The 57,671-nt window shown below is 45.9% G+C and carries 52 protein-coding genes, 1 other RNA gene and 1 pseudogene (2 of these 54 running past the window's edge); 7 read left to right on the top strand and 47 right to left on the bottom strand.

Going from position 1 to position 57,671, the window contains the following annotated elements:
- Positions 1–517, top strand: the 3' portion of a protein-coding gene (locus tag MCG98_RS11090; RefSeq protein ID WP_240302039.1) for an AraC family transcriptional regulator. Its footprint begins 356 nt before the window's first position; the window shows 517 of its 873 coding nt (coding positions 357–873); its start codon lies beyond the left edge, outside the window; it ends in the stop codon at positions 515–517.
- Positions 518–608: 91 nt separating this feature from the next.
- Here MCG98_RS11090 and MCG98_RS11085 read toward each other — a convergent pair whose 3' ends face one another.
- The 21 genes and pseudogenes from MCG98_RS11085 to MCG98_RS10985 form a co-directional block, all read right to left on the bottom strand.
- Positions 609–1,775: a zinc-binding dehydrogenase gene (locus MCG98_RS11085; RefSeq protein ID WP_240302038.1), complete on the bottom strand. Its 1,167-nt coding sequence runs from the start codon at positions 1,773–1,775 to the stop codon at positions 609–611.
- A 39-nt stretch (positions 1,776–1,814) separates the two neighbouring features.
- Positions 1,815–2,876, bottom strand: coding sequence for a sugar ABC transporter substrate-binding protein (locus tag MCG98_RS11080; RefSeq protein ID WP_240302037.1), 1,062 nt, complete (start codon positions 2,874–2,876; stop codon positions 1,815–1,817).
- 48 nt (positions 2,877–2,924) lie between these two features.
- Positions 2,925–3,908 carry an ABC transporter permease gene (locus tag MCG98_RS11075; protein ID WP_240302036.1) on the bottom strand — a complete coding sequence of 328 codons (984 nt, stop codon included), beginning with the start codon at positions 3,906–3,908 and terminating at the stop codon, positions 2,925–2,927.
- Between the two features lie 4 nt (positions 3,909–3,912).
- Positions 3,913–5,418: a sugar ABC transporter ATP-binding protein gene (locus tag MCG98_RS11070; RefSeq protein ID WP_240302035.1), complete on the bottom strand. Its 1,506-nt coding sequence runs from the start codon at positions 5,416–5,418 to the stop codon at positions 3,913–3,915.
- A 20-nt stretch (positions 5,419–5,438) separates the two neighbouring features.
- Complete coding sequence (locus MCG98_RS11065; RefSeq protein WP_240302034.1) at positions 5,439–6,611, bottom strand: zinc-binding dehydrogenase; 1,173 nt, start codon at positions 6,609–6,611, stop codon at positions 5,439–5,441.
- 379 nt (positions 6,612–6,990) lie between these two features.
- The gene (locus MCG98_RS11060) at positions 6,991–7,242 is read right to left on the bottom strand and encodes a hypothetical protein (protein ID WP_240302033.1); all 252 of its coding nucleotides are present in this window, start codon (positions 7,240–7,242) and stop codon (positions 6,991–6,993) included.
- A gap of 249 nt (positions 7,243–7,491) precedes the next feature.
- Positions 7,492–7,833: a transfer-messenger RNA gene (ssrA, locus tag MCG98_RS11055) on the bottom strand.
- 71 nt (positions 7,834–7,904) lie between these two features.
- Complete coding sequence (gene smpB, locus MCG98_RS11050) at positions 7,905–8,375, bottom strand: SsrA-binding protein SmpB (protein WP_240302032.1); 471 nt, start codon at positions 8,373–8,375, stop codon at positions 7,905–7,907.
- Positions 8,338–10,545 carry a ribonuclease R gene (gene rnr, locus MCG98_RS11045; RefSeq protein ID WP_240302031.1) on the bottom strand — a complete coding sequence of 736 codons (2,208 nt, stop codon included), beginning with the start codon at positions 10,543–10,545 and terminating at the stop codon, positions 8,338–8,340. Before rnr ends, smpB begins: the two co-directional genes overlap by 38 nt.
- A gap of 48 nt (positions 10,546–10,593) precedes the next feature.
- A complete protein-coding gene (gene secG / locus MCG98_RS11040) occupies positions 10,594–10,830 on the bottom strand; it encodes a preprotein translocase subunit SecG (protein WP_028528873.1) in 237 nt (78 codons plus the stop codon).
- Between the two features lie 103 nt (positions 10,831–10,933).
- Positions 10,934–12,250, bottom strand: a complete 1,317-nt coding sequence (gene eno, locus MCG98_RS11035; RefSeq protein ID WP_240302030.1) for a phosphopyruvate hydratase — start codon at positions 12,248–12,250, stop codon at positions 10,934–10,936.
- 52 nt (positions 12,251–12,302) lie between these two features.
- Complete coding sequence (locus MCG98_RS11030) at positions 12,303–13,460, bottom strand: cyclopropane-fatty-acyl-phospholipid synthase family protein (RefSeq protein WP_240302029.1); 1,158 nt, start codon at positions 13,458–13,460, stop codon at positions 12,303–12,305.
- A gap of 99 nt (positions 13,461–13,559) precedes the next feature.
- Positions 13,560–15,104 (bottom strand): 2,3-bisphosphoglycerate-independent phosphoglycerate mutase, encoded by a 1,545-nt coding sequence (gene gpmI, locus MCG98_RS11025; protein ID WP_240302028.1) that lies wholly within the window; start codon positions 15,102–15,104, stop codon positions 13,560–13,562.
- Positions 15,105–15,133: 29 nt separating this feature from the next.
- Positions 15,134–15,874, bottom strand: a complete 741-nt coding sequence (locus MCG98_RS11020) for an amino acid ABC transporter ATP-binding protein (RefSeq protein ID WP_028528869.1) — start codon at positions 15,872–15,874, stop codon at positions 15,134–15,136.
- Entirely contained in the window at positions 15,864–16,556 is a 693-nt protein-coding gene (locus MCG98_RS11015) for an amino acid ABC transporter permease (protein ID WP_028528868.1), read from the bottom strand. Before MCG98_RS11015 ends, MCG98_RS11020 begins: the two co-directional genes overlap by 11 nt.
- An 85-nt stretch (positions 16,557–16,641) precedes the next feature.
- On the bottom strand, positions 16,642–17,436 hold the full coding sequence (locus MCG98_RS11010; RefSeq protein ID WP_240302027.1) for a transporter substrate-binding domain-containing protein: 795 nt from the start codon (positions 17,434–17,436) through the stop codon (positions 16,642–16,644).
- 113 nt (positions 17,437–17,549) lie between these two features.
- Positions 17,550–18,203, bottom strand: coding sequence for a phosphate signaling complex protein PhoU (gene phoU / locus MCG98_RS11005; protein WP_240302026.1), 654 nt, complete (start codon positions 18,201–18,203; stop codon positions 17,550–17,552).
- 1 nt (position 18,204) lies between these two features.
- Entirely contained in the window at positions 18,205–18,954 is a 750-nt protein-coding gene (pstB, locus tag MCG98_RS11000; protein WP_240302025.1) for a phosphate ABC transporter ATP-binding protein PstB, read from the bottom strand.
- A gap of 7 nt (positions 18,955–18,961) precedes the next feature.
- Positions 18,962–19,828 (bottom strand): phosphate ABC transporter permease PstA, encoded by an 867-nt coding sequence (gene pstA, locus MCG98_RS10995; protein WP_240303423.1) that lies wholly within the window; start codon positions 19,826–19,828, stop codon positions 18,962–18,964.
- Complete coding sequence (gene pstC / locus MCG98_RS10990) at positions 19,818–20,681, bottom strand: phosphate ABC transporter permease subunit PstC (protein ID WP_240302024.1); 864 nt, start codon at positions 20,679–20,681, stop codon at positions 19,818–19,820. Before pstC ends, pstA begins: the two co-directional genes overlap by 11 nt.
- Before the next feature lie 29 nt (positions 20,682–20,710).
- Positions 20,711–21,730: pseudogene (locus MCG98_RS10985) on the bottom strand (substrate-binding domain-containing protein); the annotation flags it as partial.
- 129 nt (positions 21,731–21,859) lie between these two features.
- Here MCG98_RS10985 and MCG98_RS10980 point away from each other — a divergent pair.
- Positions 21,860–22,633, top strand: coding sequence for an HAD-IIA family hydrolase (locus tag MCG98_RS10980; protein WP_240302022.1), 774 nt, complete (start codon positions 21,860–21,862; stop codon positions 22,631–22,633).
- A 69-nt stretch (positions 22,634–22,702) separates the two neighbouring features.
- On the opposite strand, the gene MCG98_RS10975 is transcribed toward MCG98_RS10980, so the two are convergent.
- Genes MCG98_RS10975 through MCG98_RS10955 form a run of 5 tightly spaced genes read right to left on the bottom strand, consistent with a single transcriptional unit; the run spans position 22,703 to position 27,168 of the window.
- Positions 22,703–24,187 carry an AMP-binding protein gene (locus tag MCG98_RS10975; protein WP_240302021.1) on the bottom strand — a complete coding sequence of 495 codons (1,485 nt, stop codon included), beginning with the start codon at positions 24,185–24,187 and terminating at the stop codon, positions 22,703–22,705.
- Positions 24,188–24,211: 24 nt separating this feature from the next.
- The gene (locus MCG98_RS10970) at positions 24,212–24,439 is read right to left on the bottom strand and encodes an acyl carrier protein (RefSeq protein ID WP_240302020.1); all 228 of its coding nucleotides are present in this window, start codon (positions 24,437–24,439) and stop codon (positions 24,212–24,214) included.
- A 22-nt stretch (positions 24,440–24,461) separates the two neighbouring features.
- The gene (locus MCG98_RS10965) at positions 24,462–25,865 is read right to left on the bottom strand and encodes a condensation domain-containing protein (protein ID WP_345891649.1); all 1,404 of its coding nucleotides are present in this window, start codon (positions 25,863–25,865) and stop codon (positions 24,462–24,464) included.
- A complete protein-coding gene (locus MCG98_RS10960) occupies positions 25,862–26,824 on the bottom strand; it encodes an alpha/beta hydrolase (protein WP_345891648.1) in 963 nt (320 codons plus the stop codon). Before MCG98_RS10960 ends, MCG98_RS10965 begins: the two co-directional genes overlap by 4 nt.
- 26 nt (positions 26,825–26,850) lie before the next feature.
- Positions 26,851–27,168, bottom strand: coding sequence for an SCP2 sterol-binding domain-containing protein (locus MCG98_RS10955; RefSeq protein ID WP_240302019.1), 318 nt, complete (start codon positions 27,166–27,168; stop codon positions 26,851–26,853).
- A 185-nt stretch (positions 27,169–27,353) separates the two neighbouring features.
- Between MCG98_RS10955 and MCG98_RS10950 the strand changes: the two genes are divergently transcribed.
- Positions 27,354–27,965, top strand: coding sequence for a TetR/AcrR family transcriptional regulator (locus MCG98_RS10950; RefSeq protein ID WP_240302018.1), 612 nt, complete (start codon positions 27,354–27,356; stop codon positions 27,963–27,965).
- A 58-nt stretch (positions 27,966–28,023) separates the two neighbouring features.
- Here the strand turns inward: MCG98_RS10950 and MCG98_RS10945 are convergent, their stop codons facing one another.
- The 11 genes from MCG98_RS10945 to MCG98_RS10895 all read right to left on the bottom strand — a co-directional run bounded on the left by MCG98_RS10945 (position 28,024) and on the right by MCG98_RS10895 (position 42,868).
- On the bottom strand, positions 28,024–28,383 hold the full coding sequence (locus MCG98_RS10945; protein ID WP_240302017.1) for a YccF domain-containing protein: 360 nt from the start codon (positions 28,381–28,383) through the stop codon (positions 28,024–28,026).
- Entirely contained in the window at positions 28,383–28,838 is a 456-nt protein-coding gene (locus MCG98_RS10940; protein ID WP_240302016.1) for a hypothetical protein, read from the bottom strand. The genes MCG98_RS10945 and MCG98_RS10940 overlap by 1 nt, the downstream gene beginning before the upstream one ends.
- A gap of 330 nt (positions 28,839–29,168) precedes the next feature.
- Positions 29,169–35,381, bottom strand: coding sequence for a leucine-rich repeat protein (locus MCG98_RS10935; protein WP_240302015.1), 6,213 nt, complete (start codon positions 35,379–35,381; stop codon positions 29,169–29,171).
- Positions 35,382–35,508: 127 nt separating this feature from the next.
- On the bottom strand, positions 35,509–36,258 hold the full coding sequence (gene tpiA / locus MCG98_RS10930; RefSeq protein ID WP_240302014.1) for a triose-phosphate isomerase: 750 nt from the start codon (positions 36,256–36,258) through the stop codon (positions 35,509–35,511).
- 138 nt (positions 36,259–36,396) lie between these two features.
- A complete protein-coding gene (locus tag MCG98_RS10925) occupies positions 36,397–37,605 on the bottom strand; it encodes a phosphoglycerate kinase (protein ID WP_240302013.1) in 1,209 nt (402 codons plus the stop codon).
- Positions 37,606–37,692: 87 nt separating this feature from the next.
- Positions 37,693–38,706, bottom strand: coding sequence for a type I glyceraldehyde-3-phosphate dehydrogenase (gene gap, locus MCG98_RS10920; RefSeq protein WP_240302012.1), 1,014 nt, complete (start codon positions 38,704–38,706; stop codon positions 37,693–37,695).
- 142 nt (positions 38,707–38,848) lie between these two features.
- The gene (locus MCG98_RS10915) at positions 38,849–39,643 is read right to left on the bottom strand and encodes a histidinol-phosphatase HisJ family protein (RefSeq protein WP_240302011.1); all 795 of its coding nucleotides are present in this window, start codon (positions 39,641–39,643) and stop codon (positions 38,849–38,851) included.
- The gene (gene mnmA / locus MCG98_RS10910; protein ID WP_240302010.1) at positions 39,640–40,722 is read right to left on the bottom strand and encodes a tRNA 2-thiouridine(34) synthase MnmA; all 1,083 of its coding nucleotides are present in this window, start codon (positions 40,720–40,722) and stop codon (positions 39,640–39,642) included. Before mnmA ends, MCG98_RS10915 begins: the two co-directional genes overlap by 4 nt.
- A complete protein-coding gene (nifU, locus tag MCG98_RS10905; RefSeq protein WP_240302009.1) occupies positions 40,722–41,165 on the bottom strand; it encodes a Fe-S cluster assembly scaffold protein NifU in 444 nt (147 codons plus the stop codon). Before nifU ends, mnmA begins: the two co-directional genes overlap by 1 nt.
- Positions 41,166–41,207: 42 nt before the next feature.
- Entirely contained in the window at positions 41,208–42,398 is a 1,191-nt protein-coding gene (gene nifS, locus MCG98_RS10900) for a cysteine desulfurase NifS (RefSeq protein ID WP_240302008.1), read from the bottom strand.
- Between the two features lie 11 nt (positions 42,399–42,409).
- Positions 42,410–42,868, bottom strand: coding sequence for an Rrf2 family transcriptional regulator (locus MCG98_RS10895; RefSeq protein WP_240302007.1), 459 nt, complete (start codon positions 42,866–42,868; stop codon positions 42,410–42,412).
- Between the two features lie 129 nt (positions 42,869–42,997).
- Here MCG98_RS10895 and MCG98_RS10890 point away from each other — a divergent pair, with 129 nt between their 5' ends.
- The gene (locus tag MCG98_RS10890; RefSeq protein WP_240302006.1) at positions 42,998–44,533 is read left to right on the top strand and encodes a polysaccharide biosynthesis protein; all 1,536 of its coding nucleotides are present in this window, start codon (positions 42,998–43,000) and stop codon (positions 44,531–44,533) included.
- Between the two features lie 111 nt (positions 44,534–44,644).
- Positions 44,645–45,676, top strand: coding sequence for a 3-deoxy-7-phosphoheptulonate synthase (locus MCG98_RS10885; RefSeq protein ID WP_240302005.1), 1,032 nt, complete (start codon positions 44,645–44,647; stop codon positions 45,674–45,676).
- A gap of 199 nt (positions 45,677–45,875) precedes the next feature.
- On the opposite strand, the gene MCG98_RS10880 is transcribed toward MCG98_RS10885, so the two are convergent.
- The 3 genes from MCG98_RS10880 to MCG98_RS10870 form a co-directional block, all read right to left on the bottom strand.
- Positions 45,876–47,183 carry an IS4 family transposase gene (locus MCG98_RS10880; RefSeq protein ID WP_240301509.1) on the bottom strand — a complete coding sequence of 436 codons (1,308 nt, stop codon included), beginning with the start codon at positions 47,181–47,183 and terminating at the stop codon, positions 45,876–45,878.
- A gap of 208 nt (positions 47,184–47,391) precedes the next feature.
- Positions 47,392–48,276 carry a site-specific tyrosine recombinase XerD gene (xerD, locus tag MCG98_RS10875; RefSeq protein WP_240302004.1) on the bottom strand — a complete coding sequence of 295 codons (885 nt, stop codon included), beginning with the start codon at positions 48,274–48,276 and terminating at the stop codon, positions 47,392–47,394.
- A 203-nt stretch (positions 48,277–48,479) separates the two neighbouring features.
- The gene (locus tag MCG98_RS10870) at positions 48,480–49,064 is read right to left on the bottom strand and encodes a stage II sporulation protein M (protein WP_240302003.1); all 585 of its coding nucleotides are present in this window, start codon (positions 49,062–49,064) and stop codon (positions 48,480–48,482) included.
- Positions 49,065–49,223: 159 nt separating this feature from the next.
- On the opposite strand from MCG98_RS10870, the gene MCG98_RS10865 reads away from it, so the two are divergent.
- Positions 49,224–49,826: a hypothetical protein gene (locus tag MCG98_RS10865; RefSeq protein WP_240302002.1), complete on the top strand. Its 603-nt coding sequence runs from the start codon at positions 49,224–49,226 to the stop codon at positions 49,824–49,826.
- Here the strand turns inward: MCG98_RS10865 and MCG98_RS10860 are convergent.
- Positions 49,746–51,089 (bottom strand): CHAD domain-containing protein, encoded by a 1,344-nt coding sequence (locus tag MCG98_RS10860; protein ID WP_240302001.1) that lies wholly within the window; start codon positions 51,087–51,089, stop codon positions 49,746–49,748. The two genes, MCG98_RS10865 and MCG98_RS10860, sit on opposite strands and share 81 nt — an antisense overlap.
- 160 nt (positions 51,090–51,249) lie before the next feature.
- Between MCG98_RS10860 and MCG98_RS10855 the strand changes: the two genes are divergently transcribed.
- On the top strand, positions 51,250–52,557 hold the full coding sequence (locus MCG98_RS10855; protein WP_240302000.1) for a M18 family aminopeptidase: 1,308 nt from the start codon (positions 51,250–51,252) through the stop codon (positions 52,555–52,557).
- A 50-nt stretch (positions 52,558–52,607) separates the two neighbouring features.
- Here the strand turns inward: MCG98_RS10855 and MCG98_RS10850 are convergent, their stop codons facing one another.
- The 6 genes from MCG98_RS10850 to MCG98_RS10825 form a co-directional block, all read right to left on the bottom strand.
- Positions 52,608–52,835, bottom strand: a complete 228-nt coding sequence (locus MCG98_RS10850; RefSeq protein WP_240301999.1) for a hypothetical protein — start codon at positions 52,833–52,835, stop codon at positions 52,608–52,610.
- 133 nt (positions 52,836–52,968) lie between these two features.
- On the bottom strand, positions 52,969–54,096 hold the full coding sequence (locus tag MCG98_RS10845; protein ID WP_240301998.1) for a site-specific integrase: 1,128 nt from the start codon (positions 54,094–54,096) through the stop codon (positions 52,969–52,971).
- A 183-nt stretch (positions 54,097–54,279) separates the two neighbouring features.
- Complete coding sequence (locus MCG98_RS10840; protein WP_240301997.1) at positions 54,280–55,176, bottom strand: RluA family pseudouridine synthase; 897 nt, start codon at positions 55,174–55,176, stop codon at positions 54,280–54,282.
- Positions 55,177–55,263: 87 nt separating this feature from the next.
- Complete coding sequence (locus MCG98_RS10835) at positions 55,264–56,580, bottom strand: hypothetical protein (protein ID WP_240301996.1); 1,317 nt, start codon at positions 56,578–56,580, stop codon at positions 55,264–55,266.
- Positions 56,577–57,026, bottom strand: coding sequence for a hypothetical protein (locus tag MCG98_RS10830; protein WP_240301995.1), 450 nt, complete (start codon positions 57,024–57,026; stop codon positions 56,577–56,579). Before MCG98_RS10830 ends, MCG98_RS10835 begins: the two co-directional genes overlap by 4 nt.
- A 15-nt stretch (positions 57,027–57,041) precedes the next feature.
- Positions 57,042–57,671 carry the 3' portion of a hypothetical protein gene (locus tag MCG98_RS10825; RefSeq protein WP_240301994.1) on the bottom strand. It continues 30 nt past the right edge of the window, so only the last 630 of its 660 coding nucleotides appear in the window; its start codon lies off the right edge, out of view; the stop codon is at positions 57,042–57,044.

Genomic DNA, 57,671 nt, shown 5'->3' with positions numbered 1-57,671 from the left:
GAAGTCCGGCGAGGCCTTTGACATCTTCCTTTCTTTGATGAATACAATTCATGTGAACTTTGAAAAGCGCCAAACTACGTTCAGTGCTGCCGGCCAGCATCTTCTGGTCTGTCTGTTAAAGCTGCTGCAATATTTCCCCAATTCGTACTCTGAATTGACAGAGAAGGATTTAAACGACGAAGATATCAAAGATTTGCCGGTCAATATCAAACAGTATATCGATGAAAATTACATGCGAAATATTCGTCTGGAGGATATCTCCCGTGACTTGCATTTTAGCCAGTATTATATCTCTCATATTTTTAAAGAGTACTTTAATCTGACGATCAGCCAGTACATAACAAACAGACGTATCGGGGAAGCACAGAGGCTGCTGACAGATACGACGCTGCCGATCAAAGAAATCGCTCATACCGTAGGGTATGAAAATCTTACACATTTTTATGCCATGTTTAAAAAAATCAAGGACTGCTCTCCCGGTGTGTTCCGGGTATCCGATTATGACCCTGACTTATAATTCTTCAGATACATGGTAAGCTTTGCTTCTTACTTATAACCTTGCAAAGAGTGCCGGAAACTGAATCGTCTCACGGCACTCTTCTGCCATGCTACTCTTTATTGGACACGACAACGACCTTCATACTCTCCGGCGTCATGCTTGTACGAATAGCAGTCTCATAATCATCCAGATCGAACTTGTGACTGATAAATTTGGACCAGGGGAAAACCTTCTCGTGGCGAAGCATCATTTCCATCGTAGGACGATACCCTGTGACGGCATGATTGTTCATCCCCACAATTCTGATATTTTTCGCACAGATTTTATGCATATTGATTTCAATACCACCCACATCCACAAAATGACCGGCTTCCAGATAAACACCGCATTTTGCAAGCATTTCAAGGCCTTCCGGCACCACAGACGGAACCCCGGAGCACTCGCATACTACATTGGCTCCTATTCCATGAGAAGCCTGCTTAACGATATCAATTCGCTCCTCAGCCGATGTCTTCAGGACATTTAAGCACAAATCCGCACCAAATGCTTTTGCCAGTTCCAGTTTATAATCTGAAATATCGGTTACAATGATTTTGCCTGCGCCCATCATCCGGGCTTTTATCACATGTGCAAGTCCCAGCGGACCGCAGCCCTGTATCACTACCACTCCGCCGAAGGCAAATCCTTCACCGTCAAATGCAAACAGCTCTTTTGCCTTATCGAGCGTATATGTAACGCACATGAGCTCTGTCAAGGTTGCCATATCCGTGGAAAGCTGATCGGGCACCTTGTAAACGAATGATTTTGGAAAAACATACATATATTCAGAAAACGCTCCGAATAAATGAGGCGCTGAATCTGCGCACAGGCTATTTCCATAGCACTGACGGTTTGAGCTGTCACACCATGGGTACCATGGTGCATGCCTGCACCAGTAACATTCGCCGCAAACGATATCCGGGCAGAATGTTACCCTGTCTCCCACCCGCAGGGGCTCGCCGTTGTAATCAACTTCAAAACTGTTTTTCGCTGTTTCCTCGATAATTCCAACACCTTCATGTCCCTGAATAAGCGGAAACGGTGTTTCAAAAGCCGATTCTGTGCCGGTATTCTGTTTTATCTCGCCCTTAAACGTATGTTTGTCTGTACCGCAGATTCCGCATTGAAGGTTCTTAATGACCATACCTCCTCCAGGCTCCAGATTCGGATACGGGTATTTCCTGATCTCAATAGTTCCCGGTCCCGTAAGCACTGCCGCTTTTACTGTTTTCTGCATATAACTTCCTCCCTGCACGATAACATATCCAGGTGTTTTTTAATGCCACGTCAGATATTCCTTTGCATTATCAATGGTAACCGTGTCACATCCAGTGTCGATATATGTCTCTTCTATCTCCTGCCCGTTTAAGTATGCATCTGCCATCTCAACGCAAAGCTTTGTCATGGTCGCAGGTTTTTGTGCGATCGTTGCATCAATCGTACCTTCGATAATCTTCTGGGCCGCATCAGGCTGGCCGTCAAATCCGCAGATTTTGATTTGTTCTCGTTTTCCGGCTGCCTCAACCGCCTGTCCGGCGCCGATTGCCATCATATCGTTGCAGCTGAAGATACCTGCAAGATCCGGATGTGCCATCAGCATATTTTCAGTAACTTCCATCCCCTTTGAAATCTCGCAGTTTGCATATTCGACTGCGACGACTTCGATATCGGGATAGTTTTTAATCTCATCGACGAATCCCTGCATACGCTGCGTCGTAGACACGTTGCCTGCATATCCATCCAAAACCACCACTTTTCCGGATTTCACATGTTCGCCAACCCAGACAGCCCCCGTACGCCCGCCTTCATAGTTGTCTGTCCCTGCAAATGCAATATTTTTACAGGAATCTGCAGCTTCTCCCGCATCGGTATCGACCAGAAATGTAGGGATTCCCTGTTCAAATGCTTTGTTGACCACATCCACACATGCAGCGCCGTCACATGGGCACAGGATCAGTGCATCGATCCCCTGTTCAATAAAAGCTTCCACAATACTGATTTGTTTGTCTACCTCTGTCTCGGCATCGCCCGCGTTGATCAATACTTCATAGCCAAGTGCTTCGCCGGCTGCCTTCCCCGCATCACACATGGCGACAAAATAGGGATTGTTTAAGCATTTCGGTACAATTGCGAGTTTTTTCTTTTCCGATGAATCCGAAGCTTTTTCCGGAGCAGCGTCCGCATCTGCAGTGGTATCCGCAGTCTCCCCCTGATCCGCGGCTGCAGCATCGTCCTGTGACGTTGCATTGTCGGTGCCTTCGTCGCTTTTCCCTGCGCATCCCGCGAGAAGCGAACAGAGCATACATGCCCCCATCAGTATAGCCAATGTCTTTTTCATTTCATTACCTCCTTTGCAATTTTATAAAATACTTCCATTAAAAGATACTCATTTATTTGCGCTGAGTCTTTTGCGTGTGATGTCCAAAGAAACAGCAGCGACAATAATTGCACCCACAACCATTTGCGTAAAAAAACTCTGAACGCCCAGCAGAACCAATCCGTTTCTTATAATAGCAACAATGATTGCACCGATGATCGTGCCAAAGATCCCCCCTTCCCCGCCTGTGATTGATGTTCCGCCAATGACCGTTGCTGCAACCGCTTCCATCTCATAGCTCTGACCTGCCGTGGGCTGAGCTGCGCTTAATCTGGACAGATATACAACAGCTGCAATTCCCATACAGATTCCCGACGCCGCATAGACCGCAATCGTTGTCCGCTCAATGTGGACGCCGGAAAGACGGGCGGTTTCCGCATTGCTTCCGATTGCAAAGATATGTCTTCCCATCGCTGTCTGCGTCAATATAATATGGGCGATCATTCCAATTACCACAAATACATATACCGGAAACGGAATGGAAAACAGGAATCCCTGACCGATATATTTAAAACTGCCGTGTGAGATTGCCACCTGTGTTGAATTTGTCATCCACAGTGCCAATGCACGAACGATGTACAGGGAGCCCAGCGTGACGATAAACGGCGGAATCTTAACGTACGCCACCAAAACCCCGTTATAGATTCCAATCACCGCCCCGGCTGCCAGCGCCGCGCCGATCCCCAGCCACATATTGCCGGTCGCATTGATGGTGAGGCCTGCGCATACGCAGCTGAGTGCCAGGCTGGAACCCTGTGACAAGTCAATGCCTCCTGTGATAATGACAAAGGTCATGCCGATACCCATAAGCGCATACACAGCCGCCTGGCGCAATACCTGCATAATGTTGTCAAACTGCATAAAGCTGTCAGTGGTAATCCAGAGCAGGAGGATGATCACGAATAACGGCAGCAGTGAACCGGCGCCGGAAATGTTGTTCATCGATTTATTGACTTTTCCAAATACATTTTTCTTTGTTTTCGATTTATCCATTCACTCATTTACCCCCTAACGCATGGTACATGACAGCTTCCTGTGTGGCCGCTTTCCTGTCTAACACGCCTGTGACCCTGCCTTCATGAAACACCACAATCCGGTCACACACCCCTAATATTTCCGGTAACTCAGACGAGATGACAACAACTGCATTTCCAGCCGCAGCCAGCATATTAATTATGCCATAGATCTCACTTTTCGCACCCACATCGATGCCCCGAGTCGGCTCATCAAAGAAATACACGCCGGAATCCGCACAGAGCCATTTTGCGAATACGACCTTTTGCTGATTCCCGCCGCTTAAGTATTTGACTTGCCGGGAGAGCTCCGGTGTCTTAATATTCAGCCGTTCTTTGTAGCCTTCTACTGTTTTCCTTTCTTTTTTTCTGTTGATAAACGGTCCTTTTTTGAATTTATTCAGAGACGAAAAAACTGTGTTCCAGGAAACCGACTGATTTAATATCAGACCCTCTTCTTTACGGTTCTCAGGAAGTAATCCTAGTTTGTTTTTGATTGCATCCTTAGGATTTTTGATTTTAACCTCCCTGCCGTCTATTTTAACGGTTCCCGCCGATTTATGTATGGCGCCAAAAATGGCCTTTGCCGTTGTCGTACGTCCGGATCCCACCAAACCGGAGAATCCGAGAACCTCGCCGCGTCTGACCTGAAAGCTGATATTGTAGATCAGTTTGGGAACCGACAGCCCTTCAACCTCAAGCAGCACATCCCCTGTTTCCACATTTCTTGCGGGAAATTTCTGGTCCAGCGTACGGCCGACAATCATCGCTATGATTTCGTCCATATCTAATTTCGTTACATCCTCAATGGAAGAAACAAATTCGCCGTCCCGGAGCACGGAGCCGCTGTTGCCGATTCGTTTTATCTCCTCCATGCGGTGAGAGATATACAGGAAGGTGATTCCTTTGGATTGCATTTTTTTTATGATCTCAAACAGGTTATCAATTTCGTTATCTGACAATGCAGACGTTGGTTCATCGAGTATCACGATCTGTGGATTTTGAGAAAACATTTTTACGATCTCAACGATCTGCTGCTGAGCAACAGACAGCTTGTTTACTTTGGCCTTTGGGTCAATCTCGATCCCCAATTCCCTGCACCAGCGGGTACATTCACTATACATTCTGCTCCAGTCAATGAAACCGATTTTATTCTTTATTTCCCTGGTCAGAAATACATTTTCAGCCACCGATAGATGTGGAACGAGACTATTCTCCTGAAAAACAGTGCCGATGTTTAACCTCTGTGCCTCAACGATATCTCCGATCGTCACCCTTTCCCCATTGATTAATATTTCACCGCTGTCCGCGTGATAAACACCCGTGAGAATCTTAATCAATGTTGATTTTCCGGCGCCGTTTTCACCCAGCAGACAATGCACTTCTCCACGTTTGATGCTGAAAGATATGTCGTTTAAAGCGACGACACCGGGAAATGTTTTTGTAATATTCTTAAAGCTTACGATTGCATCTGTTCTGACTTCGTTCAAAACAATCACCTCAATTCGGCTTATTTCCAGGGCTCGATCAGAACCTTGTTACAATCATCCGTCATACTGAATTTCACAGCCTCATTAATCTGGTCCTGCGGGAACCTGTGCGTAAAATACTTCAGCCAGGGAAAATCATTGAGATGTTTCACCATCATATCCATCGTTGCCCGGTATCCGGGCAGCGCATTTTCCGTCATCCCCATGATCCTCAGATTCTTTGAGCATACCTTATGCATATTAATGGAAGAATTGCCAACCTCCGCAAACATCCCCGGTTCCAGATAAGTACCGCATTTTCGGAGATACTCCAGACCTTCCGCCACCACAGTCGGTACACCCGTACATTCAACGACAACATCAGCGCCAAGACCGCGCGTCCTGGATTTCACGAAATCAATGCGGTCTTTTTCTTCTGTATCCGTAACATTCAACGTATAGTCAGCACCGAATTCTTTTGCCAATTTAAGCTTGTATTCGGATTTATCCGTCACAATTATTGTTTTGACACCCAGCATACGTGCCTTAATCACATGAGCCAGACCGATGGGACCTGCGCCCTGAATGACCACAGTCGCACCGAAAGGCAGCCCGTCCATATGAAAAGAATTTGTGTTCATTGCCGTATCGAATACATAGGTGACTGTCATGATCTCAACCAGGCAGGCAAGTTCGTCCGGCAACTCGTCCGGTAATTTAAAGAGATAGGAGCCCGGGCGAATCGTCATAAAACGTGAGAAGGCGCCGTAAATCTCATCGGGAGCATGATCACCGTCTATGATGCCGCCGTTGTTTCCATAAACGCCTCTGCCCTCCCCCTCGCACCAGGTATACCATGAGGCATGCCGGCACCAGAAACAGCTGCCGCATACGATGACCGGTGAAAAAGTAACACGATCACCCACGTGAAGTTCTTCGTGATCATAGGAAAGAGTTTTTGAACCTTCTTCATCGATTTCTTCGATAATGCTGAAGGCTTCATGCCCCTGGTGCAAAGGAAATTGAATCGTATACTCTAAATTTGTGCCTGCAAACTGAGTGGTTTCGCCGCGGTATGTATGTTTATCAGTACCGCATACTCCGCACAGTTTGTTTCTCAGTATGGCTCCGCCCTGCTGCAACTTCGGATAGGGCATATCCTGAATCACAATGTTTCCGGGACCTAAGGTTACTGCAACTTTATTTTTCTCCATGGCTTCCTCCAATACGTGTGTATGTGTGTTGTGCAACATTACCAGCAGCTGGTTTTTGGTTACTTTTATTATATGAAATCTGTACATTTATTTAAATGATATACATTGTTAACAATCTTATGGTATTTTGCTGTGCAGACTTCTTTGTACTATATTTTTTATGTAGTTTGGTACTGGAGGTTAAACAGTTATTTATATATTTTGTTATTTTTTTTGTGTTTTTTTGCGTTTCTTTCCGCGAGCTGCGCATTGATGCACAAAGTGCATTTTATTACACAGGAGATTCCGGAGGAGTTTCCTGTGTAATAAAATAAAATCGGCGGTCAGTCCGACCACCGATTAAAAACTCAATAAACTTCTACATAATCCTTTGTATTCTTTAAACCATTTGTTCAACCCGTTCTTTTAATTTTCTCACTTCGTTTTCCAGGCTGTTCACCCGAATTATTAATAATTCCTTTTCATTCTCCACTTTCAAGGCATCGTCTAATTTCCTGCTAAGATCAAGATGTCCTTCTGCTATCAGCTTTATGTTGCGGTTTGTCTCATTTTCAAGTGTGAGCTGTACAGATTTTATTTCCTGCTTCAGTCCTCCTATTGCATCCATTATCACTCTCGTTTCTTCTGTCATTCAATACCCTCCCGATATGATTGTAATCACGCTCCAAAGCTTTTAGCATCTTCCCCATGTGTCATATCTTCTTTAATTGTAATTGTTCAGGACGGGGCATCTTCTGCTTGATGTAGCTTTCTGCACCAATTCCCACGCCGTCCTGAACTGTTACCTTTAATTAACAGGTTACACTAATAGAAAAAAGATTTCAACCTGATTTTGTAAATACATGTAAAAGGGCTGCTGCACGAAAGTGCAGCAGCCCTTTTATGGAGTAGACGAGAGTCGAACTCGTGTCCGAAAGCCTATCCCATGTACTTCTACTATCATAGTCTGTTCTTTGACATTCCCTCTGCCACCCGGAAACAGACACCCTGATGGTTTTGGTAGCTTCATATTACGCCTACAGGCTCAAAGCTTTGCCCGCATCGTTTCTCACAAGATCGGCGCCAGATTCCTCATGTGTGAGTGCACAAGGGCTGACGAGCAGCAACTAGGCTGCTAACGCTACGTTTTCGTCTGCGTTTAAATTTAAGTTTTGCGATTTGACGCATCGCGTACGGATAGCTTCTCCATCTTCAAGACCCCCGTCGAAACCGGTACTACCCCGAATGTTTTACCGGCTGCAGACGTGATTTATCATATATAATATACCACTGAGTTTACATAAAGTCAATGCCCTAAGAAAGATTTTTCACTTTAAAATCACGCTCTGCTTCCCGCCTCTGATCCTTTTTCGCAATATCCTGGCGTTTGTCATACATTTTTTTACCTTTTGCAAGACCGATCTGCACTTTCACCAGACTGCCTTTGAAATAGACCTGCAGCGGTACCAGTGTATATCCTTTTTCCGCAATCTGTCCCTGCAGTTTATGAATTTCTGAACGATGCATCAGAAGTTTTTTCACACGCAGCGGGTCTTTATTGAAAATATTGCCTTTTTCATATGGACTGACATGCATTCCATAGATAAAAAGTTCGCCGTTCTCAATCTTTAAAAATGATTCTTTGATACTGCACTTCCCCATGCGCAGAGATTTGACCTCCGTTCCGTGCAGGGAAATGCCCGCCTCATATTTCTCCTCGATGAAATAATCGTGGTATGCTTTTTTATTATTTGCAATCAGACGATTGCCTGTTTCCTTCCCCATGTTTTCTTTCCATTCCTTCTGCCAATCTAAAATCTACTGTCTTTGTTACAACATCCGCATCCTCTACGACGACGTGTACAGCCTGTCCCAGGCGGTATATTTTTTTGGAAGCTTCACCGATCAGCTGATGCGCCGCCTCATCATAAATATAATAATCATCCCACATGGAATTCATAGAGACAAGTCCCTCGATCGTATTGTCGAGTTCCACGTAAATTCCCCATCCGGTGACACCGGATATGACACCCTCAAAAGTCTCTCCGATTTGACTGCTCATATATTCCGCCTTTTTGAGTTTGATCGTCTCACGCTCCACCTCTTCCGCACGCCGTTCCAGCATACTTGATTTTGAAGCCACGTCATCCAGCAAAAGCTCATAATGATGCGTCCGCTCCTGTCCCATTCTGCCCCGGATCACATCCTTGATGATCCGATGGATCTGCAGATCCGGATAACGCCTGATCGGTGACGTAAAGTGACAATAATGCTCTGCTGCCAGTCCAAAATGTCCGGCATCATCCACAGAATAGCATGCCTGCTTCATCGAACGAAGCAGCAGCCTGCTGACCATGGGTTCCAGCGGCATTCCATCAATACTTTTCAGGATTTTCTGAACTTCTTTGGGGCTGACGGTATGCTTTGCTTTCTGGACTGGTATCTGATTTGCCCGAAGGAAGGCAAGCACCCCTTCCATCCGGTCTGCATCCGGTTCCTCATGGATCCGGTACACAAACGGCAGTTCCCTGTCATGATATTCTGAAGCCACTGTCTCATTTGCAAGGAGCATAAAATCTTCGATGATTTTAGTCGCCGTATTGTGCTCATACGCCTTCACAGCGACAGGATGGCCTTTCTCATCAAGCAGCACCTTGCTCTCCGGGAAATCAAAGTCGATGGATCCCCTTTTTTCTCTTCTGGCGCGAAGCAGTTTCGAGAGCTCTTCCATACAGAAAAACATCGGCACAAAATCCTGATACTCTTCCTGCTGCTCTTTATCTCCTTCCAGTATCTGCTGAACTGCTGTATAAGTCATTCTGCGGTCCACTTTGATCACAGTTTCAGCAATCTCATGACTCTTCAGCTTTCCTTTCTCGTTCAGGGACATGAGACAGCTGAGTGCCAGCCTGTCCTCTCCCTGGTTCAAAGAACAGATGCCATTGGACAGCTCTCTGGGCAGCATCGGTATCACACGGTCCACAAGATATACGCTGGTTCCCCGTTTCAATGCTTCCCTGTCTAACGCACTGTTTTCCTGCACATAATTCGTCACATCCGCTATGTGTACGCCCAGCTCGTAACCTTCTTCTGTCTTTGTCAGGGTAATGGCATCATCCAGATCCTTTGCGTCTTCGCCATCGATTGTCACACACATCAGATGACGCAGATCTTTTCTTCCGGAAAAGTCACCGTCCTGTAATATCGGCAAAATCCTGCCAGCCTGCTGCAGCACTCTGGCCGGAAACTCCATGGGCAGCCCATAGCTTCTGGCAACCGAGAGTACATCGATCCCCGGATCGGTGCTTTTCCCTAATACTTCTTTTATGCGACCTTCCGGACTTTTATTCCTGCTTCCGTAACTGGTGATCACCGCAACAACTTTATCACCATCCTGAGCGTTCATCCCGTGCTCCTGAGGTATAAAGATATCCTGCTGTACTTTCGCATTGTCAGCAACGACAAAACCGTAATGCCTGCTTTTCTCAAACGTGCCGACAACTTCTGTGATACCGTGCTCCAAAACGCGCAGAACCTGCCCTTCACGTCTCTTTCCATTTATATTTTCAGAAATCTGAATTTCCACTTTATCCTGATGGAACGCTCCGTTTACATTATTTTCCGGAATATAGATGTCTTCCTGGTCCTTATCCTCCGGCTCGACAAACCCATAACCTCTTGAATGTCCAATAAAAACACCTGTTGCCAGATTGCTTTTCTTATCCTGCTTCGGCCCATACTTCCGTTCCTTTGCCTTGCGATATTTTCCCTGCTTGCTGACGGCGATCTTGCCGTCCTCCACCAGTGCATCCAGTACTGCGGATAATTCCTTCCTGAGCGGTTTGGGAATCTGCAGTAAAGATGCAATTTCTTTCGCGCGCATGGGCTGATATTCTTTGGAACTTATCAACTCACAAATCAATTTTTTTCTCTTCTTTAATTCTTTTTTATTCACGTTTCCTCCGACTAAAAAACACTCTTGTATAAAACAAGAGTGTCCTTTTTAAAATTTCATGTTTAATACAATTGACAGTACGATAAACAGAACCGCCATGATCTTTGTCGCCCTCACGAGCGCACCTTCCATGGAACGTCCCTTATTCTGGCCCCAGTAAGTGTCTGCCATACCGGAAATCGCGCCAAGACCCTGGCTCTTTCCCTCCTGCATCAGAACTACCACCGATAAGCCTATACAATCAATTACAAATAATATTGTAAGAATGATTCTTAAAATATCCACTTCTACACCTCCTGCAGTCAACTGGAATTATTTTACCACAGGAATGAGGGGAATTCAACACATATTTACAATTCTTTATAATTAGGATACGATGTTTCCTATATTATAAGAAGGGGTTCTGGTATTCCGCTATTTTTCCAAGGTACTCTTCGATCCTCAGCAGCTGGTTATACTTTGCATTGCGGTCAGTCCTGCACGGTGCCCCTGTTTTGATCTGCCCTGCTCTCGTCGCCACTGCGAGATCAGCGATAAAGCTGTCTTCTGTCTCGCCGGAGCGGTGTGAGATTACCGCGCGGTACCCCGCCTGCTGCGCGGTGACGACAGCATCCATCGCCTCAGAGAGCGTTCCGATTTGATTGACCTTCACAAGAATCGCATTTGCAACTTCCAGCTTGATACCGCATCCAAGGCGTTTGCTGCAAGTCACAAAAAGGTCATCCCCGACAAGCTGTATCCTGCCTCCAAGCCGGTCCGTCATTTTCTTCCAGCCATCCCAGTCATCTTCATACAGTCCATCTTCGATTGATAGGATCGGATACAGATCCATCAACTCCTCATAATACTGGATCATCTCATCGGAGTCCCTGGTAATTTCTTCATTGTGCGTACAGCTCTCACCCGGAAAACTGTAAACACCCCGCTCTTCATCATACAGTTCGCTTGCAGCCGCATCAATAGCGATCCCGACTTCTTCACCCGGCTCATATCCCGCTTCTTTTATGGCATCCACGATCAGTTCCAGCGCATCTGCAGAGCTTTTCAGATCCGGTGCAAATCCGCCTTCATCTCCGACAGCAGTGGAAAGTCCGCGATCTTTCAGCAGCCGTTTTAAAGCATGATAGATCTCGCTTCCCATGGAGAGTGCTTCATGAAAGCTGCACGCCTTTACAGGCACGATCATGAACTCCTGAAGGTCTACTGTGTTATCCGCATGTTTTCCTCCGTTTAGAATATTCATCATCGGAACCGGCATCCTTCTCGTATATACGCCGCCCAGATACTGATACAGTGGAAGCCTGAGGGCTGCTGCTGCGGCTCTGGCCACAGCCATGGAGACACCGAGTACAGCATTTGCGCCCAGGCTGCTCTTATTCTCTGTTCCGTCAGTCTCGATCAGAAGATGATCAATATACGCCTGATTCAGGGCATTCTCTCCCAGAATCGCCTCTGCGATCCGCCCGTTGACGTTATCCACCGCTTTTTGTACACCCAATCCGCAGTAACGCTCTTCTCCGTCACGCAATTCCAGTGCCTCAAATTTGCCGGTAGATGCGCCTGACGGAACCAGCGCTCTTCCTGTATATCCATCGATTCCCACGATGCCTTCTCCTACCGTAACATCCACCTCAACGGTTGGATTGCCTCTGGAATCCAGAACTTCTCTTGCGTAAATCCGTCGAATCGGTAAATAGCGATACATGAAATAACCTCCTACATATTGATGCAGCTAGTATTGCCTGTGCCGCGTATTTTTATACGATGCGCGTCATCGGAAGATCGTTGCTGACCCCTTTTGACATCAGAATCTGGTGCAGATCGATAATACCATTATGAAAGGTCGCCGCACAGGAGGACAGATACAGTTCCCACATTCTGGTAAACTCTTCGCCCTTCATCTTTATGACCTCATCTCTGCATTTCAGAAAATTTTCCCGCCAGCACAGCAGCGTTTTGTTATAATGCCGGCGCAGGCTCTCCACGTCAAGTGTATAAAAATTAAAATCCGGCAGAATATTGATAATTTCACGCAAACTTGGGATTGTTCCTCCCGGAAAGATATATTTTCGGATCCATGCATCTCCCGGATACTCTTTCTGTGCACTGATATAGTGCAGCAAAAACAGGCCGCCCGGTTTCAATACCGCATCCACATTTTCCATAAAAGCTTCGTAATGACCGCGTCCTACATGTTCCAGCATACCGACACTCACCGCCCGGTCAAACTGCTTTCCGGATTTTTTCAGATCGCGGTAATCCATCAGTTCGACCTGCAGAAAATCCGTAAGCCCATCACGTTCAATATCTTCCTGAAATTTATCGTGCTGCTCCTGGCTTAACGTGATTCCGAAGCCTTTAACTTTATACTTTTTTGCCGCTTCTCTCAAAAGAAATCCCCATCCGCAGCCAATATCGAGAAGTGTCATGCCTTCTTCAAGATGCAGCTTTTCCAGTATATGATGTACTTTATTGAGCTGTGCTTCATACAGAGTGTCAGATTCGTGTTTAAAATACGCACACGAGTAGCTCATGGACTCATCCAGCCAGAGCCTGTAAAAATCATTTCCAATATCATAATGTGAAGATACTTCTTCCTTCTGGTTCTTCCTGCCCAGAGAGGTAAACAACAGTTTTTTCAGCATCTGATGATTGGTCGTAAATTTTCCCATCTGCCCCATGAAACTGTCCAGTACATGATACAGGTCTTTATCCACCTCCAGTGTTCCTTTTGTATACGCGTCACCCAGTGCAAGTGACGTACTTGTCAGCAGTTCTTTCCTGCTGATGTCTTCCTTCAGAGTCACCGTAAACTCCGGTTCTCCGTCTCCGAATACCTGACTTTCATCCGGCGTCTGGAGTTTAAAAGTTACAGGTACAATGTTTTCAAGATACTGCCCAAAAAACTGATTCATATTACTTCCTCCTGCTACAATGTCATATCCTGTCATCTTTTGCCGTAGAGAAAAGGAGACTACCGCTCTGGCAATCCCCTTCGATTCTTATCTTTCGTATCAGTTGTTTTTTGTCAACAGGCTTTTTCCTGTCATTTCTTCCGGCTGTACCATCCCCATCAGCTCAATCAGTGTCGGTGCAATGTCAGCCAGGCAGCCGCCCTCACGCAATCCGTAAGCCGGGTCTGCATTCACGAGTATAAACGGAACCGGATTTACCGTATGCGCGGTAAATGGCTCACCCGTCTCATAGTCCACCAGCTGCTCGGCATTGCCGTGGTCTGCACAGATAAACATCTGTCCGTTTACCTCTTTCACCGCATCCACCGCACGTCCTACGCATGCATCCACCGCTTCCACCGCCTTGATCGCAGCATCCTCCACTCCGGTATGTCCAACCATATCCGGATTCGCAAAGTTAATGATGATCACATCATACTTCCCGGATCTGATCGCTTCCACCAGACGGTCGCACACCTCATATGCGCTCATCTCCGGCTGCATATCATACGTCGGAACCTTCGGCGATTTTACCAGAATACGCTCTTCTCCCTCATTCGGCTCTTCGATGCCTCCGTTAAAGAAAAAGGTCACATGCGCGTATTTTTCGGTCTCCGCAATCCTCGCCTGTGTCATATGGTTTGCTGCCAGATACTGACCAAATGTATTCTCTATTCTTACCTTATGGAATGCGACCAGTTTATTCTGAATCGTGTCATCATAATCCGTGAAGCAGACATACATAAGATCCAGTCTGCCGCCCCTGTCGAATCCTGCAAACTCATCATCACAGAAGGCTCTTGTAATCTCCCTTGCACGGTCCGGACGGAAATTGAAGAACACTACCGAATCACCGTCTCTGATTACCGTCACCGGCTGCCCGTCTCTCTCCATCACCGTCGGAAGCACGAATTCATCTGTTTTTCCGTCATCATAGGACGCCTGTACAGCCTCGGCCGCATCGGTTCCCTTCACACCCTCGCCTCTCGTCAGCGCGCGGTATGCGAGCTCTACCCGATCCCAGCGATTGTCACGGTCCATCGCATAATAACGTCCCGATACGACTCCGATCTCCCCGACCCCGATTTCTTTCATCTTCTGCTGCAGTTCCTCAATATATCCTTTCCCGGATGACGGGGGAGTATCCCTCCCATCGAGAAAACAATGTACAAAAACTTTGTTCAGGCCTTCTTTTTTTGCCATTTCGAGCAGACCGTACAGATGTGTATTATGGCTGTGTACACCGCCGTCCGACAACAGTCCCATGAAGTGAATCGCTGAGCCGCGTTCCTTCGCATTTTTGACTGCCGCAAGAAGTGCTTCATTCTTAAAGAAATCACCGTCCTCTATCTCCTTGGTGATCCTCGTCAGTTCCTGGTAGACAATGCGTCCGGCACCCATATTCAAATGCCCGACTTCCGAATTTCCCATCTGCCCGTCCGGCAGGCCGACCGCAAGACCGCTTGCGTTTCCCCGGACAAACGGGCACTGACTCATCAGCTGATCCATCACCGGTGTCCTGGCCTCGCAGACAGCATTCGCCTCACACCTGTCATTCAGCCCGTAGCCATCCAGTATCATTAACACAGTAGGTTGTTTTTTCATAAATAATTCGCTCCTTTTTAACTGCTGTCCTATAGTACCTTTGAAAGGAAATCCTTCAGGCGCGGATTCTGCGGATGATCGAAAAATTCATGCGGAGAATTTTCCTCTTTTATCTTTCCTTCATCGATAAACATCACGCGGTTCGCAACCTCGCGGGCAAATCCCATCTCGTGTGTCACGACAACCATCGTCATCCCCTCTTTGGCAAGCTCCTGCATGATCGCCAGTACTTCTCCGACCATCTCCGGGTCCAGCGCCGATGTCGGCTCATCAAACAGCATCACATCCGGATTCATCGCCAGTGCACGCGCAATGGCAATCCTTTGTTTCTGTCCGCCGGACAGCATCGCCGGATATGCATCTGCCTTTTCCGGAAGACCGACGCGCTGCAGAAGTGTATCCGCTTTCCCGGAAGCCTCCTGCACACTCATCACTCCCAGTTTTACCGGCGCCAGCATGATATTTTCCTTGATGGTCTTGTGCGGAAACAGATTGAACTGCTGAAACACCATGCCTATTTTCTGTCTGATTTTATTAATATCTACCGATGCATCTGTAATATCCGTGCCTTCGAAATAAATGCTCCCGCCGGTCGGTATCTCCAGCAGGTTCAGTGACCGCAGGAACGTGGATTTCCCGCATCCCGAAGGACCGATGATCGCGACCACCTCACCCTGGTCGATATCGGTCGAGATCTTATCGAGTACCAGATGATCACCGAATGCCTTGCTCAACTCTTTTACTTCAATCAGTACATTTTTATCGCTCATTCGTTCTCAGCCTCGCTTCCAGTTTATTCACTCCGGCCGTCAGCACCATGACAAGCACGAGATAGATTGCCGCCACCGCCAGGAGCGGCAAAAGCGGCGCATATGTCACACTTCTGATAATATCCCCCGCCCTGGTCAGATCCATCATACCGATATATCCGCTGATGGAAGTCTCCTTGATCAGTACGATAAATTCATTTGCCAGAGCCGGCAGCACGTTTTTAAATGCCTGCGGCATGATAATGAGCATCATGGTACTCCTGTAATCCAGTCCCAGACTTCGCCCCGCTTCAAACTGTCCGGCATCCACCGACATAATGCCGGAACGGACGATCTCTGCCACATACGCGGCGGAGTTCAAACCAAATCCGATCGCACCGACGATGATTTTATTGATATCAACCGACGCAAAGATCACATAATACAGAATCATCAGCTGTACGACAACCGGCGTTCCGCGGATCACCGTCAGATAAACCCTGCAGATGGCGTTTAAAAATTTCATGGAGCCCGTCTTATCGTGCGTCGAACGCACGACTGCGATCAGAAAACCAAGCACAATCCCGATCAGCACCGCGAACACTGTAATCAACAGCGTGTATCCAAGCCCCTTTACAAGGAACATCCACCGGTCTTCCTCGATAAAATTCTGATAAAACTGTTCAACAAAAGTATCCCACATAACACTTCTCCTATCTCATCTGTCGCGACAACGTACAAGAACAGGACTGTCGCTAAAAAGTAACAGCCCTGTTAATACAGTCTAACTATTTTCTTACGATAATAACCTGTGTTGCCGTTGTGTAAGAATCCGTGAAATCAACATTTTTCAGACGGTCTTCTGTCACTGTCATCCCGGCCACACCGATATCGGCTTTTCCGGACTGTACGGCAGTGATGATGGAATCGAATTCCATGTCCTCAACTTTCAGTTCCATGCCAAGTTTGTCTGCGATTGCCTGCGCCATATCGACATCCAGTCCGACAATGGTGTTATTCTCGTAGTATTCATACGGTTCGAAAGCTGCATTGGTCGCCATTACCAGTTTTCCGTTGGAGCGGTCTGTGTCTGCCGGAGATTCATACGGAGATTTTCCCTTTGTGTCATCGCCGATGTAATTGCTGGCGATAGAATCCAGAGTCCCGTCCTCTTTCAGTTCCGCCAGTGCAGCATTGATCTTGTCTTTCAGCTCTGTGTTGTCTTTTTTCAGCGCAATCGCATATTCTTCCAACTCAAACGGATCGTCCAGAATCTTCAGATCATCATTTTTCTCCACGAACGCCTTTGCCGGCTGAGCATCGATGATCACACAGTCGAGTTTCCCCTGTTTCACAGACTGGACGGCATCCATTCCCTTGCTGAACCTTTCGACCTGCGTTCCCTCGTTTTCCTCCGCAAAGTCACTGGCGTAGATGTCACCCGTTGTGCCAAGCTGAACCCCGATCTTCTTGCCTGCAAGATCATCCACTGAATTTACCGTGTTCTCTTTTTTAGAACCGCCGCACGCTGCAAGTGACAAGGCCATCACGGCAGTTAATGCCAATACCAATATCTTTTTCATTACTTATCCTCCTGATTTCGCTGTAATCTGTTAACTATTATAGCAGTTCTTTCACAAATATCAACAAAAACAGAAGTTTTGTTACGTTTTTGGTGAATTTTACTAAGCCTTATCTATGCCTCTTTGCCGTTTCTGTGCTTGCCAAGAATGGAAAATTCGACCCACTCCGCAATATTGGTGGCGTGATCTCCGATCCGTTCATAGTATTTTGCTATCATTAAAAAATCCAGAATTCTGTCGTTGTCATCGCCAGTGCTCCCCAGATGGTTTACCAGACTCTCTCTGACTTTCACAAACAGCTCATCCACAACATCATCCGACTGGATAACTTCCTGTGCTTTTTCCAGATTCTGCTCCACATATGCCTCAATACTCCTGGATACCATTCCCATCGTCGCCTCTGCCATCTTTCCCAGAAGTTCGCCGTCGTCGGCCTCAAGGATAGTTCCTGTCTCCACAATCTCCGCGATGTCGAGTGCCTGGTCTCCGATACGCTCCATATCGGTGATCATTTTCAGCGCGGCGGATACCTTTCTCAGGTCCGTAGCCACAGGCTGCTGTTTGAGCAGCAGTTTCATACAGAGCGTCTCAATATCACGCTCTTTCTGGTTCATCTGATCCTCCTGCACCACAATCGACTTGATGACCTCACGGTCACCCTTGCTTAAAAGCTGGTATGTCTCCGATATCACGATCTGGCACAGGCCGCCCATTTCCTTAAGTTCCTGATGCAGCTGCTTCAGCTGCAGATCAAAATATTTGCGCATATTATCCAAACCTCCCTGTAATATAATCCTCTGTCCTCTTATCCTGCGGTGACGCGAACAGAGCATCTGTATCATTGTATTCCACAACTTCACCAAGGAGAAAGAATGCTGTTTTGTCCGAGATACGGGCGGCCTGCTGCATATTATGCGTTACCATGATAATCGTATAATTCTGCTTCAGATCAACCGCAAGGTCTTCAATCTTTGAAGTGGAGATGGGGTCAAGCGCGGAGGTCGGCTCATCCATCAGAAGAACTTCCGGCTGCACGGCAAGTGCACGGGCGATGCAAAGACGCTGCTGCTGCCCGCCGGACAATCCAAGCGCACTCTTTTTCAGGCGGTCCTTCACCTCATCCCAGATAGCTGCTCCCTGCAGAGACTGTTCCACGATCTCATCCAGTTTCGCTTTTGCATGGATACCGTGCGTTCTCGGTCCATATGCGACATTATCATAAATACTCATCGGAAATGGGTTGGGTTTCTGAAACACCATGCCGACACGTTTTCGCAGGAGGTTGACATCCATATTCCCATAGATGTCCTCTCCGTCCAGTTTGATATCACCAGTGATTTTACACCCGCCAACAAGGTCATTCATTCTGTTCAGAGATTTTAAAAGCGTGGACTTTCCACAGCCGGAAGGTCCGATAAATGCTGTGATCTGTTTTTCCGGAAGGTGCAGGTTCACATCTTTGAGGGCATGAAAATCCCCGTAGTACAGATTCATATTTTCTATCGATATTTTATCCATTTCGTTCTTATCCTTTCGCAATGCGTTTTGCAATCCTTCCGGACAGCCAGTTGACTGCAAGTACGATCACAAGAAGCACGACTGCCGTCGCATATGCCTGATCCATATACAATCCTTCATTTGACAATGCATACATGTGTACTGCCAGTGTTCTGCCCGATCCCATCAGGTTGGACGGAATCTGTGCCACCGTACCCGCCGTATAAATAAGTGCCGCTGTCTCTCCGACGATTCGCCCCGTCGCCAGGATGATGCCCGCCAGAATACCAGGTACCGCTGACGGAAGTACGATCTTAAAGATGGTCCTGAGTTTTCCTGCTCCCAGCCCGAAACTGGCTTCCCGGAACGAATCCGGAACCGCTTTTAATGCTTCCTCTGTCGTTCTCATGATCAGAGGCAAGATCATGATGACCACCGTAAAGGAACCCGACAGCAGAGAAAACCCCCACTTTAATGTCGTTGCAAAAAACAGAAGGCCAAACAGACCGTACACAATAGAAGGAATACCGGAAAGTGTTTCTGCTGTGATCCTGATGATTCCGACCAGTTTGCTTCCCCGCCCGGAATACTCTACCAGAAAGATTGCAGATGCCACTCCGATCGGCACCGCAATCACCAGAGAGAGTGCCGTCATCGTCAGTGTGTTGACCAGCGCAGGCATCAATGATGCATTGTCTGTTGTATATGTGAAAGAAAATAAGTCCGGTGTCAGGAAGCGTACTCCCTTGATAAGAATAAACGCGACAAGAAACAACAGTACAAAAAATGTAATAGCAGTACAGATCATAACGAGTGCTGCCAGAAACGCGGACACAGGACTTTTTGTATATGCTTTTAATTTCTGAGATAATGACTGATAATTCCTAGCTTTCACTTCCACTGTATGTCCTCCTGTTCAGCAGCGACACTGCCAGATTGATCAGCATGATAAATACAAACAGTACAACTCCCGTTGCAATCAGTGCTTCCCTGTGAAGGTCTGCCGCGTATCCCATCTCCATTACAATATTTGCCGTCATTGTGCGGACACCGCGAAACAGTCCCGCAGGCATACGCGCCTGGTTTCCTGCTACCATGATGACCGCCATCGTCTCACCAACTGCGCGTCCGATGCCGAGTACGATACCGGCTACGATTCCCGATTTGGCTGCCGGGACGATTGTGAAAAACACACTGCACTCATGCGTTGCTCCAAGTGCCAGCGAACCTTCATAATAACTGTCCGGCACACTTCTGAGTGCAGACTCTGTCACTCCGATGATCGTCGGAAGAATCATGATAGCAAGCAGCACAGAAGCCGCCAGCATTGTGCTTCCGTCCCTCCCTGATATCCTGTGAATCACGGGTACAATCAATATCAGGCCAAAGAAACCATAGACGACAGACGGAACCCCTGCCAGGAGATTGATGGCCGACTGCAGAAACGGATAAATTTTTTTCGGACAGTATCTTGCCATAAAAACGGCTGTAAATAAAGCGACCGGCACACCCAGGATGATAGCCCCCGCTGTCACATAAATACTGCCCAATATCATGGGCAGTATTCCGTACAGATTATTGGAAGGTTTCCAGAGTTCCCCCAGAAGGAAATTGCCAATTCCAATCTCTCCGATCGCCGGTATTCCATTTGCGAAAAGAAATACACAGATCAGCGCAACTGCTAATACGGATGTACATGCTGCGATCAGAAAGACGATCTTCATTGCTTTTTCTTTGAATTGATTCATATATTTTCCTCACCTTCCCCGGGGGATGATCAGTTCAGGTCTTCCCAGTCTAAGATTTCGCCAGTGTAGATTCCTTTTACCTGGTCACTTGTCAGCTCGTCGATCCCACTTTCGTTGTTCACGATGACTGCAATACCATCCTGGGCAATCACGGTCGGAACAAGACCTGCCTTGGTCTCGCTGTCTTTTAATTCGCGGGATGCCATACCGATATCACATAATCCGTCGATGGCAGACTGCATGCCTGTTGTTGAATCACTCTGCTGTACCTCGATCTCAGCATCCGGATTCACTGCTGCGTATGCTTCTTTTAATTTTTCCATAACCGGTGTCACGGAAGAAGAACCTGCCACTACCACCTTGCCTGCCGGCTTGTTTCCTTCATATGCTTTTACATCACTCACCGGAATATATCCGTTTTCTTCGACTACAGCCTGACCCTCCGTACTCATGATAAAAGCCATAAAATCCGATGCCACTTCACTTAAGTCTTCCTTTGCCGCAACATTGAACGGACGGACTACCTGATAAGAACCACTTTCGATATTCTCTGCAGTTGCTTCCGCTCCGTCAATTTTGGCTGCCTTCACGGTCTCATTGAGAGAACCGAGTGATATGTAGCCGATCGCATTCACGTCACCCTGTACCGTAGTCATCATAACCGATGTGCTGTTTGTGATCTTGGCTTCTTCAGTTGTCATATCGACTTTTTCTCCGTTTACTTCTTCCTCAATGCCGAACAATTCCACGAAAGCGCCGCGTGTGCCGGAACCGTCTTCTCTTGAGACAATCGTGATCGGTCCGGATGCTCCTCCTGCCGCTGTATCCTCGTCTGCATCTTCTGTACCTGCCTCATCTCCTGCGGATGCTTCCTGTGTTGTGTCAGTTGTATTAGAACCTGAATCTGCAGATGCATCGTTGCCTGCGCATCCTGCCAGTAATGTACTGCCGATCATAACTGTTGTCATTAATGCTACAATTGATCTTTTCATAATAATCTTCTCTCCTTTATCTCTTCGATTTACAAGACCTATCTTACAATTTTTATTGTAAAATGCATTACCACCGTTCGGTAAAACGTATGTAAAATTTTAGTTAAATCATCGGTTATGCGTTGCACTGTCCATTTCAACACGTTACAATAAGAACAGCAGCAAACAATCAAAGAGGAGACTGATATGGAAAGATTAAGAGAAAAAAAAGGATTTATCTGTGACATGGACGGTGTGATCTACCACGGCAACATCCTGCTGCCAGGAGTTTTGGATTTCGTGAACTGGCTATATGAAAAAGAAAAAAGTTTTTTATTCCTGACAAATTCCAGCGAACGCTCTCCAAGAGAGCTGCAACAGAAGCTGGCACGCATGGGACTTGAAGTGGATGAGAGCCACTTTTACACCAGTGCACTTGCAACTGCCAGATTTCTGAGTACACAGTCCCCTGGCTGCAGTGCCTATGTGATCGGCGCTCCGGGGCTGCTGAATGCGCTGTATGAATCCGGTATTACGATCAATGATGTCGACCCTGATTACGTGGTGATCGGTGAGACGAGAAATTATAACTACGAGAGTATCCTGCACGCTGTCAAACTGATCGAGAAGGGAGCCCGGCTGATCGGTACAAACTATGACCTGACGGGGCCTTCAGAGACCGGTATCATCCCCGCCTGCCGCGCATTCGTGGCCCCTGTTGAGCTGACGACCGGAAAATCTGCATACTATGTCGGCAAACCAAACCCGCTGATGATGCGTACAGGGCTTCGGATGCTGGGTGTCCACTCTGAGGACGCCGCTATCATTGGCGACCGCATGGATACTGATATCATTGCAGGTGTAGAGTCCGGCCTGGACACGGTACTTGTACTCTCCGGTGTCATGACACGTGAGGATGTCAAACAATACCCCTACCGTCCACGCCTGATCCTGGACGGTGTCAGAGATATTCCTGAATAATACGCAGACAAAAAGCAGATTTTCAAAGCCACAGCGTGGTTGAAAATCTGCTTTTTTATTAATTACATTTTATTGACGCTTGATTTTTTTTGAAGGAGTTTTTTCAAACTCTGTTTCACGGATACTCAGACGGCTTATCCTCCTGAATACAGGTGTACCCTGATTAAAATCATCAATGATCCCCTGCATTTCCGCCGGAATATCCCTGATGCGTTTCTTTTTCGCATACTCTTCATCGGGAAACACTTCAGCCTGGATCCCCCCCGGATATTCGCTGACGATGATTTCCCTGACAAGAGGATTCTTCAGCAGCCGGTTCTCCAGCTCTTCCGGAGATACATTCTCGCCATTGGCAAGAATGATCAGATTTTTCTTTCTGCCTGTAATAAAAACAAATCCATCCTCATCCACATACCCCAGATCTCCGGTTTTCAGCCAGCCGTTCTCCAGAGACTGTGCCGTCTCCTCCGGCATTTTATAATATCCCATCATAACGCTGGAGCCGCGTACCCAGATCTCATCTTCAACGATCTTTGCCTCGCAGTTCGGAAGCAGCCTGCCGACAGAATTTTTCTTCGACGCCCACTCCAGATTGGTACTTATGACCGGCGAACATTCCGTCATGCCATAACCCTGAAGGATGGTAATTCCATACTCTTTAAACTTATCAATATATTCCGGATCCAGATATGCGCCGCCGCTGCATATCGTGCGAAGGCGTCCTCCAAACGCTGCTTTCGCCGCCATTTTTTTCGGGATCAATGGTCCCGCATCCTGCAGCTTTGCATAGATAGACTCGATCACCATCGGAACGAGAAGCACGATCTCAGGCTTAAACAGCTTCATATTTCTGGCCACATGCATGATGGAATCGTTGATACAGATGATGATCCCTATGTAAAGCGCTTTTAAAATGTCCATCGTAAAGCAGTACGCATGGTGGATTGGAAGAAGTGTCATGGAAACGGTACCGGGTGAAATTTTCATGTCCACAGAAACTGCATTCTCCGTCAGATTTCTGTGATTCAGCATAACACCTTTGCTTTTCCCTGTCGTACCTGACGTAAATAATATGGCACACAGCTTCTCAGGATCAATCGGAATCGAAAAGCTTCCGCCCTCTTTCTGCAAAAGTCCGGGGAGATCCGACTGCATGGAGATCACATGAGATAGTTGCGGGCATCTCTCCTGCACCATCCCTGCGACATCCGCGCGCAGCTCATCATAGATCAGCACACTGACCTCGGCCCTCTCCAGGAGTTCGCAGACTTCTTCAGCCGGAAGCTGGACATCCACCGGAACGACAACGCTCTGAGAGTTCACCACACCAAAATAACTGATGATCCACTCATAACTGGTCGGCCCGATCAGCGCCACATGTTTTCCCAGCATATCCAGACTTTTTAAGATACAGCTGACAGACTCACTGTCACGCTTTAAATCCTGATAGCTTTTGCTGACTACTTCTTTCCTTACTTTGTACCGAACCGCATCCTGGCTGCCGTAAGTGCTGGCTGCGTGATCGATCATATCTTTCATTGTCTTTACCGGCATTTCTGTTTCCTCCCCTGCTTTCGATTACTCCTGCAGTTCCCTGATATATTTCACCGCGTCACCGACCGTCTTTACATTCACAACTTCCCGTTCCATAACCTCGATGTCAAATGCTTCTTCTATCTCGCCTACCATCGCCATGAAATCATAAGAATTAAACCCAAGGTCCTCCATGAACCTGGAATTCTCAGTGATGTCTTTCTTTTCAACTTCCACATATTCACAGATGATGTCTTTTAATTGCTCCAGCATATCGTCTTCCTCCCCACATTTTTTATACTGACTCTATGATGTTTCCCACTGTCGCCTGCGGATCTGAGATTCCGCAAAACAGAATTTTACACAGGTAATAATAAATATACTCCAGATGTTCCGCCGTAACGACGCCCGTCTGATATTCAAATCCAAAATCAAGACCATTATCCTCAGCCCGGTGCATGACCGTCAGATACAGAGTATGCGCCGCAGCCCCGTTTGTATACCGCTCCGTCTTATACCGAATGTCCCCCAGCCGCTCCAGACCGCCTGTCCTCAGGCTCATCGGCTGATAAGTCAGACTCATCGGTTCATACGTCTGGCCATCCGGCAGATTATAGTACTGTTTACGGAATCCATAATAGTCAACCGGATTATAATTTGCATGACGGAAGTACTGATTCTGTCCGTCACGTATTTTTAACAAACCTTCCATAAAGGTGTCCTCCCGCGGAATGATCGTTCGAAACGGGAAGCAGTGGATCCTGGATCCCCCGCATTTTTTTTCTGTCAGTGTCGCCCTTCTCGCGATGGTTGTCGTGATGGAAATGTCATCCAGATCATTTTCCTTCTGCAGAAACGTACGCAGTCCCATCATCAGCAGACAAACCATGGAGACTCTGTTCTGCTCACAGAACTCCAGAAGCCGCATTGACGGCTCCGCCTCCAGATGAAAGGTTGTGATATTCGCTTCCACGTTGCTGGAAGTATTGGTAGCCGCACGCATATCCGGTTTGTTTTTTTCTAATCTTTCCGCCTCCAGTTTCGCGGGACCGTAAATATCCGCAAAAATCGGTTCCGAGGATGAGATCAGCTTTTCAAAAAATTCTCTGTCCCGTCTGGCGCTCTCGCTTCCCTGTTCGTACGCCAGATCTTTTTCCAGCTGCTTAATATAAGACGCCATCGGCTTCGGGTAATCGATACCCTCGTATTTCATATTGCAGTAAATTTCGATTACATCCTTTAAAAATACAATCAGAGACTGTGCATCCATCGTCAGATGATCCACAAGCAGATAGATTCCCTGAAAACCATCCGGCATTTTAATCATCACAACACGGTTTCTGGGTGAATCGAACGGTTCAAACGGTGTTTTCGTCCATTCGACCAGTTTATCTCTCGCGTGGCATTCCTGCCATCCCGTAAAATCAAAATGTTCAATCTCACGTTCTTCCTTATCTGCCACGTATTGATAAACATTTCCCTCTTCATCCTCTGCAAAACGCAGCCTCATGGATTCACAGCGGTCATATGCCTGATAAACAGCTTCTTTCAGCGCAGCCCAGTCCAGATCCTGCTCGATGGTCAGACTGCTTCCGATGTTCAGTACCTGCTTTTTCGGACAGTATTTCAGGCAGTAGTAATGAAGCTTCTGAGCCGCCGTCAACGGGTATACCTTATAACCTTTTCTGGTTTTCATCATGGATTTATCCCTCCTTGCTGTTTAATCATATCCAGAAACGAATGTACCGCATGTTCATAGGCAGCGGTGTTTTTATAGTATGCCTCTGCGTGGGAGGCTCCTTTGATGATCAGTTTACGCTTTGATGACGCGCAGCTGCGATAAATCTCATCACACATCCAGCACGGAACAAACGTATCTGCATCTCCGTGGATCATGAGGATCGGCACTGTTGCTTTTTTTACCTCATCGGCAGAATTACACTCTGCCAGGCCATATCCAGCCCTTTTCTTTGCCAGCCGGTCTGATATCTGAAGAATCGGAAATGCCGGTATATGATACATGTGATTCAGTACCGAAGTAAAAACGCCCCATGCTGATGTAAACCCACAGTCAGAGATAATTCCCTTCACCTGTGGCGGAAGCTTTAGTCCGCTTGTCATCAGTACTGTGGCTCCTCCCATGGACATGCCATGAAGATAAATTTCCTGTTCCTGCCCGAAACGGCCAAGCAGATATTGTATCCACGCGACAGCATCCCAACGGTCCAGACATCCGAAACCAATATATGTACCTTCACTTTTACCGTGCGCCCGTTCATCCACAAGCAGTACGTTATACCCCATTTCCAGGTAAAATTTAGCTATACACGGGAAATCATTCAGCCCTTCACTCGTATATCCGTGGAAACACAGAAATGTCCTGTCTGACCCTTCAGCCGGAAAATACGTGCCGCACAGTTTCAATCCATCACGGGACCGTATAAACACATTTTCCTTTTGTCTGTCCATCAGCCAGGCACGGCACGCCCTGATCCCCGGAATATAAACCTCCCATGTTGTTCCCGCCATCTTTTGTGTACGGTCTCTTCTGGCATTTCCTCTGAGCATCGTCCGCCGAAAAAAATATTCTGCAATCCCATACTCTGCTGCCGCCGTGACAGTTCCAAGACCTGCTGCCCATTTCCATACTTCCATCATAAATCCCTCCATTTTTTCGGATAAGGTTAAAGCAGTTTCTGTATGCTGAGTGCTTTTTCAATACTACCGTCTACCTTCAGTTTTCCTAATGTAAATGCCATGACGGGATCTGATTTTCCCTCAGCTATCTTAAACAGTGTCTCTGCTGTACAGGTAAAAACTGCGTCTCTGTCGTAATACTCAAATGGCTCAACCCGCAAAATACCGTCTGCCACTTCCGCATAAAATGCCCCTTCACCATCACCCGTAATATTAAACTGGAAAGCCAGATGTTCCGTAATCTGACTCACATCCGCCTTCATAAAAATCGCTTTTGCTTTTTCATACACTTCATTAAACGTCATAACTGTTTCTTCCTCCCATATCTGCTCCTGTCTGTTTTGTGCAGCGTAAACCGACCTTTTTCGACCATTGGTCGAATTTAATCATGCGCTTACTTTACCACCTTTTCGACCGCCAGTCAAGTATGGTGTTTTTGCGGCATATCTGCTATACTAATAAAATGACGGGCTTCTGAAAGGAGATTTTTATGCAGAATAACAACAAAAGAGACCTGATCCTGGATGCAATGCAGGAATTGATGAATGAATCATCAAACCGAGCGATTTCCGTCAGCGATATTGCCGAAAAAGCAGGGATTGGAAAAGGAAGTATCTACTACTATTTTGAATCTAAGAATGATATTATCGAAGCCGTAATCGAGCGTTCCTACTCCATGGCCATAAGAAAGAGCAAAGAGCTGGTCAGTTCCACAGACATGGATGCCTTTGCCAAGATGGAAATTATATTTCGTGCATGCCTGGAAGCCTCTTCCGAATTGAAACGTCAGGAAGAATGCGGCAGCTTTATCGAAATACAGCAAAGTGCATTGATTCATCAGAAATTTATGACATTTCTGATCAAAAATATGAAACCTATATTGTCTGACATTATCAGACAGGGGGTTTTTGAAGGTTTGATTCAGTGTGACTACCCGGATGAGATCGCAGAGATTGTTCTGATCGTCATGACAGTGAAACTGGACAATCATATCATACCCTCAAGCCCGAATGAAATCAGGGATCTTTTATATGCATTTTCCCTGATGCAGTCCAAAAGCATGGGCATCAGTATGAAGAGCCTGCAGTTTCTTCAGCAATAACGTGAAAAAGGCGGTTTCCGCAGATTGATCTCCACGGAACACCGCCTTCTTCATATTTTTAATAAACTTCACTTCCAAACGGCATCAGTGCCAGCTTCGCCAGTTTAAACTGCTGCATTCCAAACGGAATTCCGATGATTGTGATACACAGCAACGCTCCAAGCGCCAGATGCTCCAGCGCCAGAGGAATTCCAGAGACGATCAGCCAGATAATGTTCAGGATCATGCTCCCTGCACCTCCGCCAAACCGCACTTCTTTTCCAAAGGGAAAGAAGCTGAGAGATGCAAATTTAAAGCACTGAACACCAACCGGTATCCCTACGATCGTAATGCACCACAACAGTCCGGCTGCACACCAGCTGAGTCCGCTTAAAAAACCACCAAATATAAACCATAACAAATTACCCAGACATCCCATCAGTCATTCCTCCTGTCTTCCAATAATAGATTCTGTTCCCAGTGCTTCAGGTCACTCATGATCATCTGTACTTTTTGAATCGCATCATCAACCTGTTCTCTGGCGTCCGTAATCCTGGACTGTACCATCCAGTCGGCAATGAGCCCGTCGAAGAAAAAATCGGCAAATGTCAAAAATCCATTGACATCCATCCGGAGGTCCAGCGGCACCTCGATATCCCGAAGCTCATCTCTGAGTCTTCCCAGATGGTATTTTGCCTCTTCCAGTGCACTCTGCGAATCTTCAATTTTTGAGTGTTTGATCATTGTACTGAAGAAACCGCCTCCCAGCATATCAAAAATCCCCCAGTTACCTGCACTTTGCAGACTTTCCTGCGCTATTTCCAAACTTTCGAGCGCACGCTGTCCTGCCTCAATGGCTTCCCTGATCTCTTTTACCTGTTCTTTTCCCAGCATACTTCAATCTCCTTTTCTGTCGTTATGCCTGTTTCGTGCGTGACAGATTCCGGCTTGCCATGCGGTCCCCGAAAGGTATTCCTCTGAATCAAAAAAGACCCTTATCATGACGATCTGTCACGATAAAAGTCTTGCACATCTCATTTTATACGGCTGTCTCTCGGCAGCGGGTGACGATTTAAAATCCACCATCTGGTGTTCGGCTACTCCCTTTTATCAAAAGTTATTATACCATATGATGTTGTCAATGTCAAAAAAAATATTAAGATACTGGAAACGAATCAACCAACGAATCAATTCTATTTCCAGTATCTCAGATCAGAGTGTTTCTTATTTTACTTTTACAGACTTCTCAGCAGTATAGTTTCCTAAAACTTTCTTTCCATTCACAGCCCGATACGCACGCATTCTATAGTAATACATCTGCCCCGTCTTCAAGCCCCTGTGTGTGTACGTCACCGTAGTTCCATTTCTGGTCTGGGTCACGTACTGCCATTTGCCGTTCTTAGAAGTCTTATAATATACCTGATAACAGCTGGCTCCGTTCACTTTACCCCAGTTCAGTTTCGCCGACTTGCTGCCTGCTGTCACATTAAATCCGGTCATATTTGCCGGTATCGGCACCGTACTTTTTACGTCTGAATAGTCTCCGTAAATATAGCTGCCATTCACCCTCTGGTATGCCCGCACTTTATAATAATACGTCTTGCCGGTAGTCAGCCTATTGTGGAAACAGCATAACGTGCTTCCGCTGGTGATCTGGGCAACTTGCTGATACGTTCCATTTTTTGATGCCGCGCTATAAACGTGGTATCCCTGGGCTCCTGTCACCTTGTTCCAGGAGATCTTCGTCTGGTTGTATCCCCATGGCTTGGCTTTGGTGAGCATCGTTTTCGCGGCTACCGGTGTTACCTGTAGCGTTTTTCCGTATTCTCCGTAAATTTTTTTGGTGCCAACCGTCTGATAGGCACGTACTTTATAGTAATACGTTCTGCCTCCTGTCAGACCCGGATGGGTATAACTGGTGGTATTTCCACTTTTAATATTGGCAACTTCACTGAATGCGCCATTTGCTGAAAATGCGCGGCAAACGCTGTATCCACTGGCTCCGGCTATTTTATTCCAGGTCAGCACTGCCCGTTTCCAACCCGGCGCTACCTTGGAAAGATTGGCTTTCTTCGCGTCCAGTTTCACGATGCTGACTGCCGAATAATTTCCAAATACCTGCTTCCCGCCGACTTTCCGCCACGCACGTACTTTGTAGTAATACGTTTTTCCCGGTGTCATCCCCGAATGAGTGTACGTTGTCGCACTACCACTATTTGTTGCGCCAACGTAGCTAAATGTCCCATTCTTAGAGAACGCACGATAGACACTGTACCCGGTGGCTCCGTCCACTTTATTCCAGGTGAGTTTTATCTTTCCCCAATCTGGTTCGATCCTGGCGATCTTCGCAATTGTCGGTATCGGTCTGGCACTTTTTACCGTCGAATATGCACCAAAAACAGTACTTCCTTCGCTTTGTTTGCAATACGCCCGTATTTTGTAATAATACGTTATGCCTGTTGTCCGCCCGGTATGGATGTAGGATGTCGCTTTGGCGTCTTTAATCTGTGTGATATATTTGTAGGTCCCTTTTTCGGATGTCGCATAATAGAGGTTGTAGCCTTCCGCATCTGCTGTCTGTTCCCATGTTAGTTTTGTCTTATTGTAGCCCCATGATTGAGCTTTTGTTATCTCTGTCTTCTCCAGAACAGTCTTCGCTGACACACCTGGAGCCTCCATACTGAACAGCATGCCGCCCCATACCTCGCTGGCTGCTTTTACCGTATAATAGTATGTGGTACCAATCTCCACCGTATCGTCCATGAAACTAAATTCATCAGATACCCTGGCAATTTCCCCGAATTCCTCACCGGACGTTTTCCGGTAAATATAATAACTCTGGGCATTATCATACATCTCCCATTCAATCATGATTCCATTGGATGAGACAGCTTTTGCACTCACAGAAGGCCGCCCTGTCAAAAAAACATCCTTTTCCTTTCGTACTTCATGAATCTCAGTTTCCGCATCCAGCAGTGTTTGATAATTGACCACCAAGTCCTGCTCCTGATCTCCCAGTGCATTATAAGCTTTCCGCGCATCAGAAATTGCTTGTTCCTTCGATATGTCAACAACTCCGATGTCTTCAATCAGCCGGATTACATCTCTTACAGACTGTGGCTCCCAGACCAGTGCAGCAATCGCTTCTTCCAGTTGATTTTTTGCATGCTCGATAGTCTCCTGGGATCCCGGGTTCTGAAGTTCTGTTTTTGCCGTTTCCAAAGCCAGGTACAGTGCGCTCCAGGATTCTTCCGTATAATCACTTTCCGACAAAGCCATCGCATTCAGGATTTCTGCTTCCAAACCGCTGGTATCGAGGCTTCCTTCAATAGTAAATGTCAGTACAGTCACACCAGTATAACCGTTTTCTTCCATGAAGGTCACTGTCACCACTGCAGTCCCTGTCTCCACATTATCAGCATACTCCACTGTGTAGTCACTGCCTTCTATAAGCTCTGACTCTCCATACAGCACCGTGACATCGGGACTTTTTTCTGTTCCATCATAGAAATACTGCGTATCACTCAAAGTAATCTGACATTCAGAAACCGGAATCATCTCCTCTATTGGATCCAAAATCGTAAAATTCAGGATACTGTTTCCGGCATATCCGCTTCCCTCTATGGCGGTCACTGCCACCGTTGCTGTTCCCGGTTCTATATGCTCTGTATAAGTTGCTTCATAATGTATTCCCTCTTCTAAAAGAGTTGAGTCATCCTTTATAATGATCTCAGGTCTCTTTTCTTTACCATCATATAGGTATGTCGAACACCCAAGCACCGCAAAGCATTCTGACAGTTGAATGTCCTTCATTTCCCCATTCACTTTCACACTAACAGATGCTATTGCTGAATTTGCTGCGGCAGTCACTGTCAGATTTTCGGCACTTTCATGTCCATCCACGGTGAGAAGTCCTTCTCCTGATATATAAGTCTCTTCCGATTGATTCCCTTCCACAAACCAAAGCACCTCTTCCGAACAATCTCCGATATCCCTATAGACTTTTGCCTGAAACTGACAGGCATCTCCCCGCATAATCGTGATTTCATTTGGGGTGATCACCGGATAATTCAACGGAATGAAACTGAGTTGATTCATTTTTGCATAACTTTCTGCGATACTGTCTTTTATACCGTATAGATCAAGCGCAAAACAATTTTCAAAAGCCTGCTCTCCGATCGTTTCCAGATGATCCGGAAGTCTGATACCGGTCAGTACACCACAGTCTTTAAAAGCACAATCGCCAATCCGGGTAATCCCTTCATCAAAACTTACCTTCTGCAGATTTCCTGAAGACTGCTGCTCCAATCCATAGTAATAGTTTTTCGGGATCTGACCTGTTGAGTCGATGGCATTCTCCTTGTCCGGCATCACACCGCTTACGCCTTTTGTATACACGATTTCTTCAATGTTATACGTTTCGTAAAACGTTCCGCAATAATCCGATGATCCTGCCCTGGGCTCACGGTAAACATACTCCAGATCGATCGGAAGCATGATTTTTTTCAGTGATCCGCAGCTATTAAACGCATATTTTCCGGCTCTTCGCACACTGTCTGCAATCACTACTTCCTGCAGACTGTCGCAATTATAGCAAAATCCCTCCGGTATTTCCGATATATCTTCACCAAACACGATGCTTTTAATCCCGCTCCCTGCAAAAACGTATCGTCCGATCTTTCCCTTCGCAGATAACTGTTCGCTTGACAAACCACTGTCTGCAAAACAATAGTCGCCCATTTCCTGCAGACCCTGCGGCAGGGAATTCAGTTCCAGTCCCCAGCATCCCTGAAACGCGTAAGCTCCCATGCTCGTTACGCTTTCCGGCAGGTTCACTTCTTTCAATACTGCACATCTTCTAAAAGCACAATCGCCAATCCGGGTAATCCCTTCATCAAAGCTTACCTTCTGCAGATTTCCTGAAGACTGCTGCTCCAATCCGTAGTAATAGTTTTTCGGGAGCTGACCTGTTGAGTCGATGGCATTCTCCTTGTCCGGCATCACACCGCTTACGCCTTTTGTATACACGATTTCTTCAATGTTATACGTTTCGTAAAACGTTCCGCAATAATCCGATGATCCTGCCCTGGGCTCACGGTAAACATACTCCAGATCGATCGGAAGCATGATTTTTTTCAGTGATCCGCAGCTATTAAACGCATATTTTCCGGCTCTTCGCACACTGTCTGCAATCACTACTTCCTGCAGACTGTCGCAATTATAGCAAAATCCCTCCGGTATTTCCGATATATCTTCACCAAACACGATGCTTTTAATCCCGCTCCCTGCAAAAACGTATCGTCCGATCTTTCCCTTCGCAGATAACTGTTCGCTTGACAAACCACTGTCTGCAAAACAATAGTCGCCCATTTCCTGCAGACCCTGCGGCAGGGAATTCAGTTCCAGTCCCCAGCATCCCTGAAACGCGTAAGCTCCCATGCTCGTTACGCTTTCCGGCAGGTTCACTTCTTTCAATACTGCACATCTTCTAAAAGCACAATCGCCAATCCGGGTAATCCCTTCATCAAAGCTTACCTTCTGCAGATTTCCTGAAGACTGCTGCTCCAATCCGTAGTAATAGTTTTTCGGGAGCTGACCTGTTGAGTCGATGGCATTCTCCTTGTCCGGCATCACACCGCTTACGCCTTTTGTATACACGATTTCTTCAATGTTATACGTTTCGTAAAACGTTCCGCAATAATCCGATGATCCTGCCCTGGGCTCACGGTAAACATACTCCAGATCGATCGGAAGCATGATTTTTTTCAGTGATCCGCAGCTATTAAACGCATATTTTCCGGCTCTTCGCACACTGTCTGCAATCACTACTTCCTGCAGACTCTCACAGTCGTAAAAACATGCTTCTCCAATATAGCTTTCTCCTGAATTAATTTCTTTTATCAAACCCAGCGGATCTTCATATCCATACCATCCTTCATATCCGTAATAGATAGAATTCATCCATAACACATAAGATTCCATAGCATGTCCATGCATGACAGCACTCGCCGGATTTCCATCTGTATCATAAAAGAGGTATAAAATACTTTCCATATTATTAAACAGATCGGTAACTGCACCAATGTCCTCTTTTAACTGCGTTCTTGCAGCTTTTAAATCCTCCGGTTCATTTATCTCTATTTCCTGTTTTTCCTGAATTTCCTCCCGCAACCCCTGATTGCTGCTCTTCCAGTACATCCACTGTTTCTGATCCATTGATTCTGCTTCTGTGATAGCTTCATTAATCTTTATTAAGAGATCATCCAGAGAAGCCGTCTTCACAGAACGCAGCGCCGATACCGTAGTTACCCTCGCCCAATCATTCAAAGCTATGCAGACTCTTAATGGCAGCAACAAGGAACCACCCAGTATCGTTGTAAGATTAGCTGACCAATCTTTATGACCTCCCAGAAAATATGCTGCTACTCTGAACAAATACTGATTTTTAGGAAAATTATATGCTGTCTGCGAGCTCGCTATTGTCTTCAATCCATCAACAAACCCGGTAGTGCTTAAGGTTGCCTCGTATGATTTCCCGGTTACTCTCTGAAACTGCTGTTTAAAGTTGTCATAATCCGTTTCAGACAGAGGAATTGTTTGTCCAAATCTTTTAAACCCCCACTCCTCCAGCGGAATCGCTGTAATCGGGTCACCTAGATTATTAAAATTATAAATATTTGATATTCCTTCATCTGCATTCCTGCTTACATTTGGACAGGCAAAAGTATATCCCAAAATATTATTAGCAGCTGCACAGTCTTCACTCTGAGACAATTTTCCTGCGATAATATTTGCAGCTGCCGCTCCGCGGCTATGTCCCATTGTCCAGATAATCGTATGCTCCGGATCGTACTGGCTGTCTCTGCAGCCTCTGATCGCTTCTATCACTTCATCCGCAGCTTTATAAAATCCTTTATGATCGTTTCCGTATCCCAGATTAAAATTACTGTACCATTCACAGTTTGCGGGCGTTCCACGTACTGGAACCACATAAATGTTATAAACTTCATCCTGATACCGGACTTTTTTATTGGCAATCATATAAGCCACATGGTCATTATCCAGATAAGTGGTTTCTTTTTTGTAATATTCTGAAGTCTGAAGGATCTGAAAGCCCATGCTCTCAAGTCCCTCCTGAACATAATAATCCGTATAAGCGGCCGTAGCCAACGCAACCGAAGCCCTGGCCAGATCTGCCGAAACAGTATTCGTGCCAATCGCATCAAACAGCATTACATCACTGTACATATATTCGTTATGCAGATTTCTTCCATCCTGCGTATTGTGCGCATTATATGTACATTCAATCTCTTCGGGTACTTCTGTAGCATCATCTATGCTTTCCCCACTGCCTGCATAAATCTCCCAACTCAGGCATATTGTTAACAAAAACCCTATAATGAATCCAACTTTAACCCATTTTTTCTTTTTCATCATTATATTTATGATACAGGACTGTTCCGTCGAGTATTCCCTCCCTCATATTTTGCCGCTGCCATCTCCCACTGTCAAAAAAAGCTTCTCTCCAATATCACCGAGAGAAGCCTTTTTTCAAGTCTTTTATTTATTTGTAATTTACAATCTTACCGAAATCTGGTTTCAGTGCAGCGCCGCCTACCAGGCCGCCGTCGATGTCTGCCTGTGCAAACAGTTCCGGTGCTGTAGCAGCATTTACAGATCCGCCGTACTGGATACGGATAGCTTCTGCAGTCGCCTCATCATAGATCTCTGCGATGCATGCACGGATAGCTGCGCATACTTCCTGTGCCTGTTCTGTTGTCGCAGTTTTGCCGGTTCCGATCGCCCAGATTGGCTCATACGCGATGACAGCTGTCTTTGCCTGATCTGCAGTTACATTTAAGAATCCAACTTTCACCTGCTGGCGGATAAAATCCATGGTCACGCCCTGCTCTCTCTGCTCCAGAGATTCACCACAGCACATGATCGGTGTGATGCCGTGTTCGAAAGCCTTGAGCATTTTCTTATTCACTGTTTCACTTGTCTCTGCAAAATATTCTCTTCTCTCAGAATGGCCCAGAACTACGTATTTTACTCCAACATCTGTCAGCATTGCCGGAGAAATTTCTCCTGTGTAAGCGCCTTTTTCCTCAAAGTACATGTTTTCCGCACCGACTTCGATGTTGCTCCCTTTGCAGGCTTCCATAACCGGAATGATATCGATAGCGGGTACACAGAATACTACATCAACATCATCACTTGCAACAAGTGGTTTCAGTGTGTTTACCAGCTCAACAGCCTCACTTGGAGTCATGTTCATTTTCCAGTTACCTGCGATAATTTTTCTTCTTGCCATTTTCTTATCCTCTTTTCTTTTTGGTTTCTTTAGCCGCATAATTCTATATGCCGGCATAGGAAGTTCGATGCCCGACGGTCATCGAACAAGCTTCATACTAAGTTCACGCTTCGTCTGCGACTCGCATTCTCCAGGTTTTCAGCTTAGATTATCTGCTGCGGCTACACCTGGGAGTTCTTTTCCCTCCAGGAATTCAAGGGACGCTCCACCGCCTGTAGAGATGTGTGACATCTTGTCACCAAAGCCCAGCTGATTGACTGCTGCTGCGGAATCACCGCCTCCGATGATCGTTGTCGCATCCGTCTCAGCAAGTGCCTCCGCTACAGCGATGGTTCCTTTTGCCAGGATCGGGTTTTCAAATACCCCCATAGGTCCGTTCCATACAACTGTCTTCGCCGTCTTCACAGCTTCCGCATACATTTTAGCGGTCTCGGTTCCGATATCCAGTCCCATCATGTCAGCCGGAATGGAATCAGAAGCAACGATCTGCGTCTCAACCGGCGCATCGATCGGTGACGGAAATTCGCTGGTGATGGTAGTGTCAACCGGAAGCAATAACCTCTTACCGAGTTTTTCCGCCTTCTCGATCATTTCCTTACAGTATTCAAGTTTTTCGTCATCAACGAGGGAAGTACCGATCTGTCCGCCTTTTGCTTTCAGGAAGGTATACGCCATGCCGCCGCCGATAATTAAAGTATCGCATTTTTCCAGTAAATTTGCAATAACATTTAATTTATCTGCAACTTTTGCTCCTCCCAGAATCGCTACAAACGGACGATTCGGATTATTTACTGCATTTCCGAGAAAATCTATTTCTTTCTGCATCAGATAACCGACAACACAGGTTTCTACGTATTTTGTCACGCCCACGTTCGAGCAGTGTGCTCTGTGTGCCGTTCCGAATGCATCATTTACGAACACTTCGCACAGAGATGCAAGTTCTTCGCTGAATGCCTCTCCGTTCTTCGTCTCTTCTGCACGGTAACGTGTATTTTCCAGCAGTATCACATCTCCGTCTTTCATCGATTCAACAGCTGCCCTGGCATTGGCACCGACTACTTCCGGGTCTGCAGCAAATTTAACTTCCTGTCCAAGCAGCTGAGTAAGTCTTACCGCTACCGGTGCAAGGGAAAGCTCGGGTTTCGGTTCTCCCTTTGGTTTACCCAGATGGGAACATAAGATGACACGGCCCCCGTCAGCGATCAGTTTTTTGATTGTCGGCAGGGCTGCAACCAGTCTGTTCTCGTCCGTGATGCTGCCGTCTTTCAACGGAACATTAAAGTCACATCTTACCAGCACTCTTCGGCCTTTTACATTGATATCATCTACTGATTTTTTATTCAGCATAAAAATCCTCCTTTAGATCATTCCATAATCGTATTAAAAGAGGGTCCGGTCCTATAAGACCGGACCCCTTTGGATCTTGAAAACTAATTAAGCCAGTTCTGAGAAGAATTTGATTGTGCGAACCATCTGGCTAACGTATGAATTTTCATTGTCATACCAGGATACAACCTGAACCTGTGTATCGCCGTTTTCAAGAGGAGATACCATTGTCTGCGTTGCATCAAACAGAGATCCGTATGTCATACCGATAACATCGCTGGATACGATCTCTTCTTCGTTGTATCCAAAAGATTCTGTTGCCGCGTTTTTCATAGCTTCGTTAATCTGGTCTACGCTTACGCTTCCCTTAACTACTGCTACCAGAATTGTTGTAGAGCCGGTAGGAGTCGGAACACGCTGAGCAGAACCGATCAGTTTACCATTCAGTTCCGGGATAACCAGGCCGATTGCTTTTGCAGCACCAGTACTGTTCGGCACGATATTCAGTGCGCCGGCACGGGATCTTCTCAAGTCGCCTTTTTTCTGCGGTCCGTCAAGGATCATCTGATCGCCTGTGTAAGCATGGATCGTGCTCATGATACCGCTCTGTACCGGTGCCAGGTTATTAAGCGCCTGTGCCATCGGTGCCAGACAGTTTGTTGTACAGGAAGCTGCAGAGATAACGGTGTCTTCTGGTTTCAGTGTATCATGATTTACATTATAAACAATAGTAGGAAGATCATTTCCAGCCGGAGCGGAGATAACTACCTTTCTTGCTCCTGCCTTAATATGTGCAGATGCTTTGTCTTTGGATGTATAGAAACCTGTGCATTCCAGAACTACGTCAACGCCGATCTCTCCCCAAGGAAGTTCAGCAGCGTCAGCTTTTGCATAGATTTTAATTTCTTTTCCATCTACAGTAATGGAATCATCTCCGGCCTTTACCGTATCGCCCAATGCATATCTTCCCTGTGAAGAATCATATTTCAATAAATGTGCGAGCATTTTCGGGGATGTTAAATCGTTGATTGCCACTACCTCATAACCTTCTGCTCCAAACATCTGTCTGAATGCCAGACGACCGATACGTCCAAAACCATTGATTGCTACTTTTACTGCCATCTTTAATTTCCTCCTAATTCTTTGCTGTGATCGTGGTACTGAGCTTCCGATTTACGGTGGGAAGCTTCACTAACTGCTATTCTACCCAATTTGTGACAAAAATTCAAGTAAAACTTCATGCATGATTAAAATTCGATTTTTGTTACAATTGTACAAATTTCGGTCTTTTTCCTTCAAAATCCATCACGTAACGGTATCCAACCGTTCTCAAATAGTCAGAAACCGCCATAAAATCAAATCCTATATCTTCAGGAGCGTGCGCATCTGACCCGAGGGTAAGTATTTCCCCTCCCAGTTCTCGGTACCTTCGGATGATATCATAATGTGGGTTCGGAAAACCCAGACCTTTTTTTAACCCTGCCGTATTGATCTCCATACCACAGCCTGACTCTATAATATGCTTAAGAATCGCATCTATGATATCTCTGTATTCATCATACCCATATTGTAATGCCTTATGCACACCGTACCTGACAACGTAATCTATATGCCCAAGGACCTGAAACTCGCCAAAAGCCTGTACATTTTCCAGCAAAGATTCCAGATAACTCCGATATACTTCCCGGTCTTCTCTGCCCTCGAACACTTCCGGATAATACGGGTCTTTGCCGTCCACCAGATGTAATGACGCTATCACAAAATCAAACGGATACTGCTTTACATATTCCCGGTGCCTCTCAGCCAGATGCGGCTGCATGCCGATCTCGACACCGATCCGGACCTTTAGTCTCCCTTTGTATTCCTCCCGCAGATCCTGCATATAAGGAATATAGGCATCCGTATCCAGGATAAATTCCGGATCCTCACTGTCTGTATCCATGTGATCGGTAAAACATATGGATTCCATCCCCAGTTCGATCGCCCGGTCCGCCATCACGTGTGGATCCGCCTTGCTGTCACCGGAAAAAAATGTATGCAGATGATAGTCGGAAATCATAAGATCGTACCTCCCCCTGCCACATAATCTCCTTCATAAAATACCGCCGCCTGGCCCGGTGTAACAGCACGCTGGGGTTCATAAAAAGTACACAGCACCTCGTCCGGCCCCGTGCGCTTCACGATGCACGGAGCTCCTTTGTGGTTATACCGGATCTTTACAAGAAATTCTCTTTCTTCCCCGGTCCTTATCTCTTCCACTGCCATGAAATTCAACCGATTGGCGCGCAGAGTCTTCTGAAATACCTCGTCATTATCTCCAATGACCACTTCATTCGTCTCAGGCCTGATTTCCGTGACAAAAACAGGACGTCCCATAGAAAGCCCAAGACCTTTTCGCTGGCCCACAGTATAATGTATGATACCTTTATGCTGACCGATGACCTCACCGCCGGCTGTGACAAAGTTCCCGGGTCTTGCCTTGATGCCGGTCGCTTCATCGATAAATCTGGCATAATCATTATCCGGTACAAAACAAATCTCCTGGCTGTCAGGTTTATGTGCCACAGCCAGTCCAATGTCTTCCGCCATTTTCCTTATTTCATCCTTGGTATATTCACCAGCCGGCATCAGCGTGTGGGACAGCTGTTCCTGCGTCAGATTATAGAGGGCATATGTCTGGTCTTTTGCAGCTGTTTTGGAGTTTTGGATCGCATATCTCCCATTTGACAGCTGTGCAATCCTCGCATAATGACCCGTCGCAATATAGTCCGCGCCGATCTCAATGCTTCTCCTCAGCAGTGATTCCCACTTTACATACCTGTTGCAGGCAATGCATGGATTCGGCGTCTTACCGCCTTGATATTCCGCAATAAAGTAATCCATTACATACTCTTTAAACTCTTTTTTAAAGTTCATCACATAATGAGGAATCCCAAGAGATGCAGCAACTCTTCTCGCATCCTCCACCGCACTCAGTCCGCAGCAGCCGCCATTCTCTTCCTGCACTGTTTCTTCCTCATCCTGCCAGATCTGCATGGTGACTCCGATTACATCGTATCCCTGCTCCTTCAAAAGCCAGGCTGCCACGGAGGAATCAACCCCTCCGGACATGCCGACGACGACTTTCTTTTTCACCATTAATATGTTTCCTCTTCCTCTTCTTCCCCTTCATGGATATCTGATTTGGGCTTCTCCAGACCTTCAATCTGAATATGGTGTTTCTCAGCATAATCCCAGAGAGCCGCATGGATCGCCTCTTCTGCCAGAAGGGAACAGTGTACTTTGACAGGCGGAAGCCCGTCGAGCGCCTCCATCACTGCTTTATTTGTCACCTTCAGGGCCTCCTCTATGTTTTTTCCTTTCACAAGTTCTGTTGCCATACTGCTCGTTGCAACCGCAGCACCGCAGCCAAATGTCTTGAACTTGCAGTCATTGATAATTCCCTTATCATCAATGTCCAGATAGATGCGCATGATATCACCGCATTTTGCATTTCCCACAGTTCCGACGCCGCTGGCGTTCTCTATCTCTCCTACATTGCGCGGATTCTGAAAATGATCCATTACTTTTTCACTATACATGGTTTTTCTCCTTATTCTTCTCCTGTTTTGTCTGTCTGACTATTATCTGGCCGCCGCCTGTTTTTTTACGAAATCTTCATATAATGGAGACATCTCTCTCAGACGGTTTACAATCTTTTTAATCGCTTCTACCACGGTATCTACCTCATCTTTTGTCGTCTCGTCACTGAGCGTCAGCCTCAGGGATCCATGTGCGATCTCATGCGGAAGTCCGATCGCCAGAAGCACGTGTGACGGATCGAGTGAGCCCGATGTACATGCCGAACCGCTCGACGCACAGATTCCTTCCATGTCCAGCATGATCAGCAGAGATTCTCCCTCGATAAACTGGAAGCTTATATTGACGTTATTCGGCAGGCGCTTCGACGGATGTCCATTCAGGCGTGTAAAAGGCACTTCTTTTAATATCCGCTGTGCCATATAATCTCGCAGTTCGCATTCTCTCTGTGTCCGCTCTTGCATCGTGTCGGCGGCCCGTTTCGCAGCGCATCCGTACCCAACGATTCCCGGTACGTTTTCTGTTCCCGCACGGCGCTTTCTCTCCTGCGCTCCTCCGTGGATAAAGGAACGTATTTTCACACCCTTGCGGATGTAGAGAAAACCGATGCCTTTCGGTCCGTTGATCTTATGCGCGCTGGAAGAAAGCATATCAATATTGCAATCATCTACATCGATGGGAAGCTGTCCGAAAGCCTGTACTGCATCTGTGTGAAACAGGACGCCGTGTTCTTTCGCGATCCTTCCGATCTCTTCAACCGGCTGTACTGTGCCAATCTCATTATTTGCAAACATAATGGAAATCAGTATCGTATTCTCAGTGATCGCTTTCTGCAGTTCCTGCAGATCCACAAGACCGTGCTCATCTACATCGAGATAGGTGATGTCTGCTCCGTTTTTCTCCAGATACTCACACGTATGCAAAATCGCATGATGTTCGATTTTGGTAGTAATAATATGATTTCCTTTGTCCCTGTAAGCTTCAAACGCCGCCTTCAATGCCCAGTTATCCGACTCACTTCCTCCTGCTGTAAAATAAATCTCCTCCGGCTTCGCATTCAGCACACCGGCAATTTCCTCTCTCGCCTTTGTGATGGCTGTTTTACTGGTAGTCGCCAGCTCATAAATGCTGGACGGGTTCCCATAATATTCTGAAAAGTACGGAAGCATTGCTTCCACTACTTCAGGTGCTGTTTTTGTTGTTGCTGCATTATCCAGATATATCATTTTTCCCATTTTAACACTCCTCAATTATTACAGGTTGAAGACAGGGACAGTCCCTTCTCCTGAATCTTACGGCTTTCCTCTGCCAGATGATCGATCATGATGCTGTCTACCGCCTGTGTGATACTGTCATTAATCTTTTGCCATACATACCTTGTTACACATAAGTCTGCGCCCTCGCAGCCATTGTTCTCCTGATTTCCCGGACAGGTGACAGCCTCAAGGCTGCCTTCCAGCGCACGCAGCACATCTCCCACAGAGATTTCCGTGGCCGGCCTTGCAAGACGGTATCCGCCCTGTGCGCCCCTGACGCTGACAACGATATCTGCTTTCCTGAGCATTCGCATCAGCTGTTCCAGATAACTGTCGGAGATATTCTGTCTTTTGGCAATACTCTGTATGGAGACAGCCTCCTCCTCACTGTAAACCGCGAGGTCGATCAGTGCTCTCAGACCATATCTGCCTTTCGTTGATAATTTCACTTGTTCACCTTCCATTTTCAATCCCGAGTATTTTACTCGGGTTTTCTTAGGCTAGAATATCACCATTCCTTCGTTCTGTCAAGCCGGAAATCTGAATATATTTTTTTAAAGACTAATACGGAGGTCACCATGCCAAAAACACAGCGCCTCCTCTTTGGCACTCTTCTCCTGACCGCTGCAGGCCTGATCAGCCGATTGATCGGTTTCTTCTATAGAATATTCCTCTCACACGCAATTGGTGCAGAAGGAATGGGTATCTTTCAGCTGATCTCCCCGATATTCAATCTCTGCTATGCGTTTACAGTTCTGGGTGTCCAGACAGCTCTGTCCAAAAGTGTTGCAGCACGTCTTGCCACAGGAAACAAAAAAGGTGCCCGGGACCTGTTTATCGTCGGAAGCGCCATATCTTTCTGTGCTTCCCTGCTGGCTTTTATGGCAGTCTACTTTGGATGTGACTGGTTCTGTAACGTCATTCTGGCAGAACCCCGCTGTATTCCGCTGGTTCGGCTTATGTCATTTACCATTCCGTTCGGAACGCTGCACATCTGTATCACTTCCTACTACTTTGCACAAAAGAAAACCGTAATTCCATCTATCGAGCAGATGCTGGAGCAATGCGTCCGCGTCATGTCCTCCTGGGTGTTTTTCCGTCTGATGCTTGCAAATGGCATTCCGGCATCTCCGTTTCTCGCTGTTGCCGGTACCGCTGTCTCAGAACTGTTTGCCTTTTTCTTCATTTTTCATTTTCTGCGGAAAGAATTTAAAGAAGAAGGTTATCACATCCGTCAGGTATCTTCCGTACGGGTATATGCCTCGGAAATCCTCCGTCTGTCTCTCCCGCTGACTGCGAACCGTGTCATTCTCAACCTCCTGAGAAGTGTGGAGACCGTTCTGATACCGTTCTGCCTGCGATTATACGGCCTGACATCCGGTGAAGCTCTGAGTACATATGGCGTCCTGACAGGAATGGCGCTTCCGCTTATCCTGTTTCCTTCCACCATCACCCACTCTGTCTCAGTAATGCTGCTCCCGGCCGTCGCCGAGTCCAAGGCCCGAAACCAAAAAGACAGAATTGCATTTACTGTAGAAAAAACAATACGGTACGGACTGTTTCTCGGCATCCTGTGTTTCGGACTGTTTTACCGGTATGGAGACAGTCTCGGAGCGCTTCTCTTTCACAGTGAGGAAGCGGGACGCTACATTGCAATTCTCTCCTTTATCTGCCCTTTTATGTACCTGTCAACCACGCTGGCAAGTATCATCAACGGACTCGGAAAAACCACGCTGTATTTCATTCAGAGCCTTGCAGGCCTGCTGCTGCGGATATGTTTTGTGTTTTTTGCGATCCCCCGGTTCGGAATTCTCGGTTATCTCTGGGGTGTTCTGGCAAACGAGATCATCCTGGTTCTTCTGAGTGTAATTTCCCTGCACCGCGAAGGAGTCCTGGTATTCCACGCGGCTGACGCAATCGCAAAGCCCCTGTGTTTTCTGATGATTTCAGCCGGATGTGCCCAGAGTCTGCAGCTGATATCAGCTTATCTGCCCGGCGGTCCCCTTATCCTGCTTGTAGCCTCCTGTGCTGTCCTGACTCTGGTCTACGTACTTTTGCTGAACACCTTCCACCTGATACATCTTCCGAATCTTATCCGTAAAAGTCACGAATAAATTGCCCATCGACAACCCGGAAGAATTGTATTATACTTAGGGCGGAACCCGCAGGGGTAAATCCTTTGCACCGGGTTTCATTTCGAATGAGAAAGGACTTTGGATAATATCATGAGTATTGAATTAGTGAAAAAACTTCCGACACCGTCACAGATCAAAGAAGAGTATCCGGTCACTGAACAGATAGCAGCGCTGAAAAAAGAACGTGATGCGATGATCCGCGATGTTCTGACCGGAGCATCCGATAAATTTCTGGTCATTATCGGCCCTTGTTCCGCCGACAATGAAGATCCCGTATGTGATTATATCAACCGGCTGGCGAAGGTCCAGGAACGCGTCTCAGACCGTCTGATCCTGATCCCCAGAATTTATACAAACAAACCGCGTACCACCGGTGAGGGCTATAAGGGAATTGTCCATCAGCCCGATCCGGAAAAAAAACCGAATCTGCTGCAGGGACTGATCACCGTACGCAAGCTGCACATGCGCGCTATTAAAGAGTCAGGACTTACCTCAGCCGATGAGATGCTGTACCCGGAAACATGGCTTTATCTGGATGATCTGCTGTCCTATGTCGCGATCGGTGCACGTTCGGTCGAGAACCAGCAGCACCGTCTCGTCGCAAGCGGCATGGACGTACCGGCCGGCATGAAGAACCCTACCAGCGGTGATTTCACAGTTATGCTGAATTCTGTCTACGCCGCGCAGCACGGACATAGCTTTATCTACCGTAACTGGGAAGCCCACACCCACGGCAACGATCTGGCACATACGATCCTGCGCGGTGCTGTCAACAAACACGGAAATGCGATCCCCAATTATCATTACGAAGATCTCCAGCTGCTTCTTGAAAAATATAATGAACATGATCTGAAGAACACGGCTACCATTGTTGACGCCAATCATTCCAACTCAAACAAGCAGTTTAAGGAACAGATCCGTATTGTAAAGGAAGTTCTGCACAGCCGCAGCGTATCCGGCGATATTCGAAATTTTGTAAAAGGTGTTATGATAGAGAGCTACATTGAAGAAGGCTGCCAGAAGATAGGTCCGAATCATATCTATGGCAAATCCATAACCGATCCATGCCTTGGATGGGAAGATTCGGAAAGACTGATCGAGACAATCGCAGAGTTATGTTGATAGGGAACAGAATGATCGGAAAATGAAAAAGACCCCGAGGGCAATGTCATTAAGTTAATTCTTTAACTCTATAGCATGCAAGAAAAGAGATTTTGCTTAAGATGATGTTTTTATTATAATTAGGCAAAGTCTCTTTTTGATTGCAAGACAAAAAGACAGATTGTTCATCTGTCAAAAAACGTATATAATTAATGAGTGATTATGCTACTCTATATAGAAAACTTACGGAGGCTTGGGGTTTGACTTTCCGAGGGTCTCGACGCCCAGGTCTCACAGGCAACGTATGCTGTTCTATAAGCCTAATCACCGCAGGTGAACTTAATTGGCGCTTTCTTCGCAGATATTCTCTGCAGATATAGATGGCAATGGTAAAGTTCACCTGTTTTGTTTGATGAAACTTATTGCTTTGCTTGATAACATATGCAGTAATTAACTCGCAATAGTTATAAAGGGTCAATCTTGCAAATATTTCTTGTTTGATATAATCGACTTTTTTTGCATGAAAATTTGTCAATCCAATGGCATACTTTAATTCTCTAAAAGATGTTTCAATTCCCCACCGTAACTGATATATTTCTTTAAGTTTTTTAGGAGAAAATTCAAATTCATTAAGATTTGTTACGACCATTTCAAAGGAATCTTCAGATATTTTGAATCTGGCAATTCGAAAAGATAATGTATACTCATTCGGACTACCAACGGGGAGATAATCAAATGTTTGGCACGTTGGCATAAACTTATAGCCCTCCATTCTCTTTGCTTTTGTTTGCTTTCTTGTTAGCTTAATATCTACGTCTAGATCAAACGTTTCTTTATCAGGCAGTTCTAATCCCGATGCCATGCCATTACTTCCGATATCTTTAATACGGATCAAAAAATTCCACCCTTTATTGATTGCATGAGCCATAATGTTGTAATTCTCATACCCTCTGTCAGCAACTAGAATTACATTGCTCTGATGTGAGCGTTCCATCATTTGAATACATGCCCTGTGTTCTTGATATTCTGAAGCCGTTTGAACGATTGCATCCGTATAAACTCGGTTTTGTATATCATAGAAGGCATTTAGATGTAGATGGTTAGTTATACCTCCATACTGATTTTGCTTCCATGCTGTTTCGGAATCCTTGGGATTGGTTGCAATACTTAGATTACATCCATCGCAGGCCAGCAGTTGATATCCCTCATATAGATTTTGGATTCTTTGATTCTGAACATTAAATTCCTGGAATAAGAATTCGAATGCCTCAGGTAAAACTTTTGACCGTTGTTGAGTGTAGGCAGATACAGTAGGTGTATTTACATCGAAGTCAAAAAAATCCAATAACTCTTTATTCATAGTACAACCACCAGAATTCATAGTAATTCCAACCAGGGTTTTGAAATCAATTTTTCGATTTCTTGTAAAATCAACACTGGGATTTCTAAGAAAAAGTGATGGATTTGTTGCTAATTCTGATATTAAAGTTTCCAGAGACTTTGTAGTACTTTCAATAAAATCTGACATAATAGAATCCTCCTTGCAATCAAGATAGTTCTTAATTACAAGGGCCGCTTTCACTACCGCTTAAAATCATCAGTAGTGAAAGCGGCCGCACAATCGAACTAAAATGTCAACAGTTTTTCACAAAATAAAAAGACCCCTATATCATTTCTGATATAGGAATCTTAGTATAATATCTTAACTTAATGACATTGACCCCGAGGGGTCTTTTTTATTTTCGGGGATGTGCTTTGGTGTACACATCCCTGATCTTATTCACATTCATATGCAGATACATCTGCGTTGACGAGATGTCGGCATGTCCCAGCATTTCCTGCACACTTTTCAGGTCCGCACCGTTTTGTATCAGATGAGTCGCAAAGGAATGACGCAGCGTATGCGGCGTGATATCCGTCGTGATATTTGCAGACTTGGCATATCCCTTGAGCACTTTCCAGAATCCCTGTCTGCTCATCGGTTTTCCTGAACAGTTCGTAAACAGCAGTCCACAGTCCTGTACTCCGATCAGTGCTTTCCTGGCCTCATCAAGATACGTTTCAAGCGCCTTCTTGGAAACATTGCCAAACGGAATAATCCGCTCTTTATCATTTTCCGTACAGGTGATATATCCCATCTGGATATTGACATCCGAGAGCTTTAAATGCACCAGCTCGCTGACACGTATCCCTGTCGCATAGAGGAGCTCCAGCATTGCCTTATCCCGGAGTCCCTTCGGTGTCATGTCTGACGGCTGCTTCAGCAACAGGTCAACTTCTTCTACAGTCAATACCTCAGGAGCTTTTTTCTCAACCTTTGGCGGCTTCAATCCATCTGCCGGATCCGTCTCAACAATATGTTCTTTCAACAGGTACTGAAAAAAAGCCCTCATGGCCGCCACGCTTCGTGATACGGTAGAAGGAGCAAAATTTTCCCGTTCCAGATACAGCATATAAGTATTTAAATTCGTTGCCGTAACCTGCGATACCTCCGTAATATTGAGAGACTTCAGATATCGTGCCATTTTCTTTAAATCACGTTCATATGACACCTGTGTGTTTCTGGAAGTTTTTTTTACATTATTCAGATAATCAATAAAATCTTGAATTGCGCCTACCATTGAGTATTATCCTTATCTTACGTTTTTTTAGCAATTCACCCTTCAAATATAATAGTATTATAAGCATGTTTCACAGGAAAATCAAATGCTATTTTTCTTTAATTTACGCGGATTTTTCAACTTTTTTACAAAAGCACTATATATCGTCTAAACCCGCATTATGTTCACCATATGTAGTCTAAAAAAAAATAATTTTTTTTTCTTCATGTGAAGATTTTCAGCCATAAAACAGAGTTCACATAGGTTTCAATCAATATTCCCAGTGCCATACAGAACAGAAAAATCACACACAGAAGTATCGGCCATCTGCTCTCCTGTGCAGATAAGGATGGATATCCCTGGACTGACCGTTTGTGTTTTCCCATCAGAAGCAGAAAACCAAATACCGCAGGTATGTAAAAAATCAACTGTGAGAGAATTCCCGCCATGCAGAATAAAAATCCCTTAAGACCCGACTGCAGAAGAAACAAAACTGCAAGACCGCCTGCCAGAAAGCCAAGCCACAGCGACACCAGAACGGCCAGGATCTCCCCCGCCCCCGCAATACCTGCCAATATACTGACTCCCACAAACAGGCTCTTTTCTCTCAGCATAAAAAGCCCGTATTTTTTCATATCAATGTATGATGCCTTATATTGTTCCAGTACAGCATAGACTGATACATAATCCCGGAACCCATCTACCTTCCACAGCTGGTTCACTGCCAGTATCCCAAGTAGAAATGCTCCTAAATACAGGTATATAAAAAGCCGGACAGGAACATCCGGCTTTAATCTGAATCTTCTCATCGCTCCGCCTCCATAAAATACCCCTTATGTATCATATGCGCTTTGGAATGCCTGTATCACACATTTTTAGGCGTGTATCATGATTGACTTCACCTTTTTTTCAAGTAGAATATACCTCGTACACTGTAAACATCAGCCCGGACTTGTGAGGCAAATCCCATGAAAATTCTGATCTGTGACGACTCTGACACGGCAGATATGATCTTTCTTGATATTTTTATGAATCCGACAGACGGAACCGAAACCGCCAGGGAGCTGCGCAGTCTCGGTTGCAGTGCCTGTCCGATCTTCATATCACCAAGCCGGGAATTTGCTGTGGACAGTTATTCCGTCCAGGCAAATTATTATCTGGTAAAACCTGTCCGTTATGAAGATATATCAAGCGCCATGGTCAGCTGTATGAAGCATCATCGGAATTCAATCCAGGTCTTTCTGGAGAATGACGAACCGGAACGGGCTCGTGAATACCTGAAGCTTCTGGTCACCCAGGAAGTACTGACCGCCCCCACTCCTTACTGCGTCAACCCCTTTATCAACGCAACAATCAGTTATTACTTTGGTATGGCAGAAAAAGCCGGAATCCAGATCGAACACAGTGTAGACCTGGATGAAAATATCCCGTATGATTCCCACTGTGTATTCCTGTCAAGCAAAAGTCCTTTCCGTACCTGTTGTCAGATTTCAACGCTGATTCCATCTTTTCATGAATATACGATGCAGCTGTTCCATTTCTTTTCCTGCAGAGTATCTGAGCTGCATTAAAATCCTCAGCTCACCTTTGTCCGCTGTCTTCCTCACTTCCTGCATTCTCACGGCAATATCATTTCTCAGCACGGCGTAATCATGCAGTTCTCCGAGTGTTTCCTGGAACCATCTGCATTCGTCCGCTTTCTTTTTTTTCTCCCTCCCCGATACATCTCCAAAAAACTCCTGTACATACCGCAGTTTTTTAAAAGAAAGGCGCAGTCTGTGCAGTATGGGTTCCGGAACATACACTCCGCTGAGCCATTCCCTGTATGCGCAGATATCCTCACGGCACTTGCAAAGATATCTCTGTCTGACATCCTTCATCCGAAACAGCCGTGCCTGTCCTGTCTTGACCAGAATCGGAACACACACAGGTTCATCCGCAGATTTCTGCAGCATGTCAAGAAAATCCTGAAACTCCTCTGAACGGCAATGTCTTTCCACACGTTTGAGCGCTTTCGCCCTGGCTCTATCCAGCATCTCCCAAAAAACCGGGATTTCTGCCGGTACTTTTTCGTTATTTTTCATCAGAAATGCCAGTTTTTCCTGCCGTACATCCAAATCGCGAAGTTTACCGAGCAGGGTGATCTCACGCTTCAGCAGAGTGTCAAATCTCTGCGTCCATTCCGGCCGGATCATCTCAGCAAAAACATCTGTGACCGAATACAGCTTTCTGAATGCTACCCTGATATCATGAATCACTTCCGGATCGCCATAATCTGTTTTTGGTCCCGTCAGCTCTTTTATTTCCTGCATGATATTTCGGATAAATTTCTGTATACGACATGGTACGTTGTCAGCGGCCGTGCGGTTCAATAAATGACTGTCTGCCTGTTGTTTTGCGTCCCGCACGGCCTTTACAATACACATGACAACCGCCCTGTCTTTTTCATTTTTCAGGAATCTGCAGCTATATTTTCCCTGTTCGAGCCGCAGCGCACTCAGGGCTTCCGCCAGATACAGCTGTTCCCTGCCGGTGAGTTCAGCGACCGGATGCGTCAGGATAATATCCCCCTCCAAAATCCCGTATTTTCTGTCAAATACAAAGGTTCCTATGTCTTCCAGCATGCAGGCAGCTTTCGCAACCTTCGAGAGTTCATCAAAAGACGGACAATTCTGTCTGAACAATTCCTCTGCCAGACGGGCAGCACTTTCCCTGTGTGCAGCATCGCCACCGAACAGGCTGCACACCTTTTTGATGCTTGTAAACCGGACGTCAGATTTCCTGTTTTTCAGGTAATCCCGCCTGTACAGCAGCATGCGATCTCTTTTTTGCATGGCAGCTCTCCTTTTCCGCGAATGATTCCGCTCAAGTGACATATCTTTTTCTGTCTACAGTATAGCATACCCAGATATCTGTATGCTATTGAGAGATCGCGTTAACTGTGTTAAATTAAGAAAAGACGGAAATCACAACATGTTGTATATGGAGGTAGTTATGGAACGAAAAATAGCGAAAGAACTGTTGACATTTATCGCGCAAAGCCCAAGCAGTTTTCATGCGGTACAGTCAATCACAGATATATTGGATAAGAATGGATTTCACAGGCTTGCTGAATGTGAACAGTGGGATCTGACCCCGGGAAAATATTACGTCACGCGCAACCGCTCTTCAGTCGCCGCATTTTATATCCCGGGAAATAAGTTTTTGAATTATCAGATTATCGCATGTCACAGCGATTCACCGGCTTTCAAGATCAAGGAGCATGGAGAGATCGTCGTTGACCGTGCCTACACGAAATTAAACACAGAAGTCTACGGCGGTATGCTTTTTGCACCGTGGTTTGACCGTCCGCTCTCCATCGCAGGTCGTGTTCTTATCAGGGAAAACGCCAGACTTGTTACAAAACTCGTAAACGTTGACCACGATCTTCTTGTGATTCCCAATCTTGCGATCCATATGAACCGTGAGGCGAATTCCGGCTATACATACAATGCCCAGAAAGATCTGCTTCCATTGTTCGGCGACGAGAATGCCAAAGGCAGGCTGATGGACATCGTCGCTGAATGCGCCGGCATTTCACGCACTTCCATCGCCGGCAGTGACCTGTTTTTGTATAACCGCATGGACGGCACCATCTGGGGTTCTGACGGTGAATTTCTCTCCTCACCGCGTCTGGACGACCTGCAGTGTGCGTTTGCATCACTGAAGGGCTTTCTTCAGGCTGACAATCCGGATTCCGCCAGCCTTTTTACTGTATTTGACAATGAAGAAGTAGGAAGTTCTACAAAGCAGGGCGCCGCCTCTTCTTTTCTGAGCGACGTTCTTCGGCGTATCAACCGGACCCTGGGCGGGGACGAGGAAAGCTATTGCACCAGGCTCGCCAACAGCTTCATGGTGTCCGCCGATAACGCCCATGCCGTGCATCCGAACCATCCAGAAAAATCAGATCCGGAAAACCGCGTCTATCTAAACCGTGGCATCGTCATTAAATACAATGCCAATCAAAAGTATACGACAGACGGTGTTTCATCAGCCATCTTCCGTACCATATGCGAACAGGCAAAAATCCCGTATCAGGTTTTCACAAACCGTTCCGATATGGCGGGAGGTTCCAAACTTGGCAGCATTTCCAACACACAGGCGGCAATGAACACCGTGGACATCGGACTGGCTCAGCTTGCCATGCATTCCCCATACGAAACGGGAGGCGTCATGGATACCTGTTTTATGGCTGTGGCTGCCGAAGCCTTTTATAATGCACGCATCTCCTGTGAAACAGATGGAGTTTATGTGGTTCATTAAGCTTATCATTGATAAAAGAAGCTCCGGGATCCAACTGCCCGGAGCTTTCTTTATTTTTTTAATTTTTTCAGCAGTTCCCTCCTGGGATCTTCCACTGTCTCATCCAGCATTTCGCCTGTCAGATATAAATAAGCGTCTCTCCACTGCCGCTCTGTGTATTCCTTTTCCTCTAAGGAGCAAATGGCATTCAGTATCTTGTTTTTGTCATTCTCCATTCTCAGGTCAGACAGAAACCCCAATCCACTGTTCAGGAAAATATCGTTTAATAAATCTGCCATTTGTTCTCTCCTCCTTCCACGACATGCCGTACCGATATGCTTTCGTAAAATAATAAATTTTGTGATTTTGCATATATCTTCCAGTATTTACCATTCCCTCTGCCCGAAATCCTGACGGCTCATGACGGCTTAATCAGGCCGTCAGCCGTTCAAGGCGATCAATATATTTGCGTTTCTGCTGACTGGTCGAATGACCGTACCAGTCGAGTGTAAATTTGGCAGTACTATGCCCCATCAGCTCAGCCAGTGTTTTGACATCAATATGATTTTCCAGGCACCTGGTAGCAAAGCTGTGTCGCAATGTATGAAAATGCAGGTTTGCAATTCCGCATGCCTGAGACAGTTTTTTTATATGATGCTGCAGTGTTCGCGGTTCAATTACATGAGAATGACTGTGAAATACAAACTCTTCCGCTGTTCCGCGGACAGACTGTTTTATTTCTTTCAGGAGTTCCACGAGAGTTCCCGTCAATGGTATCCGACGTACCGCACTTTGAGACTTTGGTTCAGAATATTGAAGACATGTCTTTGAGCTGCCACTATATGTGCGGATGCGCTGGAGTGTATGCGTGATCAGAAGTTCCGAATCCTCGAAATGAATGTTTTTCCATTTGACAGCACAGCATTCCCCAATCCGAACTCCTGTATAAAGGCTGAAAAACACTGCAAAATCTTTTATACTGTTTCTGGTATCCAAATGTTCTTCCAGCTTTTCCTGCGCAGAAATACTTAAAAATTCAGGAGAATTCAGTGTCTTTTTGACTTTCTTAAATGGAAGCTTAGGAACATCAGTGAGAAAATGTGCCTCCTGCGCGGCTGCAAGTGCTGCGCGAAACCGTTTACATATATTCTGGGCTGTTCCCTGGCATATTTTTTTACTTCTGATGATCTCATACAGGTATTTGATGGTATCGGTATTGACTTTACAAAGTGTCGCTTTTCCCACAGCCGGTATCATATGGTTTTCGACCATACCGCGGTAAACTGCATAACTGGATTCCTTTATTTCAGGTTTTACTATCTCCTCCAACCATATTCTGAGCCAGACTTCTACACTGCCGTCTCCGATCCAGGCAGTTTCCATTGAATGTTTGGACGACGCTTCAGCTTTCAAAAGTTCCAGCTTCCGTTTGACTTCCGTATATCTCCTCCCGTATACGTATCCAAATGCAGTTCTGCCATTACTTTTTTTGCCGATTACATATCTTCCTTCGTATCTGCCATCTTTCCTAAAGTATATATTTTCCCCGCGTTTTGCCATAGTATTTTTCCCCCTCTGCATAAATCTTTGACGGCTTACTTGACGGCTTATTAGAAAATACCATAAAATCACTGTTTCTTACCAGATATTTGGGAATATTACCAATATTTACCAGATAAACTTGAAATCTTTGCCGAACCATTGTATATTGTTATATATATCATCTGTATTTCACAAAATTTATTATTTTGCGACACTTTGATTCATTTTTCTCTTCATATCTTCCGGTATTTCCGCTTTTATACAGATTTTCTCTCCTGAAAACGGCTGCATTAATTTAACCTTATACGCGTGCAGAGCCGCGCGCTCCATCCCGCCGCACTCCGCACCATAAATCTTGTCTCCCAGGAGCGGGTGACCTGTGGACGCCATGTGGACGCGGATCTGATGCGTCCTCCCCGTCTCAAGCGTAATCTGTAAGGCAGAAAACCCCCCAAATGTTTCCTGAACTGTATAATGTGTTACCGCATGTTTTCCCGTTTCCGAAGCCATCATTTTCATCAGCGATCCAGGAACCTTTGTAATGCCTGTATTGATACTTCCTCTCGACTGGTCAGGTACTCCATGGACAAGAGCAAGGTATTCCTTTCTCAGCTGCCCCTGTTCTCTCTGGCGTGCCAGACGTCCGGCTGCCGCCCGGTTTTTTGCAAAAAGAACGATTCCCGAAGTCTCCCTGTCCAGCCTTCCGACACAACGTATTTTTACCTGCTCGCTCTTTTCCAGGAAGTATTGCACCAGCATGTTTGCCAGAGAATCTGAATAATGGCCATGCGAAGGATGCACTACGAGTCCCTCCGGTTTATTTACCACCAGCAAATCTTCATCCTCATACAGGATGTCTGGTTTTCCAGCATATGGAACCAGATGCCCCGACTGCGTTACTGCATCTTCCAGCTTAATTTCCACACTGTCCCCCGCTTTCAGCATTGTGGTGACCCTCGCCTGTCTGCCGTTAACACAGATTCCATCCGTGCAAAATTTTGCCCGGCTGATCTGACGTTTTGTCAGACCCATATTTTCAGCCAGAAAATCATACAGCAGTTCTTCTCCTCTGGCTTTTCCCTTCAGCTTTTTTTCCATCTCGTAACCTCTTTTATTTATAATTTTTATACTGCAAAGGAAAAAGATGATATTCAGGTCATCTACCTGTCTATCATCTTTTTCATATCAGCTGCTGCCCGTTATTCTGCTGACATCATCAGCTGTATAGCCGTTGAAGTATCCCCATTGATCTTCGTTTTCTTTATGATCGCTGTATTTCACGGCCATCAGTTTTTTCCGTTCAGTATCGAAATACAAGACCGGCTTTTTATATTTCTTGGCAAAATCACCGCCAAGTGCATCAAGCAGCAGATTTCCATCATCACTGCCACTCATAACAGGACCGCTGATATCTATAACGTTAGTATTATTTCCAACCGCTGCAAGTGATTCTCCCCAGATTTGTAATTCCTGTTTATTCATGACTACTCCATCGTGATAGATAATAATATAAGAATTTTTTCCAAATTCTGATATCCAGGCATAAATTGTTGATGTCTTCGTATCGCCTTCATCAATACCGTCCTTTACTTGAATCGCCTGATAACCACGATTGAAATATTCATGAATCGCCTGCACCAGATCATTTTCATCGTCTGTGTAGTCCGAAAATTTTTCATTCCACGGTTCCGGCGTTGTTGTTATCTCAGGTGATATTTCAGGCGTTGTATCCGGCGTTATTTCTGGACTTTCAGGCAGACTATCATCATAGATCTTATCAAAATCAGAATCTGAAACAAAGTTATAGCATTCCACATACCGGACAGAGTGATAACTTCCGTATTTATCACTGACAAGTGTCAAATCTATCTTAATAATATTCGGAGGATACTGGTTTTGATCTGCCTGTGAGAATATTAGTTTCTCAATTTCGTATCCCATATAAACTGCTTCGTCAAAGATCCAGTCTACCGCCTCATAGCGGGTAATCTTTGTCTCACTGCCATCCGGTGCATTGGTAATGACCGCGTAATAATAGATCAAAAGCTGATTAAATACGCTCCCGTCATCTGGATCCTGATATTTTCCACCATCAGGCACATTTACAGAATCTATGATATTTCCATAAGAAGAGGTTGTCGTGATACTGATATGACTGCCCGTTCTGTCGTAAAGCTCTATCACGGAACCATTTTTATAGATTTTCAGTGTTTTATCTTTATTATCTGCGTCACCTTCTGAAATACTGACCTGCGCGCCTTCAATTTCACCTGATATTTTTTCCAGTAACGTATCCGATACCTGCTGTCCATAGGTCAATCCTTTGATATGGTAATAGACATTAAGTGCATTGGAAATCACCTGACAGGAAACCGCAATAAATAAACCCAGTAATGCAAAGGTCACGACCAGTTCAACCAGGGTTACACCACTTTTACTGTACAGTTTCGCTTTTATTCTTTCCTGTATATTTGATTTGCGTTTCCAGTTTCTCTGTCTCATGAACCTTCTCCTGCAGATTGTTTCTCTTCCGCTATAAATGAATACAATTTCAATCCCGTTCCCTTATCCTTTGATGCAGATGGATCTGCACCATCAGAATCCAGATAAAGCTGCAGGCTTGCAGACTCCAGCAAAAGTCTGGCAGCACTTGCCTGATTATTTTGATGTGTTTTTCCTTTACGAAGGTCCACTTGGAGTTCGAATGTCAGACCATCAATTTTTTTCCGTTCATCCTGTTTTTCTGTCTGATAATACCTTGCGTTAAACGTTTCCGTTTTTTCAATAGTTTCGTGTGACCGTTTCAGCATATTGCCTGATATGACAAGTATTTTTGTAAACAGTACAATCATCAGCATAACTACCATAAAAGCGACAAGAACTTCAACCATGGTAGAACCGGAATTATATCGGTTCCCCTTTGCATACTTTTTTATATTCTTTTTCATCCCGGTCCTCCCTTCTTACTCTACTGAATTAACTGCCCAGCTCCACGCTTTCTCCGGATATTTCAGCTCATTAAGAGACGGGTTTGACGCCGAGTTCGGCCGGACCCCTGTCTCAGCGTCATCGTAATCCTGACTTCCAATAATCAGTTCATACGTAACGGTAATAACGCTTTTCTGTCCGCCCTTCTCACAGCTTACCTGGACAACCAGCGGTACTCCATTCTCTTCCTGTCCGGTCTCACTTTCCCAGTACATCATAATTGAAATGTCATCCATCAGTTTCGCCGCCTCTGTCCCGGTGGCCGATGGGATGATCTGGAAATATCGGTGGGCATATTCAGCGGTATGCTTTCTTTCATCATTAAAGTACGGCCAGTTACTCTGCCCTACGTTATAACGAAGATAAAACCATAATGGATAACTGCCAGACTCAAGTGCCTCTTTCTGCTCTGTATAACTCTCAAAAGGCGGGATCGTAATCTCACTCTCCAACGCCCTGCTCAGGCTCTGCGCCAGTTCTTTACACTGCGCCATATTCTGCTGCCTGGAAGCAGTGGCATACAGATTGAAGGATACGAGCAGCAGTGCAAGACTGAGCATCATCACAACAGTCATAATAATAATCGCAATTAAAAGTGCTGAACC

The organism is Ruminococcus sp. OA3 (genome assembly GCF_022440845.1).
Lineage (GTDB): Bacteria > Bacillota > Clostridia > Lachnospirales > Lachnospiraceae > Ruminococcus_G.
The sequence above is the reverse complement of the archived record's forward strand: the minus strand, read 5'-3'. Positions and strand labels throughout refer to the sequence as shown.

Excerpts from the sequence above, each read along its gene's own strand:
- MCG98_RS10845 (WP_240301998.1), bottom strand. The coding sequence starts at position 54,096 with ATGGCAAAACGCGGGGAAAATATATACTTTAGGAAAGATGGCAGATAC.
- MCG98_RS10915 (WP_240302011.1), bottom strand. The coding sequence starts at position 39,643 with ATGATTTCCGACTATCATCTGCATACATTTTTTTCCGGTGACAGCAAG.
- MCG98_RS10835 (WP_240301996.1), bottom strand. The coding sequence starts at position 56,580 with ATGAGACAGAGAAACTGGAAACGCAAATCAAATATACAGGAAAGAATA.
- gpmI (WP_240302028.1), bottom strand. The coding sequence starts at position 15,104 with ATGAAAAAACAACCTACTGTGTTAATGATACTGGATGGCTACGGGCTG.
- MCG98_RS10980 (WP_240302022.1), top strand. The coding sequence starts at position 21,860 with ATGGAAAGATTAAGAGAAAAAAAAGGATTTATCTGTGACATGGACGGT.
- nifS (WP_240302008.1), bottom strand. The coding sequence starts at position 42,398 with ATGGGAAAAATGATATATCTGGATAATGCAGCAACAACAAAAACAGCA.
- MCG98_RS10865 (WP_240302002.1), top strand. The coding sequence starts at position 49,224 with ATGAAAATTCTGATCTGTGACGACTCTGACACGGCAGATATGATCTTT.
- MCG98_RS10960 (WP_345891648.1), bottom strand. The coding sequence starts at position 26,824 with ATGATGGAAGTATGGAAATGGGCAGCAGGTCTTGGAACTGTCACGGCG.
- MCG98_RS10945 (WP_240302017.1), bottom strand. The coding sequence starts at position 28,383 with ATGGGATGTCTGGGTAATTTGTTATGGTTTATATTTGGTGGTTTTTTA.
- MCG98_RS11085 (WP_240302038.1), bottom strand. The coding sequence starts at position 1,775 with ATGCAGAAAACAGTAAAAGCGGCAGTGCTTACGGGACCGGGAACTATT.
- MCG98_RS10955 (WP_240302019.1), bottom strand. The coding sequence starts at position 27,168 with ATGACGTTTAATGAAGTGTATGAAAAAGCAAAAGCGATTTTTATGAAG.
- tpiA (WP_240302014.1), bottom strand. The coding sequence starts at position 36,258 with ATGGCAAGAAGAAAAATTATCGCAGGTAACTGGAAAATGAACATGACT.
- MCG98_RS10880 (WP_240301509.1), bottom strand. The coding sequence starts at position 47,183 with ATGTCAGATTTTATTGAAAGTACTACAAAGTCTCTGGAAACTTTAATA.
- MCG98_RS10830 (WP_240301995.1), bottom strand. The coding sequence starts at position 57,026 with ATGAAAAAGAATATAAAAAAGTATGCAAAGGGGAACCGATATAATTCC.
- MCG98_RS10855 (WP_240302000.1), top strand. The coding sequence starts at position 51,250 with ATGGAACGAAAAATAGCGAAAGAACTGTTGACATTTATCGCGCAAAGC.
- mnmA (WP_240302010.1), bottom strand. The coding sequence starts at position 40,722 with ATGGTGAAAAAGAAAGTCGTCGTCGGCATGTCCGGAGGGGTTGATTCC.
- MCG98_RS11065 (WP_240302034.1), bottom strand. The coding sequence starts at position 6,611 with ATGGAGAAAAATAAAGTTGCAGTAACCTTAGGTCCCGGAAACATTGTG.
- phoU (WP_240302026.1), bottom strand. The coding sequence starts at position 18,203 with ATGCGCAAATATTTTGATCTGCAGCTGAAGCAGCTGCATCAGGAACTT.
- MCG98_RS11060 (WP_240302033.1), bottom strand. The coding sequence starts at position 7,242 with ATGACAGAAGAAACGAGAGTGATAATGGATGCAATAGGAGGACTGAAG.
- MCG98_RS11010 (WP_240302027.1), bottom strand. The coding sequence starts at position 17,436 with ATGAAAAAGATATTGGTATTGGCATTAACTGCCGTGATGGCCTTGTCA.
- MCG98_RS10850 (WP_240301999.1), bottom strand. The coding sequence starts at position 52,835 with ATGGCAGATTTATTAAACGATATTTTCCTGAACAGTGGATTGGGGTTT.
- nifU (WP_240302009.1), bottom strand. The coding sequence starts at position 41,165 with ATGTATAGTGAAAAAGTAATGGATCATTTTCAGAATCCGCGCAATGTA.
- MCG98_RS10840 (WP_240301997.1), bottom strand. The coding sequence starts at position 55,176 with ATGGAAAAAAAGCTGAAGGGAAAAGCCAGAGGAGAAGAACTGCTGTAT.
- MCG98_RS11075 (WP_240302036.1), bottom strand. The coding sequence starts at position 3,908 with ATGGATAAATCGAAAACAAAGAAAAATGTATTTGGAAAAGTCAATAAA.
- MCG98_RS10860 (WP_240302001.1), bottom strand. The coding sequence starts at position 51,089 with ATGCAAAAAAGAGATCGCATGCTGCTGTACAGGCGGGATTACCTGAAA.
- eno (WP_240302030.1), bottom strand. The coding sequence starts at position 12,250 with ATGTATCGCTATTTACCGATTCGACGGATTTACGCAAGAGAAGTTCTG.
- smpB (WP_240302032.1), bottom strand. The coding sequence starts at position 8,375 with ATGGGGAAGGAAACAGGCAATCGTCTGATTGCAAATAATAAAAAAGCA.
- MCG98_RS11030 (WP_240302029.1), bottom strand. The coding sequence starts at position 13,460 with ATGAATCAGTTTTTTGGGCAGTATCTTGAAAACATTGTACCTGTAACT.
- pstC (WP_240302024.1), bottom strand. The coding sequence starts at position 20,681 with ATGAATCAATTCAAAGAAAAAGCAATGAAGATCGTCTTTCTGATCGCA.
- MCG98_RS11020 (WP_028528869.1), bottom strand. The coding sequence starts at position 15,874 with ATGAGCGATAAAAATGTACTGATTGAAGTAAAAGAGTTGAGCAAGGCA.
- gap (WP_240302012.1), bottom strand. The coding sequence starts at position 38,706 with ATGGCAGTAAAAGTAGCAATCAATGGTTTTGGACGTATCGGTCGTCTG.
- MCG98_RS11015 (WP_028528868.1), bottom strand. The coding sequence starts at position 16,556 with ATGTGGGATACTTTTGTTGAACAGTTTTATCAGAATTTTATCGAGGAA.
- MCG98_RS10965 (WP_345891649.1), bottom strand. The coding sequence starts at position 25,865 with ATGATGAAAACCAGAAAAGGTTATAAGGTATACCCGTTGACGGCGGCT.
- MCG98_RS10935 (WP_240302015.1), bottom strand. The coding sequence starts at position 35,381 with ATGATGAAAAAGAAAAAATGGGTTAAAGTTGGATTCATTATAGGGTTT.
- xerD (WP_240302004.1), bottom strand. The coding sequence starts at position 48,276 with ATGGTAGGCGCAATTCAAGATTTTATTGATTATCTGAATAATGTAAAA.
- MCG98_RS10870 (WP_240302003.1), bottom strand. The coding sequence starts at position 49,064 with ATGAGAAGATTCAGATTAAAGCCGGATGTTCCTGTCCGGCTTTTTATA.
- MCG98_RS11080 (WP_240302037.1), bottom strand. The coding sequence starts at position 2,876 with ATGAAAAAGACATTGGCTATACTGATGGGGGCATGTATGCTCTGTTCG.
- MCG98_RS10890 (WP_240302006.1), top strand. The coding sequence starts at position 42,998 with ATGCCAAAAACACAGCGCCTCCTCTTTGGCACTCTTCTCCTGACCGCT.
- MCG98_RS10925 (WP_240302013.1), bottom strand. The coding sequence starts at position 37,605 with ATGCTGAATAAAAAATCAGTAGATGATATCAATGTAAAAGGCCGAAGA.
- MCG98_RS10885 (WP_240302005.1), top strand. The coding sequence starts at position 44,645 with ATGAGTATTGAATTAGTGAAAAAACTTCCGACACCGTCACAGATCAAA.
- pstB (WP_240302025.1), bottom strand. The coding sequence starts at position 18,954 with ATGGATAAAATATCGATAGAAAATATGAATCTGTACTACGGGGATTTT.
- MCG98_RS10975 (WP_240302021.1), bottom strand. The coding sequence starts at position 24,187 with ATGCCGGTAAAGACAATGAAAGATATGATCGATCACGCAGCCAGCACT.
- MCG98_RS10950 (WP_240302018.1), top strand. The coding sequence starts at position 27,354 with ATGCAGAATAACAACAAAAGAGACCTGATCCTGGATGCAATGCAGGAA.
- MCG98_RS10970 (WP_240302020.1), bottom strand. The coding sequence starts at position 24,439 with ATGCTGGAGCAATTAAAAGACATCATCTGTGAATATGTGGAAGTTGAA.
- MCG98_RS10940 (WP_240302016.1), bottom strand. The coding sequence starts at position 28,838 with ATGCTGGGAAAAGAACAGGTAAAAGAGATCAGGGAAGCCATTGAGGCA.